The sequence below is a fragment of the Bacteroides sp. ET71 genome, assembly GCF_023336905.1.
Classification (GTDB): domain Bacteria; phylum Bacteroidota; class Bacteroidia; order Bacteroidales; family Bacteroidaceae; genus Bacteroides.
On sequence record NZ_JAMBLS010000015.1, the window covers coordinates 1 to 57,671 of the forward strand.

At 53.0% G+C, this 57,671-nt stretch carries 48 protein-coding genes and 1 tRNA gene (1 of these 49 running past the window's edge); 28 read left to right on the forward strand and 21 right to left on the reverse strand.

The features are described from left to right. The coding region (locus M3090_RS09200) for a DNA polymerase III subunit gamma/tau (protein ID WP_249055478.1) at nt 1-1,099 on the reverse strand (1,099 nt) is incomplete at its 3' end. Nucleotides 1,100-1,208: 109 nt separating this feature from the next. Here M3090_RS09200 and M3090_RS09205 point away from each other — a divergent pair. The 7 genes from M3090_RS09205 to M3090_RS09235 all read left to right on the forward strand — a co-directional run bounded on the left by M3090_RS09205 (nt 1,209) and on the right by M3090_RS09235 (nt 7,953). Continuing rightward, nucleotides 1,209-1,517, forward strand: a complete 309-nt coding sequence (locus M3090_RS09205) for an FtsB family cell division protein (protein WP_249055479.1) — start codon at nt 1,209-1,211, stop codon at nt 1,515-1,517. Then, nucleotides 1,514-1,867, forward strand: coding sequence for a hypothetical protein (locus M3090_RS09210; RefSeq protein ID WP_249055481.1), 354 nt, complete (start codon nt 1,514-1,516; stop codon nt 1,865-1,867). Before M3090_RS09205 ends, M3090_RS09210 begins: the two co-directional genes overlap by 4 nt. Nucleotides 1,868-1,999: 132 nt before the next feature. Beyond that, a complete protein-coding gene (locus M3090_RS09215) occupies nt 2,000-3,121 on the forward strand; it encodes a glycoside hydrolase family 26 protein (protein ID WP_249055483.1) in 1,122 nt (373 codons plus the stop codon). 156 nt (nt 3,122-3,277) lie between these two features. Continuing rightward, a complete protein-coding gene (locus M3090_RS09220; RefSeq protein WP_249055485.1) occupies nt 3,278-4,453 on the forward strand; it encodes a glycoside hydrolase family 130 protein in 1,176 nt (391 codons plus the stop codon). Nucleotides 4,454-4,557: 104 nt separating this feature from the next. Next, nucleotides 4,558-5,940, forward strand: a complete 1,383-nt coding sequence (locus M3090_RS09225) for an MFS transporter (RefSeq protein WP_249055487.1) — start codon at nt 4,558-4,560, stop codon at nt 5,938-5,940. A 1-nt stretch (nt 5,941) separates the two neighbouring features. After that, nucleotides 5,942-7,132, forward strand: coding sequence for an AGE family epimerase/isomerase (locus tag M3090_RS09230; RefSeq protein ID WP_249055489.1), 1,191 nt, complete (start codon nt 5,942-5,944; stop codon nt 7,130-7,132). Between the two features lie 23 nt (nt 7,133-7,155). Continuing rightward, nucleotides 7,156-7,953, forward strand: a complete 798-nt coding sequence (locus M3090_RS09235) for an SGNH/GDSL hydrolase family protein (RefSeq protein ID WP_249055491.1) — start codon at nt 7,156-7,158, stop codon at nt 7,951-7,953. Between the two features lie 209 nt (nt 7,954-8,162). Here M3090_RS09235 and M3090_RS09240 read toward each other — a convergent pair whose 3' ends face one another. Further along, a complete protein-coding gene (locus tag M3090_RS09240; protein ID WP_249055492.1) occupies nt 8,163-10,022 on the reverse strand; it encodes an SLC13 family permease in 1,860 nt (619 codons plus the stop codon). A gap of 341 nt (nt 10,023-10,363) precedes the next feature. Here M3090_RS09240 and M3090_RS09245 point away from each other — a divergent pair, with 341 nt between their 5' ends. The 5 genes from M3090_RS09245 (at nt 10,364) to M3090_RS09265 (ending at nt 13,964) form a co-directional block, all read left to right on the forward strand. Then, nucleotides 10,364-11,869: a serine hydrolase domain-containing protein gene (locus M3090_RS09245; protein ID WP_249055494.1), complete on the forward strand. Its 1,506-nt coding sequence runs from the start codon at nt 10,364-10,366 to the stop codon at nt 11,867-11,869. A gap of 2 nt (nt 11,870-11,871) precedes the next feature. After that, complete coding sequence (locus M3090_RS09250; protein ID WP_249055594.1) at nt 11,872-12,504, forward strand: hypothetical protein; 633 nt, start codon at nt 11,872-11,874, stop codon at nt 12,502-12,504. A gap of 13 nt (nt 12,505-12,517) precedes the next feature. Continuing rightward, nucleotides 12,518-13,090: a cob(I)yrinic acid a,c-diamide adenosyltransferase gene (locus M3090_RS09255; protein WP_249055496.1), complete on the forward strand. Its 573-nt coding sequence runs from the start codon at nt 12,518-12,520 to the stop codon at nt 13,088-13,090. A 71-nt stretch (nt 13,091-13,161) separates the two neighbouring features. After that, the gene (locus M3090_RS09260) at nt 13,162-13,383 is read left to right on the forward strand and encodes a DUF2795 domain-containing protein (RefSeq protein ID WP_022385660.1); all 222 of its coding nucleotides are present in this window, start codon (nt 13,162-13,164) and stop codon (nt 13,381-13,383) included. 89 nt (nt 13,384-13,472) lie between these two features. Beyond that, nucleotides 13,473-13,964 (forward strand): GNAT family N-acetyltransferase, encoded by a 492-nt coding sequence (locus M3090_RS09265; protein ID WP_249055499.1) that lies wholly within the window; start codon nt 13,473-13,475, stop codon nt 13,962-13,964. On the opposite strand, the gene M3090_RS09270 is transcribed toward M3090_RS09265, so the two are convergent. The 3 genes from M3090_RS09270 to M3090_RS09280 all read right to left on the reverse strand — a co-directional run bounded on the left by M3090_RS09270 (nt 13,915) and on the right by M3090_RS09280 (nt 17,737). Further along, complete coding sequence (locus M3090_RS09270; RefSeq protein WP_410553221.1) at nt 13,915-16,416, reverse strand: DEAD/DEAH box helicase; 2,502 nt, start codon at nt 16,414-16,416, stop codon at nt 13,915-13,917. The two genes, M3090_RS09265 and M3090_RS09270, sit on opposite strands and share 50 nt — an antisense overlap. Nucleotides 16,417-16,527: 111 nt before the next feature. Continuing rightward, nucleotides 16,528-16,600 (reverse strand) — tRNA-Phe (locus tag M3090_RS09275). A gap of 135 nt (nt 16,601-16,735) precedes the next feature. Further along, complete coding sequence (locus M3090_RS09280; protein WP_249055504.1) at nt 16,736-17,737, reverse strand: malate dehydrogenase; 1,002 nt, start codon at nt 17,735-17,737, stop codon at nt 16,736-16,738. A 330-nt stretch (nt 17,738-18,067) separates the two neighbouring features. Between M3090_RS09280 and M3090_RS09285 the strand changes: the two genes are divergently transcribed. After that, entirely contained in the window at nt 18,068-18,898 is an 831-nt protein-coding gene (locus tag M3090_RS09285) for a S1 RNA-binding domain-containing protein (RefSeq protein ID WP_249055507.1), read from the forward strand. Between the two features lie 192 nt (nt 18,899-19,090). Here the strand turns inward: M3090_RS09285 and M3090_RS09290 are convergent, their stop codons facing one another. The 5 genes from M3090_RS09290 to M3090_RS09310 form a co-directional block, all read right to left on the reverse strand. Further along, a complete protein-coding gene (locus M3090_RS09290; protein ID WP_249055509.1) occupies nt 19,091-20,446 on the reverse strand; it encodes a TolC family protein in 1,356 nt (451 codons plus the stop codon). A gap of 18 nt (nt 20,447-20,464) precedes the next feature. Beyond that, nucleotides 20,465-21,568 carry an efflux RND transporter periplasmic adaptor subunit gene (locus M3090_RS09295; protein ID WP_249055512.1) on the reverse strand — a complete coding sequence of 368 codons (1,104 nt, stop codon included), beginning with the start codon at nt 21,566-21,568 and terminating at the stop codon, nt 20,465-20,467. A 316-nt stretch (nt 21,569-21,884) separates the two neighbouring features. Beyond that, nucleotides 21,885-23,126 carry an ABC transporter permease gene (locus M3090_RS09300; RefSeq protein ID WP_249055515.1) on the reverse strand — a complete coding sequence of 414 codons (1,242 nt, stop codon included), beginning with the start codon at nt 23,124-23,126 and terminating at the stop codon, nt 21,885-21,887. 131 nt (nt 23,127-23,257) lie between these two features. Beyond that, nucleotides 23,258-24,517: an ABC transporter permease gene (locus M3090_RS09305; protein WP_249055519.1), complete on the reverse strand. Its 1,260-nt coding sequence runs from the start codon at nt 24,515-24,517 to the stop codon at nt 23,258-23,260. After that, the gene (locus M3090_RS09310; protein ID WP_249055523.1) at nt 24,514-25,230 is read right to left on the reverse strand and encodes an ABC transporter ATP-binding protein; all 717 of its coding nucleotides are present in this window, start codon (nt 25,228-25,230) and stop codon (nt 24,514-24,516) included. Before M3090_RS09310 ends, M3090_RS09305 begins: the two co-directional genes overlap by 4 nt. Before the next feature lie 171 nt (nt 25,231-25,401). Here M3090_RS09310 and M3090_RS09315 point away from each other — a divergent pair, with 171 nt between their 5' ends. Continuing rightward, nucleotides 25,402-26,382 carry an ROK family protein gene (locus M3090_RS09315; protein ID WP_249055527.1) on the forward strand — a complete coding sequence of 327 codons (981 nt, stop codon included), beginning with the start codon at nt 25,402-25,404 and terminating at the stop codon, nt 26,380-26,382. Nucleotides 26,383-26,922: 540 nt separating this feature from the next. On the opposite strand, the gene M3090_RS09320 is transcribed toward M3090_RS09315, so the two are convergent. From M3090_RS09320 to M3090_RS09340, 5 genes are read right to left on the reverse strand one after another with little or no spacing between them, the layout of a single operon-like run. Beyond that, nucleotides 26,923-28,284 (reverse strand): glycosyl hydrolase, encoded by a 1,362-nt coding sequence (locus M3090_RS09320; RefSeq protein ID WP_249055531.1) that lies wholly within the window; start codon nt 28,282-28,284, stop codon nt 26,923-26,925. 30 nt (nt 28,285-28,314) lie between these two features. Further along, on the reverse strand, nt 28,315-30,369 hold the full coding sequence (locus M3090_RS09325; protein WP_249055533.1) for an IPT/TIG domain-containing protein: 2,055 nt from the start codon (nt 30,367-30,369) through the stop codon (nt 28,315-28,317). A gap of 18 nt (nt 30,370-30,387) precedes the next feature. Continuing rightward, nucleotides 30,388-31,743 carry a glycan-binding surface protein gene (locus M3090_RS09330; RefSeq protein WP_249055534.1) on the reverse strand — a complete coding sequence of 452 codons (1,356 nt, stop codon included), beginning with the start codon at nt 31,741-31,743 and terminating at the stop codon, nt 30,388-30,390. 20 nt (nt 31,744-31,763) lie between these two features. Next, the gene (locus M3090_RS09335) at nt 31,764-33,500 is read right to left on the reverse strand and encodes a RagB/SusD family nutrient uptake outer membrane protein (RefSeq protein WP_249055537.1); all 1,737 of its coding nucleotides are present in this window, start codon (nt 33,498-33,500) and stop codon (nt 31,764-31,766) included. Nucleotides 33,501-33,518: 18 nt separating this feature from the next. Further along, on the reverse strand, nt 33,519-36,788 hold the full coding sequence (locus M3090_RS09340; RefSeq protein WP_249055538.1) for a SusC/RagA family TonB-linked outer membrane protein: 3,270 nt from the start codon (nt 36,786-36,788) through the stop codon (nt 33,519-33,521). 700 nt (nt 36,789-37,488) lie between these two features. Here M3090_RS09340 and M3090_RS09345 point away from each other — a divergent pair. Then, on the forward strand, nt 37,489-37,989 hold the full coding sequence (locus M3090_RS09345; RefSeq protein WP_249055540.1) for a hypothetical protein: 501 nt from the start codon (nt 37,489-37,491) through the stop codon (nt 37,987-37,989). A gap of 137 nt (nt 37,990-38,126) precedes the next feature. Here the strand turns inward: M3090_RS09345 and M3090_RS09350 are convergent, their stop codons facing one another. From M3090_RS09350 to M3090_RS09360, 3 genes are read right to left on the reverse strand one after another with little or no spacing between them, the layout of a single operon-like run. Further along, nucleotides 38,127-38,759, reverse strand: a complete 633-nt coding sequence (locus M3090_RS09350) for a flavodoxin family protein (RefSeq protein ID WP_021928855.1) — start codon at nt 38,757-38,759, stop codon at nt 38,127-38,129. A gap of 4 nt (nt 38,760-38,763) precedes the next feature. Beyond that, entirely contained in the window at nt 38,764-39,303 is a 540-nt protein-coding gene (locus tag M3090_RS09355) for a flavodoxin family protein (protein ID WP_087207705.1), read from the reverse strand. 12 nt (nt 39,304-39,315) lie between these two features. Beyond that, the gene (locus tag M3090_RS09360) at nt 39,316-39,699 is read right to left on the reverse strand and encodes a nuclear transport factor 2 family protein (RefSeq protein WP_021928857.1); all 384 of its coding nucleotides are present in this window, start codon (nt 39,697-39,699) and stop codon (nt 39,316-39,318) included. Between the two features lie 171 nt (nt 39,700-39,870). Here M3090_RS09360 and M3090_RS09365 point away from each other — a divergent pair, with 171 nt between their 5' ends. Beyond that, nucleotides 39,871-40,221 carry a winged helix-turn-helix transcriptional regulator gene (locus M3090_RS09365; RefSeq protein ID WP_021928858.1) on the forward strand — a complete coding sequence of 117 codons (351 nt, stop codon included), beginning with the start codon at nt 39,871-39,873 and terminating at the stop codon, nt 40,219-40,221. A gap of 284 nt (nt 40,222-40,505) precedes the next feature. Beyond that, on the forward strand, nt 40,506-40,778 hold the full coding sequence (locus M3090_RS09370; protein WP_249055542.1) for a DUF4907 domain-containing protein: 273 nt from the start codon (nt 40,506-40,508) through the stop codon (nt 40,776-40,778). Nucleotides 40,779-40,833: 55 nt separating this feature from the next. Here M3090_RS09370 and rplS read toward each other — a convergent pair whose 3' ends face one another. Together rplS and M3090_RS09380 are read right to left on the reverse strand one after the other, a co-directional pair. Beyond that, nucleotides 40,834-41,187, reverse strand: a complete 354-nt coding sequence (gene rplS, locus M3090_RS09375) for a 50S ribosomal protein L19 (protein WP_249055544.1) — start codon at nt 41,185-41,187, stop codon at nt 40,834-40,836. A gap of 144 nt (nt 41,188-41,331) precedes the next feature. Further along, on the reverse strand, nt 41,332-41,739 hold the full coding sequence (locus tag M3090_RS09380; protein WP_249055546.1) for a hypothetical protein: 408 nt from the start codon (nt 41,737-41,739) through the stop codon (nt 41,332-41,334). Between the two features lie 944 nt (nt 41,740-42,683). Between M3090_RS09380 and M3090_RS09385 the strand changes: the two genes are divergently transcribed. Genes M3090_RS09385 through M3090_RS09400 form a run of 4 tightly spaced genes read left to right on the forward strand, consistent with a single transcriptional unit; the run spans nt 42,684 to nt 50,177 of the window. Further along, entirely contained in the window at nt 42,684-43,472 is a 789-nt protein-coding gene (locus M3090_RS09385) for a 5'-nucleotidase C-terminal domain-containing protein (RefSeq protein ID WP_249055547.1), read from the forward strand. 37 nt (nt 43,473-43,509) lie between these two features. Further along, entirely contained in the window at nt 43,510-44,361 is an 852-nt protein-coding gene (locus M3090_RS09390; RefSeq protein ID WP_410553222.1) for a bifunctional metallophosphatase/5'-nucleotidase, read from the forward strand. A 57-nt stretch (nt 44,362-44,418) separates the two neighbouring features. Continuing rightward, nucleotides 44,419-47,130: a serine hydrolase gene (locus M3090_RS09395; protein ID WP_249055550.1), complete on the forward strand. Its 2,712-nt coding sequence runs from the start codon at nt 44,419-44,421 to the stop codon at nt 47,128-47,130. Continuing rightward, nucleotides 47,127-50,177 carry a glycoside hydrolase family 3 N-terminal domain-containing protein gene (locus M3090_RS09400; protein ID WP_410553216.1) on the forward strand — a complete coding sequence of 1,017 codons (3,051 nt, stop codon included), beginning with the start codon at nt 47,127-47,129 and terminating at the stop codon, nt 50,175-50,177. The genes M3090_RS09395 and M3090_RS09400 overlap by 4 nt, the downstream gene beginning before the upstream one ends. Here M3090_RS09400 and M3090_RS09405 read toward each other — a convergent pair. After that, on the reverse strand, nt 50,165-50,302 hold the full coding sequence (locus M3090_RS09405) for a hypothetical protein (RefSeq protein ID WP_249055551.1): 138 nt from the start codon (nt 50,300-50,302) through the stop codon (nt 50,165-50,167). The genes M3090_RS09400 and M3090_RS09405 overlap by 13 nt on opposite strands. A gap of 499 nt (nt 50,303-50,801) precedes the next feature. Between M3090_RS09405 and M3090_RS09410 the strand changes: the two genes are divergently transcribed. The 7 genes from M3090_RS09410 to M3090_RS09440 all read left to right on the forward strand — a co-directional run. Beyond that, nucleotides 50,802-51,806: a DUF3575 domain-containing protein gene (locus M3090_RS09410; RefSeq protein ID WP_249055553.1), complete on the forward strand. Its 1,005-nt coding sequence runs from the start codon at nt 50,802-50,804 to the stop codon at nt 51,804-51,806. Next, a complete protein-coding gene (locus tag M3090_RS09415; protein ID WP_410553217.1) occupies nt 51,803-52,936 on the forward strand; it encodes a DUF5119 domain-containing protein in 1,134 nt (377 codons plus the stop codon). Before M3090_RS09410 ends, M3090_RS09415 begins: the two co-directional genes overlap by 4 nt. Before the next feature lie 50 nt (nt 52,937-52,986). Then, nucleotides 52,987-54,018, forward strand: coding sequence for a fimbrillin family protein (locus M3090_RS09420; RefSeq protein WP_249055555.1), 1,032 nt, complete (start codon nt 52,987-52,989; stop codon nt 54,016-54,018). A 179-nt stretch (nt 54,019-54,197) separates the two neighbouring features. Continuing rightward, the gene (locus tag M3090_RS09425; protein WP_249055557.1) at nt 54,198-54,416 is read left to right on the forward strand and encodes a hypothetical protein; all 219 of its coding nucleotides are present in this window, start codon (nt 54,198-54,200) and stop codon (nt 54,414-54,416) included. Nucleotides 54,417-54,710: 294 nt separating this feature from the next. Then, nucleotides 54,711-55,532, forward strand: coding sequence for a DUF4469 domain-containing protein (locus M3090_RS09430; protein ID WP_249055559.1), 822 nt, complete (start codon nt 54,711-54,713; stop codon nt 55,530-55,532). 268 nt (nt 55,533-55,800) lie between these two features. Further along, the gene (locus tag M3090_RS09435) at nt 55,801-56,745 is read left to right on the forward strand and encodes a fimbrillin family protein (protein WP_249055561.1); all 945 of its coding nucleotides are present in this window, start codon (nt 55,801-55,803) and stop codon (nt 56,743-56,745) included. Between the two features lie 57 nt (nt 56,746-56,802). Continuing rightward, a protein-coding gene (locus M3090_RS09440) for a hypothetical protein (protein WP_249055562.1) crosses the window boundary here: on the forward strand, nt 56,803-57,671 show its 5' portion. 139 nt of this gene lie beyond the right edge of the window; 869 of the gene's 1,008 nt are visible here — the first part of the coding sequence; its start codon is at nt 56,803-56,805; its stop codon lies beyond the right edge, outside the window.

Genomic DNA, 57,671 nt, shown 5'->3' on the forward strand with positions numbered 1-57,671 from the left:
TATTCCCGGCGGTGAGTTGTGCCAGTTGTATCAGCGTCAGTTCCACCAGCAGGCGCTTGTTGCGGCTGAGGCGGTAGCTCAAATCGCAGTCGTTGCACAGCTTAATGGCTTGATACAAGAAAGGCAGGGGGCATTGCCGGGCTTGCTCGCCGTAGCGTTGCCGGATGCTGGCTCCTACTTCAAGCAGGGGCAGGGTGGCGGCATCTGTGCTGACCAGCAGGTCGCGGAAATGGGCTGCCAATCCGGTGATGAAATGGTTGCCGTCGAAGCCCTTGTTCAGTATCTCGTTGAACAACAGCAAGGCATCGCTCACTTTGTTGTTCAGCAAGACGTCTGTCAGGCGGAAATAGTACTCGTAGTCCAGCACGTTGAGGTTTTCTATCACTTGCTGATAGGTGATGTGTCCTCCTGTGAAGCTGGCTGCCTGGTCGAAGATGGATAGTGCGTCACGCATTCCGCCGTCGGCTTTCAAGGCAATGACGTTTAGTGCTTCCGGTTCGGCGGTGATGCCTTCTTTGGAGGCCACATAGGCCAGGTGGGCCACGATGTCTTCTACGCCGATGCGTTGGAAATCGTATATCTGGCAGCGCGAGAGGATGGTGGGCAATATTTTGTGCTTCTCCGTCGTGGCCAGGATGAAGATGGCATGTTGGGGCGGTTCTTCCAATGTCTTCAGGAAAGCATTGAATGCTGAGGCCGAGAGCATGTGTACCTCGTCAATGATGTAGACTTTGTATTTGCCTATTTGTGGCGGGATGCGTACCTGTTCTACCAACTGGCGGATGTCGTCCACCGAGTTGTTGGATGCGGCATCCAGTTCGTGTATGTTGTACGAACGGTGTTCGTTGAAGGCCGTGCAGGATTCACATTCGTTGCATGCTTCTCCGTCGGAAGTCAGATGCAGGCAATTGATGGTTTTGGCAAAAATCCTGGCGCAAGTGGTCTTGCCTACTCCGCGCGGTCCGCAGAACAAATAGGCATGGGCCAGTTTGCCGGTGATGATGGCATTTTTCAGCGTGGTGGTCAAGGCTCGTTGCCCCACTACTGATTCGAAGGTGGCAGGACGGTATTTGCGGGCTGATACAATATAGTTTTCCATATATGAGGGGTTCAAGTGACGTTCGTAGTGTGCAAATGTAGGCAAAAAAAAGCAATATCTCGGTTATTCGTCTTATCTTTGTGGGCGTTAATAATGCTTTTGTGTCGATATGGATAAACTAGCTTCCCTTTGGGCTTTTGTTGGTAGGCATAAGTATGTCATAACCCTTGCGGCCTTTTTCCTGTATGTGGCCTTTCTGGATCAGAATAGTTTGATACGTCGTTGGGGGTATTCGTTGGAAGAGAGCCGCCTGCGCGATGAGATAGAAAAATATCGGCTTGAGTATGAGGAAAATACCGAGCGGTTGAACGAATTGATGGTGGATTCGGGTGCCATCGAGCGTATTGCCAGAGAGAAATATTTTATGAAAAAACCGAATGAAGATATATTCGTATTTGAAGAAGATATAACTGAATGAAAACTTTGATTCCTGCCTTTTTTGTTGTCGGGGCCGTGATGTCGTTGGGCAGTGCGGTGGCTTATATCACCCACTGGCCGTTGGCTCCTTATTTCTTTATGGTCGGCTCTTTGTTGGTGGCCGTGGCGCAGATATTTGCTCCTTCTGAGGTCGATTCCGTCAATGTGCGCCGTTTGCGCCGTCAACAGGCTTTGGGTGCCTTGATGTTGGTGCTGACAGGGCCGCTGATGATTTTTTTGCATGGCAACGAATGGATAGTCTCGTTGACCATTGCTGCTGTTATCGAATTGTTCACATCTATCCGCCTTCCGCAAGAGGAAGAAAAGGAAAAACAGGCCCGGAAAGGCTAATAGCTCTTTTTTTGTCAGGAAAATATAGGAATGAGATAAAATAGTATCATGTTTTTGCCATTCAATCTCTTATCTTTGTAGCTGTGAATTGATACTATTTTTATGTACATCTATCTAATGAAAAGCATAGGTATGGAAAAACATCTGACCCGGGCTGCCGTACTTCTGACGACAGGCCTGTTGGTAGCTTGTAATCCGGGCAAAAAAGACCAGAAGAACGCAGCAGAAGAAACGTGGACACGCACAGAGGAAACGGAAAAATTGTTGACTAATTTGAAAGGTACATCGGCTCAAGGTGTCATGTTCGGACATCATGATGACACGGTGTATGGCATTGGCTGGGAAGGCGAAGAAGGACGCTCGGACGTGAAGAGCGTGTGTGGTGATTATCCGGCAGTCATCAGTTTCGATTTGGGAGAGGTTGAATTAGGCGGGCCACGTAATTTGGACAAAGTGGCTTTTGATACGTTGCGGAAAGAAATTGTGAAACAATATCAGCGAGGAGGCATGGTTTCGCTCAGTTGGCATGCGCGTAATCCGAAAACCGGGGGCGATGCATGGGATGTGAGTGATACGACGGTGGTGAAGTCTATCCTGCCGGGAGGAGAGAATCATGATAAGTTTGCCGGATGGTTGGGAACGGTGGCTGATTTTATGAATTCGTTGAAAACTCCTGAAGGCGTGAAGGTTCCTGTGCTTTTCCGTCCGTGGCATGAACATACCGGCAGTTGGTTCTGGTGGGGCGAGAAGCTTTGCTCTCCCGATGAGTATAAAACTTTGTGGCGCATGACGGTGGACAGCCTGCGTGTGCATGGGGTGGATAATGCGCTTTATGCGTACTCCACAGGTGGTGAACCGCAGGATACTACGCAATATTTGGTCCGTTATCCGGGGGATGACTTGATTGATGTAATAGGTTTTGATACCTACCAGTTTGACAAGCAAGCTTTCGTAGAAACGATGAACCGCATGTTGGGCATCATCACAACGTTGGGGCAGACGCACGATAAGGTGCCTGCGCTGACGGAAGTGGGTTACGAAGGTGTTCCTGATGCCAAATGGTGGACGGGCACTTTGTGGCCGGTTCTGGAGAAATATCCTACATTGTCTTATGTGTTGGTGTGGCGTAATGCACGTGAAAGGGTAACTCACTATTATGCTCCTTATCCGGGGCAAGTTTCTGCCGATGATTTCGTGAAATTCTATGAACTTCCGGAGACGTTGTTTGCATCGGAAGTGCAACTTTATAAGTAAACATTATTTAAATAAAGTCTTTGAAATAAGAACCTGCCGTTTAAAATTCATTTTCCCTGTCATCCCGAGCGTTGTTCTCCTCCGACAAACGGGGGTAGGTAAGCGGGAACGATTTTAAACGACAGACTCTAAGAAAATAATAAAATGTAGATTAATATGGAAAAGTCATTTAATGAAAAAGTAAAGGAACTCTTCCGGCAACATGAAGAATTGGTTTCGCGGAAGAATATTCCGGTAGAAGGGGGAAATGGTATCTTTACCCGTTATCAGTATCCTATCTTGACTGCGGCTCATGCTCCAATTTTCTGGCGTTATGACTTGGATGAAAAGACCAATCCTTATCTGATGGAACGTATCGGTGTGAATGCTACTTTGAATTCGGGTGCTATCAAATGGAATGGCAAGTATTTGTTGGTGGTGCGCGTTGAGGGTGCAGACCGTAAGTCGTTCTTTGCTGTGGCTGAAAGTCCTAATGGTGTGGACAATTTCCGTTTCTGGGATTATCCCATCACAATGCCGGATGATGTGGTGCCTGCTACCAATATCTATGACATGCGCCTTACTGCTCATGAAGATGGTTGGATTTATGGCATTTTCTGTGCTGAGCGTCATGATGACAGTGCTCCGGCTGGCGATTTGTCTGCTGCTACGGCTACGGCTGGCATTGCCCGCACCAAAGATTTGAAAAACTGGGAACGCCTGCCTGACCTGAAGAGCAAGAGCCAGCAGCGGAATGTGGTGTTGCATCCTGAGTTTGTCAATGGGAAATATGCTCTTTACACTCGTCCGCAAGACGGATTTATTGATGCCGGCAGCGGTGGAGGTATCGGCTGGGCATTGGTAGATGACATCACGCATGCTGAAGTGAAAGAAGAAAAAATCATAGACCAGCGTTATTATCATACAATCAAGGAGGTGAAGAATGGCGAAGGACCGCATCCTATCAAAACTCCGAAGGGTTGGTTGCATTTGGCTCATGGTGTACGTGGTTGTGCTGCCGGTTTGCGTTATGTGCTCTATCTGTATATGACTTCATTGGAAGATCCTTCGAAACTGATAGCTTCTCCTGCGGGGGCTTTTATGGTGCCTGAAGGTGATGAACGTGTGGGCGATGTAAGCAATGTGCTCTTTTCTAACGGTTGGATTGCCGATGAAGACGGGACTGTGTTCATCTATTATGCGTCCAGTGATACGAGGATGCATGTTGCCACATCTACGGTAGATAAGCTGGTGGATTATTGTTTGAATACGCCTGCCGATGGTTTTACTACAACGGCTTCGGTGGAAAAATTGAAGAAACTGATTGATAAAAATTTTAAAGTGGGATTTTAAGTTTTGACTGTAACAGACGCGAGGGCAGGCTACATGATGAGCAATCGGTGGCCTGCTGCTCGCTGACTGATTTCTAAGTAATCATTAACTCTAAATCAAGTATCATGGCGACATTGAAAGAAAAAATAGGCTATGGGTTTGGCGACATGTCTTCGTCGATGTTTTGGAAAATCTTCTCTTATTACTTGCCTTTCTTTTATTCTAATATTTTTGGTTTGACATTGGCAGATGCGGGTTTGTTGATGTTGATAACTCGTATCTGGGATGCGGTTTCAGACCCGATGATGGGTGTGATAGCCGACCGAACGAAAACCCGTTGGGGACGTTATCGTCCTTATTTGCTATGGATATCTGCTCCGTTTGCGATTGCGGGGATTTTGCTTTTCACTACTCCTGATTGGAGCTATACAGGGAAACTAATCTGGGCTTATGCCACTTATATATTGATGATGACTGTCTATACGGGTATCAACGTGCCCTATGGGGCTATGTTGGGGGTGATGACGGATGATTCGAATACCAAGACAGTCTTTTCTTCCTACCGCATGTTCTTTGCCTATGGAGGTAGCTTCATTGCTTTGGGGGCTTGGGAGCCTTTGTGCAATGTGTTCCGTTCGATGGGTTATAGTCTGGCCGGTAGTTGGCAATACTCTATGATAATTATTGCATGTATCTGTTTCTGCGGTTTCTTGCTTTGTTTCAGCATGACCCGTGAGCATGTAAAGAATGTTTCGGGCGAATCGCTGGGCAAAGATGTGAAGTCGCTGGTGACTAATTCACCGTGGTGGATATTGAATGGTGTGGCTTTGCTGTCTAATTTCTTCAACACTGTACGTGGCGCTACGGCGGCCTATTATTTCAAGGATTATGTCAGTGGTGATGCTTTCTTGGACTTCGGGGCGTTTACCATTGTGCTCTATGCTGGTCTTTTCTTAATGATTGGTGAGGTCTGCAATATGTTGGGGGTAGCGTTGGCTGTTCCTTTCTCGACTCGTCTGGGCAAGAAGTCTACCTATTATTTGGCATTGGTTTGTCTTGTGGTTTTCAGTGTGCTGTTCTTCTTCGTGCCCAATACGGTTGCCGGCTGGTGGCTGATGATGCTGTTCCAGGTGCTGATATCCATTTGTACGGGCATCATATCTCCGTTGATATGGAGCATGTATGCCGATGTGGCCGACTATGCCGAGCATAAGGACGGTACGGCATCTACGGGACTGATATTTTCTTCCGGTTCTATGGCACAGAAGTTCGGGGGCGCTTTTGCCGGTTGGGCAGTAATGGCATTGTTGGCTGCCTTCGGCTATAATACGGCGGAAGGCGCTGTACAGACTCCCGAGGCTATCAATGGTTTGAAGTATCTGATGAGCTTTATTCCGGCCGGTATAGCTGTTCTTTCTGTTTTGGTAATATTCATTTATCCGCTTAACCGCTCGCGGATGGCTACTATCAATGCTGAATTGAAGGAGCGGAGAAAGGAGCAAAAATAATATGAAAGACATTGCTGTGATGAGGAAGGAGGTGCAGGACGAGTTGGTCAATGACATCCTGCCTTTCTGGATGAATAAAATGGTTGATTCTGAGAATGGTGGTTTCTATGGCCGCATCACCGGGCGGGAGAAACTGATGCCCGAGGCTGAAAAAGGGGCTATCCTTAATGCTCGTATCTTGTGGACTTTCTCGGCTGCTTATCGTTTGCTGAAGAAGCCTGAGTATCTGGAGACGGCCACGCGGGCCAAGCGGTACATCATTGACCATTTCTATGACAAGGAATATGGCGGGGTGTATTGGTCGGTCGACTACAAAGGTGAACCGCTGGACACGAAGAAGCAAATCTATGCTTTGGGCTTTGCCGTCTATGGCTTGAGTGAGTATAACCGGGCTACGGGCGATGAGGAGGCGTTGGATTATGCCATCCGGCTGTTCGAGAGCATCGAAAAGTATAGCTTTGATGCGAAAAAGAACGGGTATTGCGAGGCGTTGACGCGGGAGTGGGGCGAGATTGCCGACATGCGTCTGAGCGACAAGGACGAGAACGAGCGCAAGACGATGAATACTCATCTGCACATTCTGGAGCCTTATACCAACCTGTATCGCGTATGGAAAGACAAGCGGCTGGAGAAGCAGTTGCGTAACCTCATTAAGTTGTTTACGACCAAGATTCTCAACATCAGGACGGGGCACTTGGAGTTGTTTTTCGATGACGATTGGGTGAGCAAATACCGTATCATCTCTTACGGGCACGACATTGAGGCTTCGTGGCTGATACACGAAGCGGCTCTTGTGCTGGGCGATCCGGAGGTGCTGAACAAAGTGGAACCTTTGGTGGAATACATAGCTGCAGCGGCTGACGAGGGTTTGGCACCCGACGGGGCCATGATTTACGAGACTTTTGTGGATAAGGGAAAGACGGATACGGAGCGTCATTGGTGGGTACAGGCCGAGAACGTGGTGGGGCACGTCAATTTGTACCAGTATTTTGATGACGAAGTGGCTTTGCAGAAGGCTTTCCGCTGCTGGAACTTTATCAAGGGGCACTTGATTGACCGGGTGAATGGTGAGTGGCATTGGAGCGTGTTCCCTGATGGTTCGGTGAATGTGAACGAAGACAAAGCCGGCTTCTGGAAGTGTCCTTACCACAACGGGCGCATGTGCATGGAGATTATAGAACGTTTTGAATAATAAGTAGTAAAGTAGTAAAAAAGATGAAGAATTTCTTCGTTTCATTGTTAATTTTGCTGGCGGGCTGGGGAACAGCTTCGCAGGCACAGGCGGTTTTCCCTGATTTTAGCAAGCTGAATTTCGGGTGCGACGGCAACAGTATTACGGCCGGCGAGCAGTGGTCGAAGACGGTGGTCGACCTGCTGGGTTTTGCCACGCATCACAACGTGGCGGTAGGGTCGGCCACGTGGGCCTGCCATCCCGATACGCAAGACTATGGCAGTCAGGGGTTTGCCGGCATCTCCGGAGGGTGGCAGCCTACGGAGGATAAGGCTGAATTGCAGATGCGCCACAACAACGTGGCCAAGGTGCACATACAGAAGTTTATTGCCGAGGTGGAGAATGGTACGTATCCCGTGCCCGATGTTTTTGTCTTCTCGATGGGGACCAATGACCGGAACCTGGGCAGTGCCGCCGAGGCCTTGAAGGGCAAGACACTGGACGAGGTGGACGTGACGACTATGGCCGGCGGCGCGCGTTGGGCCATACAGACGATTCTGGAGAAGTATCCCAAGTGTCGCGTCTTTGTCTGCACGCCCATACAGACGGGCAGCGTGGAGCACAACGAACAGAATATGAAGAAGATTGCTATCTTGCGCGAGCTGTGCCAGGCTTTGTCCGTGCAATTGATTGACTGCTATGGCGAAAGCGGTATCTGCGAGAAGTTCGAAGAACCTTCTTCGCGCGGCCGCTACCTGCGCGATGGCCTGCATCCCGATGTCGAGGGGCAGGTGCTGATGGGACGTTATATTGCTAAGGAGATTCGTAACAACTTCTTCTGAAGTTCTTCTTGATTTGATCTGAGGGGGAGAGGGGCAGCCAGGCCCTCTCCCCTTTTTCTTTAGCGAGCAACTTGCTCTCTTACGTTCGAGCGGTCTGCTCTCTTACGTTCGAGCGGTTTGCTCGCTTTCTATGCGGCAGTCTGCCTCCTTAGTATGCGGCAGTCTGCCTCCTTACTATTTGGCAACCCGCCAAGTCTTCGCTTGGCGTCTCAGAAGGGGAAGAGCAGCGGCAGGGCGAATACCATCACCACGCCCATGATGATTTGCAGGGGCAGGCCGACCTTGATATAGTCCATAAACGTGTATTGTCCGGCGGGCATCACCAGCGCGTTGGGCGGCGTGGAGAAGGGAGAGGCGAAGCACATGCTGGCGGCTACGGTCACGGCAAACAGGAAGGGCACGGGGCTGACGCCGATTTGCAGCGCGCTTTGCAGGGCGATGGGGGCCATCAGCACGGCGGTCACCGTGTTGCTGATGAACATCGTCAGCAGTGAAGTCGTGAAATAGATGCCTGCCATCAGGGCCAGGGGGCCGTAGGAGCCGAGGCCGCTGACCAGTGTGTCCGAGATGTATTCCGAAGCGCCGGTTTTTTCCAAGGCGATGGACATGGGCAACATGCCGGCGAAGAGCATGATGGTCTCCCAGTTGATGGTCTTGTAGGCGGCTTCGACGTTGCGGAAGCAGCCGGTCAGTACCATCAGCATGGCGGCTATCATGACGGCGGTGACGGGTGCCACGGGGATGAAGTCGAACACCATCATGGCCACCATCAGCAGCATGATGAGCGCGGCTACGGGGGCTTTGTAGTCCAAGGTCACTTTGGCTGCCTCTTCCAGCGGTTGCCCCAGCACTACCCAGTCGGAGCTTTCGTTGCTCAGGCGGGCGATGTCTTGCCAGGTGCCTTGCACCAGCAGTACGTCGCCGCTGTGCATGCGTTCGCGTCCCAGGTCTTGCAGCAGGTATTCTTTCTTGCGTCGTATGCCCAGCACGTTGACGTTGAATTTGTCGCGGAATCCGGCTTCTTTCACTCGTTGGTTTACGATGTCCGACGAGGGAGTCAGCAGGATTTCGGCGATGCCGATGTCGTAAAAGTCCAGCCGGTTGTCCGTGTGGCTGGCCATCTCCGTCTCGTGTCCGTCCATCAGTTCCAGCGCATAGTCTTTCACGAAGCGCTCCACGTCGGCGGCATGTCCGTTGATGTAGAGCACGTCGCCTGCTGCCACGACTGTGTCGGCCGAAGCCAGCCGTTGTGTCACGGTCTTCAGAAAGCGGTGCTGCGAGGCTTCGCCGCGTCTCACTTCCAGGATGTTCAGCCCGTAGCGGCGCCGCACGTCCAGGGCCAGGATGGTCTGTCCCACGATGCCTGAAGTGGTGGCGGCGCGCAGGCGGAAGAGGTTGTTGCTGAGACCGTATTCTTTGACCAGCTCGTTCAGCGATTTGCCCGTGGCGGCCTGTTCGCTGCGGTCTTGTTTCTTCGACAGGAACCAGCGTGTCAGCGGCAGCAGCACGACGATGCCCGTCAGCACACACAGCAGTCCGACGGGCAGGAAGGAGAAGAAGGCCAGCGGTTCGTAGCCGGCGTTGGTCAGCACTTCGTCTATGATAAGGTTGGGGGGCGTGCCAATCAGCGTCATCATGCCGCCCATGCTGCTGGCAAAGGCCAGGGGCATCAGCAGGCGTGCGGGTTGTGTGCCGGCGTTGAGGGCCAGGCTGACCACGATGGGCAGCATCAGGGCTACCGTGCCCGTGTTGCTGACAAAGGCGCCGATGGCCGACGTGGCAATCATCACCAGCAGGAAGAGTTTCAGTTCGCTCTTGCCGGCCAGCTTCAGCAGGCGCGAGCTGATCATCTTGGCCAAGCCGGTCTGGAAGATGGCTCCTCCGACTACGAACAGGCCGACCATCATCACCACGACGGAGTTGGAGAAGCCGGACAACGCCTCTTCGGGCGTGAGGATGTGAAACACGAGCAGGGCGATGAGCGCGCACAGCGCGACGATGTCCGAGCGTACTTTGCCCGAGACGAAGAATGCCGCCGAAAGGGCCAGGATGACGAGTGTGGTCAGCATAACGGGTGAGGGTGTTTTAGAACAATTTGGGGCAAAGGTACGAAGATTTTCCCGAACGCGCGGGCTTTGGCCCGGACTTCCCGTCGGGGGCAGCCTCTTGTCCGGCAAAAAAATCTTCCTCGGCTTGCCTTTCTTCCGAAATCCTGCTATTTTTGCGTGCATGAACCGCCCGGCGGGCGGAAGCCTCTTGCGCCAGCCTCCGGAGGGCGGCGAAAAGCCCGTTTGCTTCTTCCGGACACGGGGCGCGGCTCTTCCGAAGCGTTTGGTCGGCCGTGCCGGGGGACGCGTTTCGTCGGGTGCCGGGGCGGTGGATTGGCTGATGCGATAAAAGATATAACTGTATGAGACATAGATTCTTCCTACTTCTGATGGCGGCGTGGCTTCTCCTCCCGTCGCTCTTGCGGGCCCAGGTGGGCGAGTTGCCACGCGCCGTGCCCGAGACCCAGGGCGTCCCCTCGCGGGCCTTGGCCGAACTGTTTGACTCGCTGATGGCTTTGCCCCGCACGGACATCCACAGCGTGCTGGTGATGCGCCACGGGAGAGTGGTGGGCGAGATGTATCCTGCCCCCTTCGCCCCGGAGTACAAGCACACGATGTATTCCTGCTCGAAGACGTTTGTCGCTGCGGCCGTCGGCCTGGCCATCGACGACAACCGCCTGCGCCTGACCGATCGCGTGGGCGCGTTCTTCCCCGAACTCTTGCCGGACACGGTGTCGGCGGAATTGGCGGAGATAACCGTACGCGATTTGCTGACCATGACTTCCGGTATCACGCCCGACTGGAACCTGCGCAGTCGGACGCCCGACTGGATAAAAGCCTACCTGGCCAAGCCCGCCGCCGGAGCCGGCACGAAGTTCCAGTACGACTCCATGTCTACCTACCTGCTCTCGGCCATCGTGCAGCGGGCGACGGGAATGACCCTGCTGGACTACCTGCGCGCGAAGCTGTTCGCCCCCCTGCACGTCACGGAGGTCGATTGGGAACTCAGCCCCGAAGGCTGCAACACGGGCGGCTGGGGCCTGCACATCCAGACGGAATCGCTGGCCAAGTTCGGCCAACTCTTGCTGGACGAAGGCCGCTGGCAGGGACGGCAGGTGCTGCCCGCCGACTGGGTGAAGGCGATGATGACCGAGCAACAACCCGGCACGGGCTACGGCTTCCAAATGTGGCGGTGCGAATACCCGGGCGCCTGGCGGGCCGACGGGGCGTTGGGACAATACATACTCGTCGTGCCGGACCGGGACATGGTGGTCGTCATCACCGAGTGTACGCTGATTGACGGCGCCCGCCAGCGTCGGCTGGTGTGGGACAAGCTGCTGCCCGCCCTCTCCGACGAGCCGCTGCCCGCCTCCGGCCGCGACTATGAACGCCTGCGGCGAAAGCTGGCCGCCTGCACCCTGCCGCTGCCGGAAGGGAAGCGTTCGTCGCCCATGGCTAAGCAACTCGACGGGAAGAGCATCCGCTTGGAGCCTAACAAATATGGCTGGGAAACCCTCGGCTTGCGGTTTGCCGCCAACCGTCCGGACCTGCTTCTGGAGGTGACGAAGAACGACGGACAACGCTTCACGCTGGGCTTCGGCTGCCGCCAATGGCGCACGACGGAGACGGACGCCTGTCCCCCTTACTCCATCTCGCCCGTCGGCGCATTCAGCGGCATCAGCCGTCCTTTCCATGCTTCGGGTAGTTATGCCTGGGCGGGGCGCGACGTCCTCCGGCTGCAGGTGCACTACGTGGATTGGGTCAGCGCGCAAACCCTGGAGCTGCGTTTCGACGGCGACGAAGTGACGCTGACCGCGAGCGAGAACTTTTCTTCCGGTTCACAAACCCTTAAAGGCGTTTTGGAATGAGCATCAGCCGAACCCTATACGTCCTCGTGCGGCCCTACACTTGGGTCAGCCGTTTCCGCCACCGCAGGGGCTATGGCGTCCATTCCCCCTTCGCCTTCAACTTCATCACGAGAGTCATCTTCGAGCGCGCGGCCTACTATAAATATGCCGAACTGCGCGCGCTCGAGAAGCGGCAGAAGCAAGAGAAAGGCGCGGCGTGGCTGTACGAACCCTTGCGCGTGAAGCGTCTGCTGTTTCGGTTGGTCAATTTCTCCCAACCCGGCACGGTGGTCGACGCCGGGCGGTTGGCCGCCTCTTCCCTCTACCTGAAGGCGGGCTGCGAACGCGCCGTTTACTTGGGTGCGGCGGACCTCTCTGAACTCTTTCTCGAAGCCGGAGAGCCGGTCGACTTCCTCTACCTGCACGACTACCGGCGTCCCGACTTCGTGGAGCAAGTGTTCCAAGTCTGCGTTCCGCGCGCCACCGCCCGTTCCCTGTTTGTCGTCGAAGGCATCTGCTATTCCCGGCCGATGAAGAAGCTGTGGAGGCAGATGCAGGCCGATGCGCGCGTGGGCATCACGTTCGACCTGTACGACCTCGGCATCCTCTTCTTCGACAAATCGAAAGCCAAGCAAGATTATATCGTAAACTTTTAACCATAGTAATCCCATGACCCCTGTCAAGAAAAGCCCCCTTTACACAAAGACCGGCGACGCCGGGACAACCTCGCTCGTCGGAGGCGCGCGCGTGCCCAAGACGCATATCCGCCTGGAAGCCTACGGCACGGTGGACGAACTGAACGCCTGTTTGGGCCTGCTGGCCACCTACCTCGCTGACGACCGCGACCAACGCTTTGTCCTCCGCGTGCAGAACGACCTGTTCGCCGTCGGCTCGCACCTGGCCACCGACTCCTCGCAGGCATCCTCCCATCACCCTGTCTCCCTCTCAGACAGCCAAGTGGAGACCCTGGAGCACGAGATTGACCGCCTGGATGCCTCCTTGCCCCCGCTTCGGGCTTTCGTGTTGCCCGGGGGCAGTCGGGGCGCGGCCGTATGCCATCTGTGCCGCACCGTGTGCCGCCGGGCCGAACGCCGCATTCTGGCCTTGGCCCGGGAGGCGGAAATAGCTCCCTCCCTCCTGGCCTATATGAACCGTTTGTCCGATTATCTATTCGTTCTTTCCCGCAAAATGAACTGTGACGAGAAAAAAAGTGAAATATTCTGGCGGAATGATTGCAGGTGACATAAAAAGTGATACTTTTGCCGAATAAAAGAAAGGAAACATATCAAGTACCACTTTAATACTTACAGATTATGTATTGGACATTGGAATTGGCCTCCAAATTGGAAGACGCTCCTTGGCCGGCAACTAAGGATGAACTTATCGACTATGCCATGCGCTCAGGTGCTCCGCTTGAAGTGATAGAGAATCTCCAAGAGATGGAAGATGAGGGAGAGATTTACGAAAGTATTGAAGACATTTGGCCCGACTACCCCAGCAAGGAAGACTTCTTTTTCAACGAGGACGAATACTGACGCAGAACTTTGGCTCCTCTGCGCGGCAGGGGAGGAAACGATAAAAATGGACGGCTGTCGGAGGCCGTCCATTTTTCATGCTTACCGATATGATACAAATCAGGAAATCCACTTTGGAAGACTTGCCTGTGCTGATGGACCTTTATGAGCATGGGCGGCGCATCATGCGCGACAGCGGTAATCTGAGGCAATGGACGGGAGGATACCCGTCTGCGGAGTTGGTGACGGACGACATTCGCAAGGGGAATAGCTACTTGTGCGTGGAGGAAGGGGGACGTGCCGTGGGCACTTTTGTGTTCATCCCCGGGGCAGACCCTACGTATGCCCGTATTTACGGGGGGCAGTGGATAGACGACGTGCGGCCTTATGCCACGATTCACCGGCTGGCCGGCCGCGAGGACGCGCGGGGCGTGTCGGCCGCTTGCATAGACTGGTGCTACGCGCGGGTGCCCAATCTTCGTGCTGACACGCACCGCGACAATCGTATCCTGCAACACATCCTCCGGAAGCACGGGTTCCGCTATTGCGGCATCATTTATTTGATGAACGGGGACGAGCGTCTGGCGTATCAGAAGTTGTAGGGCGGACGGGCGCCTGCCGGGCGCCGTATTTGCCCTTCAATTCGTCTACGCTCATGCCTGTGAAGTAGTCTTCCACAAAGTCCCAACGCTGCGTGTCGTCTAAGCGGTCTGTTCCAAAAAACAAGGTGAACAGTTCTATCTGTTCCATGAAGATTTGCTCGTTGGTGTCCAGGATGCGGTTGCGGTAGTTGTCTGTAGTGGCCAGTTGCAGGAGGGTTTCTGGGTCGTTGAGGCGGACAAGTACGCAGGGTGTTCCGCCGCCTTCTACACTGAACGAAAGGCAGCCTAGCATGGACAGCAGGTTGAGCAGTGTGTTCAGGTCGGAGAAGGGGGTGCAGTAGAACGTCAGGCGTTCACCTTTGGTGCCTGTGATGCGCTGCGAGCATAGTTTCTGGTAACGGCTGAGCAGGAGGTCGAAGCCGCGTGTGACGGTGAATAGCAAGTCTGTGCTTTCTTTCTTTTTCGCGCTGCTGATGTAGCTGACGCTGCGTCCTTCCTCGGTGCGGCTTTCCAGTAGTGAGCCGATGAAACGCTTGGCCGAGCGTACGTCCATCTGGTGTTCGGCAAAGATGTTGCGCAATTCTTCTTCTTCAAACTTGCCTTTGTTTTTGATAAGTGCCATCTTCATCATGTTGGTCAGGCTTTTGAATAGGGCGTCCAGCTTTTGGCGAATCTCGGTGGCATTTTCTTTCAGTAGGACTTCGTGTTTGCCTACGGCCACTGCCCGCGAGCCTTCGCGCAGGGTGCCGTTGTTCAGTTTTTGTTTGAACTCTTTGTAGCCCAGTTCGGGGAATCCTTCTTCCCACAGTTTTTCCAGGCGTGCTTTGTAGACGCCTTCTTCGCCTGCTACGGGGGTGAGCCATTGGGCGTACTGGCGGGCAAAGTCCGGTCCGGTTTTGTCTTGGATGTATCCTTCGGTCAGCAGGTTGCGGGGACTGATTTCCAGCAGGCGGCTGCCGTAGCGTCGTGCGATGTCGTCTTCCAGCCACAGCAAGGCGGTTTTCGTGAATTGTCCCAGTTCGGTTTCGTATTCCAGTTTGTTTTTCGTGCGTGGCAGTTTCACCACAAACTCGAAGTCGGAGAGCGAAACGAGCATTTCCGGTTTTTCTCCTTTCATCTGATAGACTTCGACCAGTTTTTGCAGGATGAGTGCCAACTGTTCTTGCGCGATGTTCCCCATTTGGTGCAGCCGCTTCATGTAGTAGAAGTCTCGTTCGTGGAAGTCGGTGGCGGCTATGCCCTGTACGTTGGTGTCGCGTGCGGCGCGGCCTACTTCCTGGATGTAGTCGACAAACGTGCTGGAGGGGGCTACGTGGTAGACGCGGTCGATGTCGCTGATGTCTACGCCCATGCCGAAGGCTTTGGTGGCCACGATGAGGCGTTTCTCTCCGTTCTTGAAGTCTTGCACGATTTCTGCCTTTTGTTCGCGTTCTTTCTTGCCGTAGTACGAGGCTACCAGGTGCCAGTTCTGCGCCCGTACCCACGACTTGATGCGCATGTCTATGCCTCCGGCGAAGGGGTAGTAGAGCAGTGTCTTGTGTTTCTCCAGATATTCTTCGATGCGTGCCGATATGACTCGTTGTTTGGCTTTGTCGTACGTTTCGCCCTCGTCGATGGTCATTTGCCGGATGTCGAAGCCTATGTTGTGGCGTCTTACGGTGCCGATGTAGAGCACGCACGGTGCCATTTGCAGCGAGCGGATGGTTTCGAACACCATGTCGTTGTCGCCTTGCGGGTTCCAGACCGCTGTGGCTGTCAGGGCAAACAGCGGGAAGGCGTAGCCCAGTGTTTCTTTCAGCCCCGTCAGGTACCGGCCGAGGAACCAGTAGTCTACGCGGAACTCCTTGCCCCATGTCGTCACCGTGTGGGCCTCGTCTACTACGACCAGGCCGATGCGGCGGTCGCCCGTGAAGTGGCGGATGTCGTACGACAGAAGTAGTTCCGGCGAGAGGTAGAACAGGTCTATTTCGCCTTCACGCACCTGGCGGTAGACTTCGGCCTTCTGTTCCGGCGAGAGGTCGGATGAAGCGTATCCCACGCGCGTGTAACCTATCTCTTGCAAGCTTTCTACCTGGTCTACGATGAGGGCTTTCAGTGGCGATACGACCAGGGTGAGTGTGCCGTGTTCGCGGCCCAGCCAGATGGCGGGCAGTTGGAACAGCAATGATTTGCCCGAGCCGGTCGGGGCGGTCAGCAAGATGTTGTCCACCTCCGGGGTGCCTTTCAGTCCTTTTTCTGCTTCGCGCAGCACGTGTTCTATCAGTTGTCCTTGCGAGATGCTGATTTTGTCTTTCCCCCGGAAGAGGTCGTCGTAGATTTCCAGGTCGCGGAAGTCTGTGTATCCGTAGGTTTCTTTCAGCAGTGCCTTGACCGACTCGCGGCAGGTTTCCGGCAGGTTGCGTTGTTTGAGTTGTGGCAGCGGGCGTGCTGTGTTGTCGTGTGGTTCTGTCATCATCGTTGTAAATGAGGTTGAGGTGAATGCATGGGCGATGCGGCTTTCTTTGGGGCCGGTGTTAAAAAGAAAAAGAGGATCACGTATTCCGTTATCCTCTTTTGTCTTTCGTGGTGTCACCAGGAATCGAACCGGGGACACAAGGATTTTCAGTCCTTTGCTCTACCAACTGAGCTATGACACCATCGTTCTCGTTTGCGGGTGCAAAGATAAGACGCTTTTTTGAATCCTGCAAGCTTTTGACGAAAAAAACACAAAAAAATGCCGCTTTCGTGCGAAAACGGCATTTCTGTGTGATGTCTGTCGACGCGGCAGAGGCTTAGTCGATGTTCGGGTTGATGCTGTGCCAATCCTTGATGGGAGGCAGCACGCCCATTTCGATGACTTCGTCGCGCAGCGTGCAGAGGTGAGCGTAGCTCTTCTTCAGGTCTTCCATTTCTTCGGGAGTGCCGATAACCTCTTCGTAAGCGCAACCGTTCTTCGTGATGGTCACTTCCATGGCCATCATGATGTGGTCGAAGCCTTGGAACGAGCAGTAGCGGCCGGCAGGCCAGTTGAAGGGTTTGCCACCCATGGCTGCTGCAATCATTTCAACAGAAACGTAAGCCGGGCTCTGGAAAGAAGAGCGGCCGCGCAGGGCGATGATGTTGGAACCGCCTTTAATGACTTTCTGCTGGATTTCTGCCCACTGTTCCTTGGTCAGTTCGGGTGTGCCGATGATGTCGGTCAGCGGTTTGCCGTCTACCTTGGCTGTGGAAGCGAACACGGCCATTTGTTCGCCGTGACCGCCGTACGTGCGGCAGTTTTCTACCTTGTCCGGAGCGATGTGGAAGTGTTTAGCCAGCTCGCTGCGCAGGCGGGTCGAGTCGAGAGCGGCCAGTGTGGTAACCTGGGAGGGCTTCAAACCGGAGTACAACAGCGTAATCAGGCCTGTGATGTCGGCCGGGTTGAAGATGACAACCACGTGTTTGACGTCCGGGCAGTAAGCCTTCAGGTTCTTACCCAGTTCCTCAGCGATGGCTGCGTTGCCTTTCAGCAGGTCTTCACGGGTCATGCCGGCCTTGCGGGCTGCGCCGCCGGAAGAGATGACATACTTCGCACCGGTCAGGGCTTCTTCGATGTTAGAAGTGAAAGTGAGGTTCACGCCTTCGAAACCGCAGTGGAACATTTCTTCTGCCACGCCTTCCAGACCCGGAGCATAGGGGTCGTACAGGCAGATGTTCGGAGTCAGGCGCATCATGATGGCAGTCTGTGCCATGTTGGAGCCGATCATGCCGGCTGCGCCCACGATTGTCAGTTTTTCGTTTGTAAGAAATTCCATAACTATAAAAGTTTTAAAGTGGATAATGATTTCCTTTGTTCGTTACGATGCTGCAAAGATAAGTTTTTCTGGCGAAAAATGTTGCGGTCGAAGGGTTATATTTTATTGCAGAAAGTTATCTAACATGTACGATTTGACGTATCTTTGTCCCCCGGGTGGCAGACATTTGTCCGTTCCGCACACCGGCCGTGGCTCTTGTCCGCAACGGGCACGGCTTTGCCGGGGAAGAAGCAGCCTCCTCTTTCGGACGGGACAATCCGTTGTCCCACAGAGGGATGCAAACACCTCCCTGCCGGCAGACTTTCGACCGACACTAAAATGAACTGAGATATGGAATTAGGAAAAATGAATACGATGCGCGTGGTAAAGCAAGTAGACTTCGGAGTCTACCTGGATGGGGGAGACGAGGGCGAGATTTTGCTTCCCGCACGCTACGTGCCCGAAGGATGCCGGCCGGGAGACGAGCTGCGCGTCTTCATCTACCTGGACAACGAAGAGCGCCTGGTGGCCACTACCGAGACACCTTTGGCACAGGTGGGCGACTTTGCCTGCCTCGAGGTGGCCTGGACCAACCAATACGGGGCTTTCCTGAAGTGGGGCCCGATGAAAGACCTCTTCGTGCCCTTCCGCGAGCAGAAGGTGCGCATGGAGGTGGGGCGACGCTACGTGGTGCATGTGCACGTGGACGAGGAAAGCTTCCGCATCATGGCCTCGGCCAAGGTGGAGCACTTCTTGGACAAGGGGATGCCGGACTATGAGGCCGGGCAGGAAGTGGACCTGCTGGTGTGGCAAAAGACAGACCTGGGATACAAGGCGATAGTGGACAACCGCTACGCCGGACTGCTGTACGAGCAAGAAGTCTTCAGGCCCCTCCGCCCGGGCGAACACGTACGGGGCTTCATACGCCAGGTGCGCCCCGACGGGAAGATAGACCTGACCTTGCGCCGCGACGGGCAGGAGGGTGTGCACGACTTTGCCGGGACGCTGCTGCGCCGCCTGAAGGACAACGGCGGCTCGCTGCCCCTGCACGACAAAAGCCCGGCCGACGAGGTCTATGCCCTGCTGGGCGTCAGCAAGAAAGTGTTCAAGAAAGCGGTGGGCGAGTTGTACAAGAAGCGGCTCGTGGTGTTGGAACCCGACCGCATCCGTCTGGCAGACTGACGCCGTTGCGGCGGGGCGTGAAACAGCGGGTGTGTGTGCCGTAGTGAGATATTGGCACGCAGATGACACTGATTAAACAGATTTTCGCAGATATAGTACATAATCTTCTGTGGTCATCTGTTGTATCTGTGTCATCTGCGTGCCATTTTATATCTTGGCGCACCCTCCCGCCCGTATCTCGCTGCGGCAGGTCTATTCGATGGGTACGCCGCGGTAGAAGTCCAGTATCTTCACGCGGAACAGGTATTCGTACTTCGCCTGCAGCTCGTCGCTTTGCGCCTTCAGCAAGTTCTGCTTGGCTTCGTTGTACTCCACGGCATTGGCCGTGCCGCCTTCATACTTCTGGCGGGTCAGGCGGAACGAGGCGTCGCTGGCTTGCATGGCGGCGTGGCTGCTGTGGTATTTGCTGACGGCGGCTGCGGCGTTGTACCACGCCTGCTGGATTTCCTTGTACAGCGTCTTCTTGGCTTCGTCCAGTTGCAGGGCATAGTTGTCACGCTGCAGGCGGGCGGTGCGCACGCGGTTGCGTGTAGACAGGCGGTTGAACAGGGGGACGCTCAGGCTGAAGCCCACGTACTTGCTGAAGTTGTCCTTCATCTGTTGGTTGAACGTGCGGTTGATGGTCGAGTAATAGTTCGTGCCGATGCTGCCGTTCACGCTGAGTTGCGGGTAGTAGGCGCTCTGCGCGATGCGTATGCTGTGCAGGCTGCCTTGCAGGCGGTATTTTGCCGCTTGGATGGAGGGCTTTTCGGCCAGGGCTATCTGGTAGATTTCGTCGGGGGCGGGCAGGGGGGCAGTCTCGTTGAGTACCTGCGGCGCTTCCACCTGGAAGCCTTCGGGCGAGTCCAGTTCGATGAGCTGGCACAGGTCGAGCACGGCCAGGCGGTAGTCGTTGTCGGTCTGCGTGACGGTCATTTCGTCTTGCGCCACACGGGCATATGCCTCGGCCACTTCCGCTTCCGATGCTTTGCCCACGCGGGCCAGTCGGCTGATGCGTTCGTGCTGCTGCCGGCTCAGGGCGGCTTGGCTCAGGGCCACTTCGTGCAGTTCGTAGTTGAAGAGTACTTGCAGGTAGAGCGAGGCGATGTTGATGGCGATGTCTTCCTTGGCCTTGTCCAAGTCGGCCATGGCTGCCTGGAGGTTGAGCTTGGCCAGAGCGTATTGGTTGGGTATCTGGAGGCCGGTGAAGAGGGGCATGCCGGCGCTGAGGCCGAAGCTGGTGCCGTGTGTCTTGGTGTTGACGTACATGGTGTTGTATTCGCCTGTCTCTTCGTCAGCCACGGCTGTTTGCGACCGTCCCCAGCTCCAGTTCTGTCCGGCGCTGCCGTTCAGGTTGGGCAGGCGTGCCCATTTGGCAGTGTTCACCTCGAGTTTGCTTTGTTCGGCCGTGTTGGCTGTCTGCTGGATGTTGATGTTGTGTTCGATGGCGTAGTCGATGCAACGGCGCAGCGACCATCGTTCCTGGCCTGTGGCCGTGCTGGCGGTGCAGAGTGCGAGCAGGGCGGCGGCGCATGTTTTATATAGGTAAGAAGTATTCATGGGTTTCATTCGTATGAGGGGGTGTTGTTAGGGTTCTTTCACGCCGTTGCGCACGCGGTCTTGGGCGGTCAGTCCGTCCAGGATGGCGATGTGTATGCCGTCGCTCATGCCGACGCGGACGGGGCGGCGTTCGAACTGCTGGGCGGGTACGCTGTCGGTCAGGACGTAGACGAAGGTGGAGTCGCCGCTGAACTCGACGGCGCCCTCGGGGATGGCCAGTGTGCCTGTGGCGTGGTCGAGGACGATTTCGGCGTTGGCCGAGTAGCCGGAGCGGATGGTGACGGTGTCGGGCACGGTCAGTGCGGCTTTGATTTCAAACTGGTTGGCCCCGTTCTGTTCGGTGGCTTTGGGGGCGATGTATTCCAGCAGGGCGTCGAACGTGAGGTCTTGCAGGGCGCCGATGGTGATTTTGACGGGCATGCCTTCGTGTACGCGGCCCACTTCGGTCTCGTCGATGTTGCCCCGGAAGATGAGGTCGCTCATGTCGGCCACGGAGGCGATGGTGGTGCCTTCGTTCATGGTGTTGGCCATGATGACGGAGTTACCCACCTTGACGGGCACGTCGAGGATGAGTCCGTCGATGGTGCTGCGGATGAGGGTGCTGGAGATGTCGGCGCTGCTTTGCGTGATGCCGTCGCGCACGATGTCGCGGTTGTCCTTGGCGGCCTGCAGCTCTTCGCGTGCCTGCTGGACGGTGACGCGGCCTTTTTCATACTCTTCGTTGCTGATGAGGCCCATCTGGTGCAGTTCTTCCAGACGGGCGAAGTCGGTCTCGGCCTGTGCCCCGTTGATTTCGGCCAGGCGCACGCGGCTTTCGGCCGAGGCCAGGGTGCCCAGTTCGGGGATGACTTTGACGCGGGCGATGATTTCGTTCTTTTTCACCTGTTGGCCGGCTTCTTTGTACAGCTCGTCGATGATGCCCGATATCTGGGGCTTGATGAGGACTTCGTCGCGCGGTTCGACCTTGCCGGTGGCGACGGTGGTCTTTTCCAGGTCGGCTACCTGGGGTGTGACGACGTTGTAGACGGTGACTTCGGGGCGTGACTTCTGCCAGAGGAAGACGAACGTCCACACGAAGATGGCGGCCACGAGGACCAGCAATCCGATTTTCAAGTACTTCTTTGTTTTCATACGTTCTTTTATATGTTTGTTGTTAAATAATTGTCTTTGTCATTCGTTCTTGAAGCTGTCGTAAAATTCATTTTCTCTGTCATCCTGGGCGCAGTCGAGGTATCCTCACGCTGCGCAGTCGAGGTGTTAGGGAGATGTTTCGACTCCGCTTCGCTCTGCTCAGCCTGACAGGGAGAGCGATTTTTAGACATCTCTTAATAGCGACCCCTATTTGCTGTTGACTCTAGGCATTGACTCATACCCCTATGTATTGCCGTACACATACTCCTATGAAAGCATTGTCATATGACCCTGTGAAAACACAGTTCCGGGACTGTCATTCGTCGCGTATCGCTTCGATGGGTTTCACGGCCATGGCGCGGTAGGCGGGGGCCAGTCCGGCCAATACGCCGAGGGCTATGACCAGCAGGCAGGCTCCCACGGCCAGTCCGAACCCCACCTGGTAGTGCGTCTCCACCACGCCGGGCGGATTGGCCGCCGTCTCCACCACGTTGAGCACGAACACGGCAAACGAGATGCCCGCCATGCCGGCCACGGTGGTCAGTACGATGCTTTCGCTCAATATCTGTTGCAGGATGTCGCGTGGCCGTGCGCCGATGGCCCGGCGGATGCCAATCTCCGTGGTACGCTCCTTGACCGTCACCATCATGATGTTGCTCACGCCGATGGCCCCCGCCAGCAGCGTGCCCAGGCCGACCATCCACGTCAGGAAGCGCACGCCCGTCATCAGGTTGTCCATCATGCTGAACATGGCCTCCATGTTCAGCGTCAGCACCGCCTGCTTGTCCGTGGGGCTGATGTAGTGCGCCTCCTTGATGCGGCGTTCCACCTCGGGCTGCATGTCTTTCACCCGCACGCCCGGCTTCATGGTGAAGCAGACCAGTTGCACTCGGTTGCCCAAGTTGTACACTTGCTGCATGGTGGTGTAGGGCAGGGTGACGGCTTCCGACGATTCCCCCTGTATGCTGACGTTGCCCTCATTGGCACACATGCCGATGACGCGGTAGTACACCCCGTCCACCTGTATGTACCGCCCGCACGGGTCGCCCCCCTCCTTGAACAAGGCCTCGTAGACACGCTTGCCGATGACGCACACCTTGCGCCTCTCGCTGATGTCCACGTCGTTGATGTATCGCCCGTAGGCCATCTCCTGGTGCTCCAGACGTTCGTAGTTGGGGAAGAGGCCGCGCACGCTGCACTCATATTTGTTGCCCTCGTAGGCCGCCGTCTTGCCCCATTGGGCAGTGGTCGGAGTGGCCATCTCCACCCCGTCGATGCCTGCCACCAGGTCCACGTCGCTCACCTCCAGTTGCCACCACCGGCCCTTGCGGAAGCCCTTGTATGCCTCGTTCGTCTTGTTGGCCACGACGAAGGCCGAGTTGGTGGCAAACCCCTCGAACTGATGTTGCAGGCTCTCCTGCACGCCCCGCCCGCCTCCGCTCAGGGCCATCAGCATGAATATGCCCCAGAACACCCCGAAGGCGGTCAGCAGGCTGCGCGTCTTGTTGCGTGTGATGGTGACGAGTATCTCTTCTAATGTATCTTTGTCTACTTTCATAATCTCTGTTGCTTGGTTTTTGAGTTTGTAAGTTTATGAGTTTTTGAGTTTGTAAGTTTTTAAAGCTATGGAAACCCGTATGAACTTCGCCCCTCTATAAACTAAAAAACTAAAAAACTCATAAACTTAAATCAATCTGCCCTCAGCGCCTCGATAGGTCGTATGCGCACCGCCTTGCGTGCCGGGAACAGCCCCGCCAGCGTACCTGCCACGATGAGCGTCACCGTGGCCTGGATGGCGATGCCGATGTCCACCGTCGGGTTACTGAACATCTTCGTCTCAAACATGCCCGCATCCATCGTCTGGCTGCCGAACGCCGCGTTCATCCATTCCGTGGCCCCGATGCCCGCCACCATGCCGATGTAGCCGAACGCCGTGGTGATGACCACACTCTCTACGATGATGAGCCACAAGATGCTCCTGGGCTTCGCACCCAAGGCCTTGCGGATGCCGAACTCGTGCGTCCGCTCCCTGACCGTGATAAGCATGATGTTGCTCACCCCCACGATGCCGCTCAGCAGTGTGAAGATGCCCACCACCCAGATGGCCGTGCGCAAGATGCCCATCGCTCCCATGGCTTGCATATAGCTGGTGAAGCGGTTCCATAGCCACAGGGCACCCTCGTCCGTAGGGTCGAAGCGGTGGTTGGCGCCGATGACCGTGCGGTAGTCCTGTTCGAAACGCTCGTTCTCTTCCACCGTCTCCAGCCCCTTGGTGGTGAAGATGATGCTGTTCAGGTAGTTCCCTTTGTTATAAATGGTCTGCAAGGTGCTGAACGGGATGATGACATTGCTTGGCTGGCTGTTGCCTTCGTCGCGGTAGACGCCCACCACTTGGTAGGCCACTCCGCCCGAGTTGACAAACTTCCCTATCGGGTCGGTGTGTGCCTTGCCGAACAGCACCTCGGCCGTCTTTTCGTGTATCACCATCACCTTGCGCCGTTCTCTGATATCTGTCTGGTTGATGAAACGTCCGTTGCATACCCGTATCGGTTCGACCTCCGTACAGTTGGGATACACTCCCTCGAGCGACAGGTTGACATACTCCGAGCCGTAGCTGATGTCCGTGGCCGCCTGGCTCAGCGTGGCGCCTGCCTCGTCCACCCGGTCGGTGAAGAACGATTCCGTATCTTCCAAGTCACGGTTGTCCATCTGTATGTATCGTCCTTCTTTCAGCCCGTCGTAAGGCTTGGTTGTCCATCCGCCGAAGACGCGGATACTGTTCAGCGCCCGTTGCGACGAGTTCTCCTCGAAGGCATGTATCAGTCCGTTGCCCGCGCCCAGCAGCACAATGAGCATGAAGATACCCCAGGCCACGGCAAAGCCCGTCAGAAAGGTGCGCAGCTTGTTGCGCTTGATGCTTCCGTAGATTTCTTGCCAGATGTCAATCATTTCATCAGTCCTCCCAGTCCGAATGGCGACGCGTCGTGCCGCAGGTTCTCCTCGATGCTGCCGATAATGCCGTCTTTAATGTGTATGATTTTGTCCGTCTGGTTGGCCACGCCGCTCTCGTGGGTGACGACGACGATGGTCATGCCCGTCGCATGCAGTTCCTTGAGGATTTGCATCACCTCGACCGATGTCTTGCTGTCCAAGGCCCCGGTGGGTTCGTCGGCCAGTATGATTTGCGGTTGCGTAATCAGTGCCCGGGCGATAGCCACGCGCTGCTTCTGTCCGCCGCTCATTTCGTTGGGCATGTGGTGCGCCCAATCTTTCAATCCCAGTTTGTCGAGGTATTCCAGAGCCAGTGCGTTCCGTTTCTTCCGTCCCACGCCTTGGTAGAAGAGGGGGAGCGCTACGTTTTCGACTGCATTTTTGAAAGAGATAAGGTTGAATGACTGGAAGATGAAGCCAATCATGCGGTTGCGGTACTCAGCAGCTTTGTTCTCGCTCAGGTTTTTGATGAGGGTGCCGTTCAGATAGTAGTCGCCTGTGTCATAATTGTCCAATATGCCCAGGATGTTAAGCAAGGTGGACTTGCCCGAGCCCGAGGCTCCCATGATAGAAACGAACTCTCCTCGTTCGATGTGCAGGTTGATGCCTTTCAGTACGTGCAGGGGTGCGCCGTTGTGATAGGTCTTATTGATGTCTTTTAAATGTATCACGGTGTCTGTTCTCTGTTTATGTTCTGTTTATTTTTGTTATTAGACGCTGCAATGTTACGAAAAGTTGCAATATCACTGAAATTTTTGTGCGAAAGATTTTGCTGTTTCGTTTTTCTTTGTGATTTTTGTAACCAATAATCAATATTAATCCTTTTAAAACAAACGCATATCATGAACTCTAACATGGAAAAGCCCTACGTAGTGGGCATAGACATTGGTGGCACAAACACCGTATTTGGAATAGTAGACGCACGTGGTACAATCATTGCAAGCGGTTCGATCAAGACCGGCGCATATCCTGAAATAGATGATTACGTGGATGCTGTATGTAAGAACCTGTTGCCGCTCATTGTCGCCAACGGCGGCTCGGATAAAGTCAAGGGCATCGGCATCGGCGCGCCCAACGGCAACTATTATAGCGGTACGATAGAATTTGCTCCTAACTTGCCGTGGAAGGGCATTATTTCGTTGGCAGCCATGTTTGAAGAGCGGCTGGGTATTCCGACGGCTCTGACCAACGATGCCAATGCGGCTGCCATCGGCGAAATGACCTACGGTGCTGCACGTGGTATGAAAGATTTCATCATGATTACTTTGGGCACAGGTGTCGGCAGCGGTATCGTCATCAACGGACAGATGGTGTATGGCCATGACGGATTTGCCGGCGAACTGGGGCACACCATCATCCGCCGCGAAAACGGCCGTCTCTGCGGATGTGGCCGTAAGGGCTGTCTGGAAACCTATTGCTCGGCTACGGGCGTGACGCGTACGGCCCGTGAGTTCCTGGCTGCACGCACCGAGCCCAGCTTGTTGCGCTCTATCCCTGCCGAAAGCATTACGTCGAAAGATGTGTATGACGCAGCCGTTAAGGGTGACAAACTGGCGAAGGACATCTTCGACTTCACGGGCGAAATCCTGGGCGAAGCCATTGCCGACTTCATCGCCTTCTCCAGCCCCGAAGCCATCATCCTGTTCGGCGGCCTGGCCAAGTCGGGCGACTACATCTTCAAGCCCATCCAGAAGGCCATCGATGAAAACATCCTGCCCATCTACAAGGGCAAGACGAAGCTGTTGATGTCCGAGCTGAAAGATTCTGACGCAGCCGTGCTGGGTGCCAGTGCTCTGGGTTGGGAGTTGAAAGACATCAAATAAGAATCATACACTTTTAAAGTTTTCATTTATATTTCTTCCCCTTGTGCCTGCGACGGGCGTGAGGGGAATTTTTTTGTGCCTTTATGTCCGGATGAGGAGGTGGCGGAAGAAGGCCGCTTCTTCTTCGGCGTAGCCTTGCTTCATCACCACTATCTCTCTCTTATCCCTCTCTTATCCCTCTCTTATCCCTCTCTTATCCCTCTCTTATCCCTCCGTTATCCCTCTCTTTTATGTCTTATTCTAAATAAGGGAATCATACACTTCATGCAGGTCTGAAATAGGCCGGTAAAAAGGGCAAAAAAAAGACCGGGACAGAAGTACACTTCCGTCCCGGTCTGGGGTTAATGAGATATTGGCACGCAGATAACGCAGATTAAACAGGTTTTACCTTCGCCCAAAACATCTTTTAAGTCTTATATGAATGTATGGTTGCAGATTAATTGTCCTGTGCACCCATGATATATAATCAGCGGTTATCTGTTGTATCTGCGTCATCTGTGTGCATTTTTATATTTTGACAGCTCTTTTTTCTTCATGCGCTTAGTTGAATGTAGGCAGTTCGTCCAGAGAGATGACGTACGACTGGTTCATGGCATCCTGCCACCACTCGGCGTCAGAATGGAAGGTAGTGGCGTCATCATTGTCATACCATGGCATGAACCACGACCAACGTGCGCCTGCGTTCCACTGCTCGGAGATGAGGCCTACGGTAGACCCTGTGCTGTCGCCGTAGCCGCACTCGCTCAGAGCCACCATCTTGTTGCCATAACTGTTGGCCAGTGTGCTGTATTGTGTTGCGCAGTCGTCGGCGGTATTGCCATACAAGTCGCGGCCGATGATGTCCACGTATTGGTCGCCCGGATACCAGTCATCGTCGCCGGTTTCAGATGTCCACACCCATATCAGGTTATGCAGTCCGGCCTCTTGGAAGCGGGTGAACATGTCTATCCACAAAGCCTTGAAGCTTTCCGCATCCTTGCCCCACCAGAACCAGCCGCCGGCAGCTTCGTGGAACGGACGCCACAGTACGGGGATGTTCTCGTCTTGCAACAGCGTCAGGTAACTGATGATTTCGGCCATATCGGCTTCGTACACATTGTTTTCCCACGTACCTTCGGTCAGGGCATTGGTAGCGTCGAAGGCGTTATTTTCGGCGTAGAAATCGTAAGTTACTTCTTCCGTAGCCGTACTCGGGTCGCTGGTCAGTACATTCCAGTGCCACATGGCCGCTACGATACCACCTTTGTCGCTCCATTCCTTCACCGGTGTAATGTCATTGTAGTCAATCCAGTCGGTGGGTGACGAGTTCAGGTGCATATAGTCGAAGCAGTTGATGGCCGGATATTCTCCCGTCCATTGGAAAACTTTATCGGCATTGTCTGTATTCCAGGCAACGTCTGCCATGGTAGCAGAGAGCGTAGCGGTCTCGAAGTTCTCCAACAGGTAGTTGTACAAGCTGACGGCTTCAGGAATAGCTGCTGCGTCTGCCAGCGATTCTGCCAGACTTACCGTATTGAACTGTACAGTTACTTCCGGAGCGGGCATATCGTTGGGGCCTGTCACTACCCCTTCTGGGATGGTCAGGGTGCATTGCGTATCGCGTGTAGGCACGTTGACATTGACGGTCAGTGTGTTGCTGCTGCCCAGCACATCGGCGCTCTCCAGCGTGCCGCCGGTAAACTGCAGTTGGTCAATGTTGCTGGTGGCAAAGAACACGTTCTTATCGTAAGTCACACTGATGGTGATGTCGCCGCGACCAACGCTTGTAGCACCGTTTTCCGGGGTGGTAGACACCAATACCGGCGAATCTACGTGTGGAATGGCGGGGTCTACTTCGTCGTAGCAAGCTGTTGCCAGGAGTGGCAAAGCCAGTGCTATCATCCATTTATTTAGTAGTTTCATATTCTCTATTGTTTAATGATTATATAATTGTTATCGTATCAGGACTTGTTTCAGAATAAATCCGTCGCCCGTGACTACCAGTCCGCCTTTGTTCTGCAAGTCTGAAATGTCTTGTGCGGTCGGGGTATATTCTACGCGCTGGTCTTCTACACTTGGTACCAGGTCTATCTGCGAAACGGACAGATTGGCCCAGCCGTCGCCTACGCGTGGACTGATAGCAGCCCACGTAGCAGTAGGATCAGTAAAGCCTACAACGAAGATAAGGGTTTGCCCTGCTTCGAAGGTCGACCAGTCATAGCCGCCCCAAGCCAAATCTTGGTTTCCTGCCCAGCCGGTACATTCCCATTCACCGCTCCAGATTTCTACCTCAGGTGCTTCAATGGTAACCGGTACGCTGGAGATGATTTCGTCACCTGCATAGTTGACCATGCGGAGGTAATAAGTATCCGGAGTCACTTCGGCGGGAACAGTCAGCGTTACTTCTGTAGCTGTGCGGGTGCCGTATTCTGTCACCTTCACATCACCGAAATAGAAGTTTTCTACCGTGTTGATGTTCAGCCCGGTGATGGTGATTTCTTCACCTGCTTTTACCGAACCCGGCTTAATGGCAGTGATCACAGGATTGGTGGCCGGAGTGATGTCCAAAGTCACGTCAGTTTCCACTTCTTCGCCGTTTTTCATCACCAGCTTGGGCGCACAAGTGATTGCCGTCAGAGGTACGGTGACTCTCAGTGTGTTCTCGTCTACGTAAACTCCTTCTTCTTCGCCGGTCGTTGTTTCGCTGGCGATGTCTACGGATGGTGCATCCTCTGCATCACCGAATACCACGCTTGCCACGAGGTCTAAGTCAGTACCCGTAATAGTCACCACTTCGCCTGCCGTCAATGCCGTCGGATTGAAAGCTGTAATGGCCGGTTTCACGGTTACAAAAGGTACAGTTACCGATTGTCCGCTGGCCATGTTCAGAGCCAGGTCGCCGGACTGTGCCAAGTCTGGTACAGTCACCGTTATTTGTGTGGCCGTTGCTTCCGTAACTGCTACGCTTTCTGTCATCTCGGGGAAGGTTACACTGACTACCAAATCCATGTCCTGGCCGGTAACAGTCAGTACATCGCCGTTCTTCACGGCTTCTGCGGCAATAGCCATCTCAGTCGGAACAACCACTTCAAAGTTGTCCATCACAGATACGGTCAGGCCGGAACGGAGTACGAGTTCAACAGCGCCCGAACCAGCTTCTGCCGGCAGTTCAAAGGAAATCAGCGTACCTTCCTCGTTCACAGTGAACGAGGCTTCGTCTTCTTCTGCCAGGTCGGCAGCAGGGAGGTCATACGGCTCTTCTGCCGTTGCATTGAAGCGGATGTAAGCTACCATGTTCAGGTAAGCACCCGTCAGTGTCACGGTCTCGCCTGCTTTAAATTCGGTTTCGGTTGCCAACGGTTGTACAGTGGGCGAGCCTATTGTCAGTTCTTCTTCCGTATAAATCCAGTTGGGGATTTCCTCTGCGCCGTCGCTTAAGATCAGTTGCCCGGTTTGTGCAGCTTCTGGAACCCGTACCTGTATCATGCGGCGGGGATCGGATACTTCAAGGAACTCTTCTTCCGGTACGACTACTTCTTCGGCAAAGATGACCTCGTGCATCAGGTTCAGGTAATCACCGGTGATAGTAATCACGTCGCCCGGCATGGCTTCTGCAGGTGAAAAGCCTTCTATGACGATGGGCTCTTCATACGTCAGTTCTGTCAGGGTGGTTATTTCCGTTCCATTGGCTGTGCGCAGAGTGACCAAACCCACTTCAGGACCGTCTACCGGTACTGTTACGCGGATTTCACTGGGCACACCGGACTGCACGACCGTGATGTCGGTAATGGGTGCTACACCGGGTATTTCTACTTCAGTCACTTGGTTGAGGTTCGAGCCATAGAAGCGCAACTCACCTCCACGTATCACCGGCGAAGGCCCGAAAGCACTCAGGCTGACCCCGCCCTTGTATTGGTTGGTGCTGTAATCGTCGTTGTCGCAGGCCGTGAAACCCAAAGTTGCCATGCAGGCCAGCAGCAAGACTTTGATGGTATGTAATGTCTTCATAATAATTTGCTTTTAGGATTATCTATTAGGAACAGCGCGGATGTTGTCGATTTTGAATATCGGATAACATTCCGTACCATTTACGCCACCGCCCACAACGAAGATGGTCAGGCTGGCAAAATCGTCCGGCGAATTGGGCACAGCCGTTGCAGAACCTCCCGTCCGGTTGTACGTGAAGTCAGTCAGCGGGATGGTTACCGTTACCCATTGGTCGCCTGTGTCGTAAGAACCGCTTGTGGTCCACGGACGATACAGGGCACGACCGAAGTCACCTTCACCGTTGGTACCTTCACCGTTGAACATGTAGGCGTTTGCACCGGCCACGTTGGTGTAACCGTCAATCGGATTGCCGGAGAGTGTTACCATATCAACACCTTCGAAACCAATCTGCATGGCACCTGCGCTCCACGGATTGCTGGAAGGAATGTACAGCTCAAACTTCAGTGCCATGTCTTCGTAATCCGTGAAGTCAACCACGTTGAACAAAGCGATGCCGTCGCCCGAAGTGATGTTTTGCGGGGTATCCCACGAACCGCACCAGTATTCGAAGGCAAAGTTGCTGTCGTCCCATCCGCCATCGGCAGACATCACAGCATTTCCGTCACCCAGTTGCACGAAGTTGCCTGTAATAGAGGTCTCGTCGCTGAGGATTTCTCGGTTGTGCCAGCCGTGATTGCCCAAGCCTGTCACTCCATCGAAGTCGAACAACATGCCGCGCGTGTCCAGGTAGTGGAAAGCCGAAGTAGTAGTACCGTAGATGGTAGTTACGTCAACGGTGCCTTCTTCTGTACATTCCGGCATGATGAAACTGATGGAGGTTTGCGAAATATCAGTAAACTCAGTGACTGTCACATCGCCGGGGAATACCACTTCCAGCGGTACATTGGGATCGTCCACGAAATAATTGCCCGTGATGCTCACTTCCGTGCCGGCAGGAGCATATTCGCACGACATGGCCGTCAGGGTAGGAGCCGGAACTGTCACGCTGAAGTCATATTCCACGGTCTGTCCGCTACGGGTCACCATATATATTTTGTTGGAGACTTCGGCGGGTATGGTTCGTGGAACATCTACCAATACCGTGTTGTCTGTCATGTAACTGTTGTTCAAGACGGCCTGTTGGTCATTGAAGTACAGTTCGTAGATGCTGCGCAGGTTTTCACCCACCAGGCAGATGGTAGTGCCGGTGGTGGCAGCCGTTATCAGGGAGTCGGCAGAAGCCGCATAAGGTGAACGGATATAGCGGACAGTAGGTACGCCGTCTGCCACTTCGTATTTATCGGGTTCGTCTTCGCAAGAAGTCATGCCGAAACCGGCAGAGAGTGCCATGCAGCAGAAAAAGCCGAACCGTATGAATTTATGGAGTAGTTTCATATTATTATCTGCATTTAAGATTAATAACTATATAAGCTGCGCACATCCTCGTGGATGGGGTCTTCCATCAAATGCGGGTTGAACACCACGTCTTCGGTAGGGAAGGGCAGGGTGAAGCTGGAAGTCGTCACGTTGGGGGCAGAAGTCGTGTCATCGTAGTACATCGCACTGGCATCTACCGTCCAACTGCCCGATTCGAAATAAGTCTGATACAAGTCGTTCAGGCCTACGAAACCGTTGCGCTTTTGGCTGGTCAACTCATTGATGCAGAACTGCGGGTTGTAGTAAGACACACGCACGTAGTCATACCAGCGGTCACCTTCCATGGCCAGCTCCAGACGGCGTTCTTTCCAGACGTCTTCCCAAGTGATGGTGGACGGGCGGTCGCTGTCTTGTAAAGACGGAATGGCGCGTCTCCGTACAGCAAAGTATGCGTCGATGGCCGATGCGTCAGAAGTCTGTCCGGCGGTTCCCATCATGGCCTCCGCATAAATCAGGTAAACGTCCGACAGGCGGAGAATGTGGGTGGCCAGACTGTTTTCCATGCGTGCGGCGGAGTGACCTGCACCGTTTACGTGGTCTTGTGCGTTTCCATATAAATGTTTTACCGTATTGGCACCCGTGGCACTTTGCAACGTACCTGTGGCGGCAGTATTGTAGGTGTCGTCATAGATGAAACGCAGGTAATTAAAGCCGCCGTGGTCTGTCCAGAAATAATCGTAAGTGGCTCCCGGCAGCATCATGGTGGCCAGGCAACGCGTATCAAGATTATTTATCCAGGCATCGGGAGTCTGTTCCAGCAGTCTCACGCCAAATGCTTCCTGAAGGTCTACGGACATGCCGTTCCAACCTCCCCAGCAATCACCGAATTCGTCAAAACCTTCGACGGCCAGGTCCGATTGCAATGTATTCTGCGAAGTCCACGTGTTGCCTTCTGCCGTCCAACGCCAGGCTATCAGGCTTTCATCGCTGACGTTATTGGCCAGGCGGAACACGTCGCTGTAATTGCTCAACAGTTGGCGGCCGGAGTTGTCAATCACGTCTTTGGCGTATGAGGCTGCACGACTCAGGTCATCGGCGTTTAATGAACCGCTCACGCCGGCTCGGGTCAGGTACACTTTGGCCAGCAAGGCTTCTGCACAATAGTAGTCTATGCGTCCGTCATTATTTTTTGTAACCGGCAAAAGTTCCAAAGCCTTTTCCAGTGTCATGATGATGTATTCATACACATCGGCTTTCAGCACTTTGTATTTGCTGTTGTACGTGCCGTTCACCAGTTCGTCGGTATTGTTGTGGATGATAGGTACATCGCCGAAACTGCGTACCAGGTAGAAGTAAGCCATGGCTTTCCAGGTCAGACATTCGCCCATGCACTGGTTCTTTACCGCCTGTGAGGCCGGGCTTCCCTGGATGTTGTCATACACCGTGTTGGCGTGTCCGATGACTGCCCACAATGAATAAGACATGTTCACCAGGTCTTCGTCCGTACCGTTCACGGAAAAGTTCAGGTAAGGGCTGCTGCCCCAATAATAGTTGCCCGAAAGCACCTCACCGGCTTTGATGAAGCCGCGTTGGAAGTCATACCAGGGTGAATTATACAGATAGTTCACGCCGGAGATACACTGGTCGTCCGTCAGGTAATAATTGTCCGTGTTGTAGCTGTCAACGGTCGGCCTGTCCAAGAAGTCCTCACAGGAGGAAATCCCGAAGCTTAAAGCCACTGCCAGCACACTATATTTCAGTTGATTGAATTTCATATTTTTCATATTTAAGAGTTAAAAAGTAACGTTCAAACCGAAGGAATAAACCGTAGGCGACGGATAACGGCCATTATCCAGACCCATTACATTGGCAGCAGATGTGCTGACACCGATTTCGGGGTCATAGCCGTCGTAACCGGTAATGGTCAACAGGTTTTGGATATTGGCATAGAGGCGCAAGTTTTCGATGTGCCACTTGTTTGTCCACTTCTTGGGGAAAGTATAGCCCAGCGTGATATTCTTCAGGCGGACATAGGTGCCGTTTTCAATATAACGGTCACTGACACGGTCGTTGTCATTCGGGTCATTGATAGTGGCGCGTGGGATGGAAGTGCCGGGGTTGGCCACACGCACGTTGGTGATATCGTCATACCAGTGCCATACCGTAGTCCCGTTGATTACTACGCCGTTTGAATAATCCTTGTTGGCGTTGATGGGCACTATCCGTGCACGGCCATTCACCGAGTTCAGTTGGTTGGTCCACGTCGAGTTCATGTGAGTCAATGACATGCTCATGTAGTTGAATACCTTGTTGCCTACCGAACCGTTGATGAACAGCGAGAGGTCGAAGTTCTTGTAACGGAACGTATTGGTCCAACCGAAGGTGAACTTAGGCATCGGAGAACCCAGGTTCGTGCGGTCGTTTTCATCGATAACACCGTCTCCGTTCAAGTCCTTGTATTTGATATCACCTACCCATACCGTATTGTTCTTGTTGAATACACCATTGCCCGGGTAGCTGTTGGCCGGTTTCGGAGAAGTCTGGATGTCTTCCAGGCTTTCATAAACACCGTCGGTCACGTAACCGTAGAAGTTATACAACGATTCACCGACGTTTGTCACCGTCACCACATCCGTCCACTGGCCATAACCTACAATCTGTGCGGCGCTTGTGCCCGACAAGGCTACCAGCTTGTTGCGGTTGACGGAAATCTGGAAATCAGAATCCCATTGGAACTCGCCAATCAGCGGATGCGTGTTCAATGTCAGTTCCACACCGGTGTTGCGGATGTGTCCGTAGTTGCCCCAAGGTGCAGCCAATGCGGAAGAGGCATTACCGCTTGTACCCATGTAGGAAGGCAATTGCAGTTGCATCAACATGTCTTTGGATTCTTTGCGATACCAATCCACTGTCAGGTTGACGCGGTCGTTGAAGAAGCCTAAATCCAAACCGATGTTGATTTGTTCCTGCGACTCCCATTTGATACCCGTATTGGCAATGTTGGCCGGACGATAGCTCATGCCCAGACCAGTCGGCATGATGGAGATGGCAGAACCCCAGCGGTAACCGCCGATGTTGGCATTACCGGTTTGTCCCCAGCCCACGCGCAACTTACCGTTGCTGATGATGTTGCGGAGAGGCTCGAAGAATTTCTCGTTGGAGAAACGCCAGGAAGCGGCGATGGCATGGAAGCCTGCCCAACGGTTTTCCGGGCCGAAGTTGGACGAACCGTCATAACGGTATGTGTACGTAGCCAGGTAGCGGTCATCGTAATTGTACGTAGCGCGGGCAAAGAAAGAGGCCATGGTCGAGCTGCCAAAACCGTAATTAATGGTAGGTGTACCATCACCCAAGGCTGGGTTGTGCACCACGTCGGAAGGCAAATCCGTATTGGCTACACTGGAGAAGTTATAGTCCGATTTCCACATTTCCTGACCTAGCATGACAGAATAACTGTGCTTTTTGAAACTGCCGTTGTAAGTGAGGTAGTTCTTCAATTGCCAGAACGTGGAGCTGTTTTTCTGGATGCTGCTCGAGTTACTGTCGCGGTTCCAGGTACCCAAGTCTACCATAGGCTCGTAGCGTTCAGCCTTGCTGGCGCTGATGTCGTAACCCAGTTCGGCGTGCCATACCAGGTTTTTGATAGGCGTGATTTCCGCGAAGATGTTACCGGTCAGCTTCTGGCGGTTCAGCAAAATGTCATCCATCAAAGCCAATGCCACCGGGTTCGGATTGGTATATCCTTCCTGTGATACGGACGAATAGCTGCCGTCCACATTGTATATAGGTATGCTGGGGATGGTGGTCAGTGAATAGTTAATCAAACCTTCGGAACTGTCCGCCAGTTTCAGGCTTTCGTCTGTGCTGGAGTAAGTGGCGCTCAGTCCCAGTTTCAACCATTTTTTCAGTTGGGTATCCAGGTTGGTGCGGACACTGAAGCGGCTGAATTCACTGCCGATGATGGTACCTTCCTGGTCCATGTATGAACCGGATACATAATACTGTATCTTGTCCGAGCCGCCTTGTGCGCTTACCTGATGTTGGTGTTGCATGGCAGTCTGGAAGATGGCATCCTGCCAGTTGGTACCTTTACCCAATACGCTGACATCGGATAAATAGGGGCTTTCGTCGGCTTCACCTACAGACACGAAGTCGTTGTAGAAGTTGGCATACTCGCGCAGATCCATGATGTCCAGTCGCTTGGTCTGCCGTTGAACAGCAAACATGCCGTCGTAGGTAAACTTGGCCTCGCCGCTCTTACCACGCTTGGTGGTGATGAGCACAACGCCGTTGGCACCCTGTGCACCGTAGATGGCTGTGGCCGAAGCGTCTTTCAGGATTTCCATGCTTACGATATCCGCCGGGTTGATGGTGGACAACGGAGAGATGGTTGATACGGAACCATTTCCCAAAGCATCGCCCAGACCGAAGTCGGCACCGCTTTGTCCGCCGCCTTGCACAATCACACCGTCAATGACGTACAACGGTTCTGCATTAGCGTTGATGGTGGCTTGACCACGAATACGGATGGACGATGAAGAACCCGGGGCACCGGAGGTTGTGACGGCCGTCACACCAGCCGCACGTCCTTGCAGCGATTGGTCCAGGTTCGTGATGATGGAGCCTTTCAGGTCATCTTCACCCATAGAGACTGAAGCACCGGAGAGGTCGCTCTTTTTCATGGTACCGTAACCTACGACCACGACTTCTTCCAGCATTTCGGAGTCTTCTTGCAGCATGACATCCAGCGTGGTCTGGTTAGTGATTTTTATTTCCCGGGGCGTATATCCGAGGAAAGAAATGACAATGGTAGCACCCGGTGCTACATTCAGTTCAAAGTTACCGTCAATGTCGGTAATGACTCCGTTGGTTGTACCTTTTTCCAACACATTGGCACCGATTATCGGTCCCATATTGTCAGAAACAGTACCTTTGATTTTCTTCGTCTGCTGTACTGCTTCTACTGCATAGGCTTGGGTTGCCCATAGCCTGGGAGGGGTTCCTAACATGCACGTGGCACATAACCCCGTCAGCAAAACTGTTTTTCTGATGGTTAAATTCATGTGGGTTGTTTTAGATTAATAATAGGAACATTCAGTAATTGCTTCATGAATTTTGTGGGGGAGCCTTTCTAAAATGCTCTTACCCGCCGGATAGTGTTTTTGGTTTTCAGGTTTGTTTTTCCATAAATCTCCTTCTTTTATTATATTTATTCTTTAGCTTAGCTCCTTTTTAAAATTCATCTTCCTGTCATCTCGAGCGCAGTCGAGGGATCTCACTACGCGCCTGAAAAGTATTAGGAAGATGTTTTGACTCCGCTTCGCTTGCTCAACATGACAGAGAGAGCGATTTTTAAATAGGCTCTTAATGTTGTCTCGTTAACAAAGTTGATAGTCTGTTCTTGTATAAGAGCTTGTCGTACATTTGTACGACAGACTCTAAATACTTTTATTTCGAGGACAAATTTAGGAGATAATGACATTGGATAATGATATTATTTTATCTTAATCTAATACAATTCTACCAAGGTGATAATTTTTTGAATATCAAATGTGTTGTACAGCATATTTTACAGTAGGAAACGCTTTTTTTGTTCGTTTTAAGACAGAGAATCTCAAGGAAAATGCGTTCTTGGAAGAAACGTGTAGATGTACAGGCAACATTGGATAAAGAGAAGAATCTGTTAAAAGAATCTTAATGTTTTAGTCTTTGCGGCAGCCTTTTTCAAGTTGCGTCGTCATTTTGATATATAATAAACGTGTTATGGAATTGACTTGCGCTTTGTTGCATCCGGATGCAAGGATGGTAGAAAAACTACAGGAATGGATGAAAGATATGCCTTTTTTACGTTTGTGCGGTTGTTATACGGATACGCTGGAAGCCTTGAGGGCCTATTGTGTGTCAAGGGTCGATGTGTATGTTGTCGGGATTGTCCCTGTATCGGCCGGAGAGGTAGGTGGCATGGACTTTTGCCGTATGCTGTCGCCGCACACTCGGGTGATATTCATAGCCGACAGAGAAGGTTATGCGGCTGAATGTTTCAGGTTGGATGCGTTGGATTATCTGGTGGAGAAAGACTTGCGTTTCGCTACTTTTTTCCAGGCAGTCAACAAGGCCATGCGTTGGTTTGCCTGTCAGAAGCCAGGCGACGCCATCAATGGGCAACTGATTGGCGAATGGTTCAAGGAACAGTTTGGCAGGCTGTTCTCATCCATTAAAAGGACTGTTAAGCCGCTTAGGAGAGACAAGGGCATGAGATTATAAACGATGCCAACGGGAGGGTAGCAAGTTTGTGTTTGGGGCAGACCAAAACCGCTTGCTATCCTCCCATTGGTTAAATTCAAAATCGGACAGGAAACATCCTCTACTCAAAAATCTATAAGTTTTCTTGTTAAGTTTGGTTATTCATATTTGTCTTGGATGAAGTGCGTCCGCATTCTCGGTTCATATTCCGGCTTGCGAACGCCGTTCTTCCGTCCGCTTTCAATGCACTTTAGCAACCACGCCATATTTTGCCCCAAGATGCGCATGGTCTGCAAGCCTTCCTTGTCCTTGCGCACATCGTCGGGTGTGAAGCCGTGTACCGAGTTCCAGTATTGCGATGCTACGATAGGCATATTCGCAATAGTGAAATATTGATTCAATTGCTCGAAGGTGGCGGAGGCTCCACCACGGCGGCACGATACTACTGATGCGCCGAGCTTGCCCGCCATGCGGTTCTCCGTGGCGAAGAACAGGCGGTTCAGGAACGAAACGAGTTGCCCCGTTGGTGCACTGTAATAAACCGGAGAACCGATGACGATGGCATCAAATTCATCCAGCCGTTTCTGTATCTCTTGCACGAGGTCGTCGCGGAAACAATGTCCTGTATTCATGCAGGCTCCACAGGCGATGCAGCCCGCTATGGGCTTCTTGCCTAAATACAGCAATTCCGTCTCAATGCCGTTTGCCTGCAAGGTGGTTTCCACTTCGTGCAGGGCGGTATAGGTGCAGCCCGTTTGATTCGGGCTGCCATTAATCAACAATACCTTCATACGTTCAGAATTTATGCGCCAGTTCAGCCGCTTGCTTGCAGCCGTCCGTCTTGTTGATGTCACCTTCGTTCAATACTCCAGTAATAAGCACTTCGCCAGCCATCTCCCATTTCAGCAGAGCGGCAGAACGTTCCAGCGGCATACGGATGCCGTCCATTACCGTCACGTCGTTTTCTTCGCAGCAGGCTATCAGTCCGCATTTCTTTCCGGCGATATCCTTTCCGCCCACCACGAATGAAAACAGGCGGTCAATCACACCCTTTATCTGTGCCGGGATGGAATACCAGTAGGTTGGCATGGTGAATACAACAGCATCGGCTTCCATAATGGCAGGTGCGATAAGGTTGAAATCGTCGTCGAACGAACAAGCCTTGCCCGTCTTGAAGCAGGTCTGGCAGGCACGGCAACCGCCTATCTTCATCAGTGCGGCATCAAATCGTCGCACCGTGTGGCCGAGTGTCTCCGCTTCCCTGATAAATGCGTCCGTCATGGCAAAGCTGTTGCCATGCTTGCGTGGACTTCCCGTAATAACTGTTATCTTCATGACGCTTCCTCCTTACTTTTGAATGGTATTCGAATTCTGATTGTACGCCTTCGCCACGCACCGCCACTCGCCGTCCATCTTCATCAGCAGCAGGTAGTCGGTGAAGTCGATACGGCCTCCCCATTTCTCTTCCAGCACGCGCACCACGGCGAGGGTCTCTTCTACGTCCACCACGTCGATGCGTGCCTTGAAGTCATCGCCTGCGCCTACGGTGTCCACATTGTGGTAGAACTGCTCGATGCTGCCGTGCTCCAGCTTCCCGTCCAAGTAGCCGAATAAGACGGCTTCGTCAATAAACAATTCGCGGGCATACTTGCTGTTGCCTTCTGCCACACTTTTCACAAACTTCATGGCAGCTTCTTCCACTGCCTTGTACTCTTCGATATTTGCTCTCATGATGCTAATGTTTAATTGATTATCTTGTTTTGATGCTGCAAAGGTAGGTGATTCCTCCAGTTTGCACAAGTACCGAAAAATTATTCATATACTGAAAAATTATTCGGTATATACCCGTTACGATATATTATCCTTACCTTTGTAGGCGTAACATTCAATAAAGATAAAACCATGTACGAAAGAAAGATACCCGTAGATTTGGACTGTCCCTTGCGGCTGACCATGAGCCTGATTGATTCCAAGTGGAAGTCATGCATCTTGGACGAACTGCGCCACCGTGCCCTGCGTCCCAGTGAATTGCACAAGATATTTCCCGAAGCCACGCCTCGTGTGCTCGACTTGCAACTGAAGGAACTGGTAGAGGACGGGCTCGTATCGAAGACCATCTACCCTGAACTGCCTCCTCGTTCGGAGTATGCTATCACTCCGTTGGGGATGACGCTTATTCCCATCATCGATGCTATGATTGCATGGGGAGAGAAGAATACAGAATTATTTGAAAAGAAATATGGGAAACGGTAATAGAATTTGGTTGCTTTTCACTATCTTTGCGCTAAGACAAGAGTTGTTTGACAGAAATTTACCGCATATTGCAGAATTTGTGACTGTTTCCAAGTCATTACCTCGTTTTTTGAGAAATGCTTATAAGTAGCTTATTTTTAATATATTCCTATTTCAATATCGTTTTTTTCGACAAACTCTTGGCAGTGTGGCTACAAAAAAGAAATTCCAATTGGGTTTTAATAAGATTGGCTTTAGTTCTGGTACTTAGATGGCTAATTTGGGTAGGGATAAGCTTGTCGTTGATGACAGGCTTATCCTGTTCTTGTGCCGGCTCAGACGGATTGGACTGCCGTGTCTTGCAGGTGCCGGGAGGTTATGGTTATGTGGTCCGGCAGAATGGTGATACACTCATTTGTCAGCCTTATATACCGGCCGTAGGACACCGCCAGCCTTTCCGGACAGAAGCAGAAGCCTTGGAAACCGGGCGTCTGGTGTGCCGCAAGCTACGTCATGGCTTGCCTCCTGCACTGACTTGCGAAGAAGTGGAAGCTTGCCTGAAACGGGCCGGGAAATGACAAAAAAGGATGCTCTTTTGTGGAGCATCCTTTTTTTATAAAACTTACTTTCAGATTATCCGTTGGCTCTTTTTTCTTTAATTCTGGCCTTCTTGCCGGTGAGTGCGCGCAGGTAGTACAGCTTGGCGCGGCGTACTTTACCAATCTTGTTCACTTCGATGCTGTCGATGGCCGGAGATTCGATGGGGAAGATACGTTCTACACCCACAGTGCCCGACATTTTGCGTACGGTGAAGCGTCTCTTTTCACCATGACCGGAAATCTTGATAACAACGCCGCGATAGTTCTGTACGCGTTCCTTGTTACCTTCCACGATACGATATGCCACGGTTACCGTGTCACCAGCCTTGAAGTTGGGGTGCTGTTTGCCCGTAGCAAATGCTTCTTCTGCAATTTTAATTAAGTCCATTGTCTTTTTGTTGGTTAAATTGTTATCGTTACTACGCAACATACCAGGCTTTCTCTGTTGTTCCTGACAGCGATTGCGCGAAAGCGGTTGCAAAGGAACGAAATATTCCGCAGATACACAAATTATTCGCCCACAATTTCGTCCTCACTTTTTTCCCCGCTTCTCGGGCCTGAAAAAAAATTTGGCCAAAAATGAGAACAGGAGGACGGGCAACAGCGAGGCCAAACACCAGTAAAGAAGGGCGTCGGCGAATAAACTCTGCCTAACGTCATAAGGATTGGGGAATAAAATATGAACCGCCGCCTCTATGACGCCATAGGCAAAAGTGGCAAACAAAAAGGTATAGCCGGCCCGTTTCCAACCGCTGTAGCCTTTATAAACCAACCATGCGATGCCACCGCCCGTCAAGCAGCTTATCACGTAAGCCACCACGGTCGCTGGAATCTGTTTCAGGCTGATGCCGAAGTTCAAGGCATAGAGCCAGGCAGACAGAAATCCGCACAGCAACATCATGCCTTCCCATATTCCGAACCTTTTGTCTTTTATGCTCATGGTATGTGTAAATGAAGAGCCTGTTTAGAGCCTGTTTAATAATCGCTCTCTCTGTCATGTTGAGCAAGCGAAGCGTAGTCGAAACATCTCCCTAATACTTTTCAGGCGCGTAGTGAGGTCCCTCGACTGCGCTCGGGATGACAGGAAAATGAATTTTTAACAGGCTCTTAAATTCTCATTTGCTCTGACATTCTGAACGAAGTGAAGAATCTCCCTATGTGATAAAAATATGCAGGAGATGTTTCGACTCCGCTTCGCACCCCCTCTTGCCTCCTCCGTTTGTCGGGAAAGAACAATGCTCAACATGACAGGGAGAACGATATTTAAACAGCCTCGAAATTCTGCTACAAAAATAGATTTTTTTTCGTTTGCGGGTTCCTTTTTTCTGCAAAAAGAAAAATGTCCGCATTTTTTATGAAATATCCCGCAGCAAATTTCCGTCGTTTCCGGCGTTTTTCCCTCCGGCAGACAAAGGCCATTCCGAGTCGTACCAAATTCGTTCCAAAGTCGTACCAGGTTCGTTCCATTTTCGAGCTCTTAGACTCGAACAAAATTCGAATCAGAAACGATTTTGGATGAACTTTGTAACGACTTGCCTGTAAACTTCATTTGATTTTCCTCTTTTTTATGACTACCTTTGTCCGGCATTTAGAACGTTTGATTTTTCATTGTCGCTGTCATCCTGGACGAAGTGAAGGGTCTCACTATGTGCCGAGAGTATTCGGGAGATGTTTCGACTCCGTTCAATATGGCAGAAAAGGAGATTATTAAACAGACTCTTAGATCCTGTTTAAAAATCACTCTCTCTGTCATGTTGAGCAAGCGAAGCGTAGTCGAAACATCTCCCTAATACTTTTCAGGCGCATAGTGAGATCCCTCGACTGTGCTCGGGATGACAGAAAAAGAGATATTTAAACAGACTCTTAAAAAAATATGTAAACAAGATGAAGAAATACGTTAGATTTGTATCTCTGCTGCCGGGCATGGCTTTGGCGGTGTGTCTGTTGCTGGCCGCTTGCCGTCCGGCATACGAGGTGACGAAAGTGGAAGGCCGCCTGGTGGCGATGGATTCCACGTGGGATGCCCGGCCCGATTCTGCGGCAGTGGCTTTGTTGCTTCCCTATGTGAACCGGGTGGACAGTGCGATGCGGCATGTACTGGGACAGGCTGCCGTATCTATGGAAGCCGGCAGGCCGGAAAGCCTGTTGTCTAACTTGATTGCCGATGTGCTGCGCGAGGCGGCTGTCAAAATCTTGGGCCGGCCGGCAGACATGGGGCTGGTGAACATGGGCGGTTTGCGCAGTTCGCTGACACGCGGAGACGTCACCCTGGAGAATGTTTACGAAATATTGCCTTTTGAAAACACGTTGTGCGTGATGACGCTGAAAGGACGGGTGTTGAGGCAACTGTTCGAGAACATCGCCGTGCGCCGGGGCGAAGGCGTGAGTGGCGTGAAGCTGGTGGTGTCGAAAGACGGACGCCTGTTGGAAGCATCGGTGGACGGGCAACCGGTGGATGACGAGCGGACTTACACCGTGGCCACGTTGGATTATCTGGCCGAGGGGAATGACGGCATGTATGCTCTGCGGCAGGCCGAGAGCAGTGTCTGCCCTCCCAATGCCACGCTGCGCTCGTTGTTCATCGATTACGTGGAGCGGCAGGCGAAGCAGGGGAAGGCCGTAACGGCCCGGATGGAAGGCCGAATCGTCCTGACAGGCGGTACGTCGAAATGAGTGAGTAAAAACGCAGATGACCAATCAAGAAAAACGGATGAAACAGATAGGATTCATTTTGATAGGGGTGGCAATGCTTGCACAGCCATTGTTTGCCCAGCAGACTAAAGAGTTGGATATATTGCATACGAGCGATACCCACAGCCGCATAGAGCCCATCGACCCGCAGGCGGCTGATAAACTGGCGGGACTGGGAGGCGTGTTGCGCCGTGTTGCTTTTGTCAAACAGTTCAGGCAGGAACACCCGGACATGTTGCTTTTCGATGGAGGTGACTTCTCGCAGGGCACCCCTTACTATAACTTGTTCCGGGGTGAACTGGAGGTGCAGATGATGAACCTGATGCGCTATGATGCCGTGACGATAGGCAATCATGAGTTCGACTTCGGACTGGAAAACATGGCGCGTCTCTACCGGATGGCTCGTTTTCCGGTGGTGTGTGCCAACTACGACGTGAAGGGCACCGTGCTCGAAGGATTGGTAAAGCCTTACGTCGTGTTGGAGCGTGGAGGGTTGCGCATCGGTGTCTTCGGGCTCTCTCCCCAGTTGGAAGGGTTGGTGCAGGCATCGCGTTGCGAGGGAGTCGTCTATCAAGACCCTGTGGCCACGGCGCAGGCGGTGGTCGATACGTTGCGCGGAGTCGAGCGGTGTGACGTTGTGATTTGCCTTTCACATTTGGGCTTGTTGGGGATAGATTCAGAAGTGCCGGGCGATGAAGTTTTGGCTGCCCGCACTCGTGGCATCGACTTGATATTGGGCGGGCATACGCATACTTTTCTGGAACAGCCAGCCTGGCTGCCCGATGCCGACGGGAAGCATGTCCCGCTGATGCACACCGGAAAGAACGGGGCTTATGTGGGGCAGTTGAAAATGCGGTTGGAAAAAGAATAAGGCCGATGACGGAAAATAGGATGTAAGATATAACGAGAAGGAAGAAAAACGATGTTTATGAAGAGAATCGTATGCTTGTTTGTGCTGGCCGGTTGGGCTGCTTTGTGGGCTGCTCCTCTGCAATTGAGGGCGCAAGAGGGATGGGTGATTGCGCCGAAACCGGCCGATGAGAAGATGAATCACTGGGTGGATTCGGTCATGGACGGGCTGAGCCTCCAGGAACAGATGGGGCAGTTGCTGATGGTCACTTTCCCTACCCGAGCAGATAAGGCTGCCCGCAAGCATCTGCGTACATTGGTGAAAAAATACAAGATTGGCGGCCTTGTCTTTGCCGAAGGCTCGGCAGAAGAACAGGCCATGTTGACCAACCTGGCACAGAAGGATGCGCGGGTGCCTCTGTTGATGGCTGTGGATGGCGGGAGTGCTTTGGATACCGGGCGGAAAGGACAGCCCCGTTTCCCGGATTGCAATGCTTTGGAGTGCATCACAGACGACCGCCTGCTGGAAGAGTATGGAACGGAGATAGGCCGCGAACTCCGTCTGCTGGGCGTACATGCCCAACTGGCTTCGGTGCCTGCTTCGCTGGAGGCTTATGTCCGGGGACTGGCTGGCGAGGGTGTGTTGTCTGTGCCTTCGGACTTGCGCCTGTTGGCCGACAGTCTGGTGCCTTCTGCCGTTCTCCATTCGGGAGCGGCCGATTATCTGGAAGCCGGCAGTGACATGGTGTGCCTGGAGCTGGACGCCCAAGAGGCAATCGCCTCTCTGCATGCTGCCCTCAAGTCCGGCAGGCTGACGAAGGAAGGCATTGGAGAGCGTTGCCGCAAGGTATTGGCCTGTAAGTATCGTGCCGGATTGTATCAACGCCCGGCCAAATTGCAGGTGAGTGGCATGAGTTTCCGTATCGGCACGGACGAGGCCCGGCGTCTGGCAGCGCTGTTGCGTGAGAAGGCGGTTACGGTATTGAACAATTATTTTGGTGTCTTGCCCTTGTCGCCTGCTCCTGACGGCCGGGGGATAGCCTTGCTGAGCCTGGGAGCCCAGGGCAGCGATTCGGTTTTTGTGGAAGCAATGCAGGAACATGCTGGCGGCATCCGTTGTTTCCGTTTGCCGTGGGGAGCGGATGAAAGCGAAAAAGAAGCCATTCGCCGGCAGTTGCAGGAGTTTGGACGTGTGGTGGTCAGCGTGGCGGGAGTCAATTATGTGGGCGAAGCCGACGTGGATTTCTTGAGAGAACTGAACCTGCCGGCACCGCTGGTTTATGTTTGCTTTACGTCCGGCCGTTTGCTGCCGCTTCTGTTGCCGGCTCTGTCCCACGCCAATGCTGTCGTGCTGGCCCATTCGGCCGAACCTGATTTGCAGCAACGTGTGGCCAAAGTGCTTTTTGCTCAGGCTGAGGCCTGCGGGCGTTTATCGGTTGCAGTGGGCAGGAAGTTTCCCAAGGGTACGGGGTGCGACATTAAGGTGGGCATGGAGCCGGTAGCCGTGTTGCCAGACGATTATGGCATGAAGTCTTACGTATTGCAAGGCATAGACGATATTGCCCGCAAGGGATTGGAGGCGGGGGCTTATCCCGGTTGCCGGATTTTGGTGCTGAAAGATGGGCATCCGGTGTATGACAGGGGCTTTGGCTGCCATTCGTACACGGACACGACTGCCGTGCGTCCGACCGACCTTTTTGACCTGGCGTCTTTGACCAAGGTGACGGCCACGTTGCTGGCAGTGATGAAACTGTATGACGAAGGCCGGTTGAAGCTGGAAGACCGTGTTTCGAACTATGTGCCTTTGCTGCGTGGCACGGACAAGCGGCGTATTACCATCCGCGATTTGTTGCTGCATGAATCCGGACTGCCCCCTTATATCCGTTTTTATTTGTCTGCCATTGATCCCCGCTCTGTGCATGGGCCATATGCGCAGAGCTGGTCGGATGAATGGCACCAGACGCGTGTGAGCGAGCATAGCTATTACAGTTCCGATTTCAAGTTCCGCAAGGGCCTGATGGCCAACAAACCGTCGGGCAGACATACGTTGCACGTGGCCGAAGGCATGTGGCTGGACAAAAACTTCAAGCAGACCATGTTGCGTGAGATAGCCCGGTGCAAGTTGGGCGAGCGGCATTATGTGTACAGCGATTTGGGCTTTATCCTGTTGCAGCAGGTGGTGGAAGAAATCACTCAATTGCCTCTTGACCTCTATGTGGCTAAGGAGTTTTATGCACCGATGGGCTTGCAGCGCACGTTGTTCTGCCCGCTGGAGAAGTTCCCGAAGTCAGACATCATGCCTACGGCCTTTAATGATTTCCTGCGTCGGCAGGATTTGTGCGGATACGTGCACGATGAGGCGGCTGCCTTGTTGGGGGGCGTGGCCGGCCATGCGGGCTTGTTCTCAACGGCTGGCGAGGTCGCAGCCCTTTGCCAGATGTTGTTGGACGGTGGCGTGTGGAAGGGCAAACGGTTCCTCAGCGAAGAGACTTGCCGTTTGTTTACTACGGAGAAGTCGTTGCTCAGCCGCCGGGGACTGGGTTTTGACAAGCCGGATGTTTCTATCGTGAAGCGCAGTCCTTGTGCACCTTCTGCACCGGAGGCGGTGTATGGGCATACGGGATTTACGGGGACGTGTGCCTGGGTCGACCCGGGAAGCCGTACGGTGTATGTGTTTCTCAGCAACCGTGTTTGCCCGGATGTATGGAATACCAAGCTGAGTGACATGGACATTCGCACGGATATTCAGGAATTGATTTTCAAAAGTTTGGTGAAGGAGGAGAATTTATGATGCGGAAAAAAGGGAAAGCCCGTTGGGGCAAATGGTGTCTGCTGGCCTTGTGTGCTCTGCCGGCGGTGCTCGGAGCACAGTGCAGGTTCTTGCCTATTGACTCTTTGCCGTTGCCTCATGAGGTGCCGGTGCTGGTGGAATCTTTGCAGGGCAATGAACCGTGCCGGCAGTGGGTAGACTCTGTGATGCGTCGCCTGAGTTTGAAAGAGCGTATCGGGCAGTTGTTCATTTATACCATAGCTCCGCAGACGGACAAGGCGAACCGCGACTTGCTGCGCAAGGTGGTGCGGGAGTATAAGGTGGGCGGATTGCTCTTTTCGGGCGGGCAGTTACAGAATCAGGCGATTCTGACCAACGAGGCCCAGCAAATGGCCACTGTCCCCTTGCTGATGACTTTTGACGGGGAATGGGGACTGGGCATGCGTCTGAAGGAGATTCCTTCGTTTCCGCGCAACATGGTGCTGGGCTGTATCCGCAACGATAGTCTGTTGTATGAATACGGGCGTGAGGTGGCTCGGCAATGCCGCGAGATAGGGGTGCAGGTCAATTTCGCTCCGGTGGCCGATGTGAATGTCAATCCGGAAAATCCGGTCATCAATACGCGCTCTTTCGGAGAGAATCCGGTGGAAGTGGGGCGTAAGGTGGTGGCCTATTCCCGTGGGCTGGAGAGTGGCGGCGTTTTGTCTGTCAGCAAGCATTTCCCGGGGCATGGTGACACCAATGTCGATTCACACAAGGCATTGCCTGTTTTGTCCTTTACGCGCGAACGCCTGGACAGCGTGGAACTGTATCCTTTCCGCCGTGCGATTCATGCCGGATTGGGGGGCATCATGGTGGGGCATCTGGAGGTGCCTGTGTTGGAAGATGAGGCCGGACTGCCGGCATCGCTTTCGGAGAAGGTTGTGAGCGGGCTGCTGCAAGACGAATTGGGATTCAAAGGCTTGGTCTTTACTGACGCGCTGGCTATGCGGGGTGTTGCCAATCACGAGCACTTGTGTCTGCAAGCCCTGAAGGCCGGGAACGATTTGTTGCTGGCGCCGCGCAGCATAGCGGGCGAGCTGGAGGCTGTATGGAAGGCGGTGCGCAGCGGCGAACTGCCGGAGGCCGAGATTGACCGTAAGTGCCGTAAAGTGCTGACCTATAAATATGCTTTGGGGCTGACACGTCGTCCTCACATACGTCTGTCGGGCTTGGATGTGCGCCTGAATGTGCCTCATGCACGCGATTTGATGCATCGACTGAAGGAAGCTTCGCTGGTTGTGGCAGGCGATGCCCGGGGACTGTTGCCTTTAGGGGGAGCAGAGGCCCGTGTGGCTGTCTTGCAGGTGGGTGAGGCTGAAACGCTGGCTCCTTTCATGGACGAGTTGTCGAAAGCGGTGCGTCCGGCGGTTTTTCGTCTGGCGAAAGGCATGTCTGAGGAAGCCATGCGGAGTTTGCAGAAGAAACTGGCTGCTTATCCATGTCTGGTGGTTTGTCTGGCCGAGCGGAAGATGGAAGCTTACCGCCCGTTCTTTACCCGCTTTTTGCCGCAGGATGTCCGCTCTGTCTATGTAAACTTTGTGTCGGCATTGCAGGTGCCGCGCGATTTCGGACCGAAGCCAGACGTATTGTTGCAGGCGCACCAGTCTGACGGGGAAATGCAACGGCTGGCGGCGGATGTGCTGACGGGGCGTGCCGGAGCTGACGGGCGTTTGTCTGTGGCAGTGGGCAATTGGTTTGCTGCGGGCGAGGGCGTGGATTGTCAGCCTTCGGAGGTACCGCCCCGCTCGCTGAAGGAGCTGGGGGTGGATGCCGCAGGGCTGGAGAAGATAGACCGGATTGCCTGTGAGGGCATCCGTGAGGGGGCTTATCCGGGCTGTCAGGTCGTGGTCTGGAAAGACGGGCAGGAGATTTACAACAAAGCGTTCGGCACGCACCGGGGAGGCCGGGGGATGAGGGCTGACACGATGCAGGTCCGGCCGGACGATGTGTATGACATCGCTTCATTGACAAAGACCAGTGCGACGCTTTTGGCGGTGATGAAGCTGTATGACCGGGGACGTATCAGCTTGACCGACCGGGTGTCGGATTATCTGCCTTATTTGCGGGGGACGGACAAACAGAACATCACGGTGCGTCAGCTTTTGTTGCATGAATCGGGCCTGCCGTCTACCATCTTGTTTTACCGAGCAGCTATCGACGAAGATAGTTGCAGGGGTGGTTTGTTTCGCGGGAGGCGCGACTCGTTGCATACGGCACGTATCGGCGCCCGGACATGGGCCGATGCTTCTTTCCGTTTCCACCAGGGGCTGGCTTCGGCGGTGCGCACCGATTCGTGCACGTGGCGGTTGGCTGATAGCCTGTGGCTGAATCCCCGTTTTAAGCAGGTGTGCTTGCAGCAGATTGTGGAAGCGCCTTTGTTGAGCCGCCGTTACCGGTATAGTTGCGTGGGTTTCATTCTTCTGCAGCAGTTGGTCGAGGCACGGGCCGGGATGCCGATGGATGCGTTTCTGGCGCAAGAATTTTATCGTCCTCTGGGCTTGACACATACGGGGTTCTGTCCTTCGACATGGGAGAAGCTTGTGCGCATAGTCCCGTCATCGGTAGATGGCTTCTTGCGGAAGGATACGTTGCAGGGCTTCGTGCATGATGAGTCGGCGGCATTCTTGGGGGGAGTGTCGGGCAATGCGGGCTTGTTCTCTAATGCCCACGAACAGGCTGTGCTGTATCAGATGCTGCTGAACGGTGGCGAATGGAACGGACACCGCTTCCTCAGTGCCGAGACTTGCCGGGTGTTTACTACGACTTTGTCCCGCACCAGCCGCCGGGGGCTTGGTTTCGACAAGCCTGACAAACGCAATCCCCGCCGCAGCCCTTGCTGTGAAGAGGCTCCGTCCTCGGTCTATGGGCATACGGGATTTACCGGCACTTGTGCCTGGGTGGACCCGGATAATCGCCTGGTCTATGTTTTCCTTTCCAATCGTATCTTCCCTCATGTGTGGAACAACAAGCTTTCGAAGCTCGACATCCGCACACGTATCCAGCAGGCCATTTATCAGGCTTTGTAATCGTCTTTTCTTCTTTGGGTAGTGCTTGCTTCCCGGTGTGTGGCAGGCGTTTTCTTCTTGTCCGCATGAAGCATGCTTTGTGTGCGGACGAGGCGTGACTTTTGTCCGGCGTTTCCGTTGGACATGTGTTTGTCTTTCGCTGAAAGATGTCCGATTGAGAAAAATTGTGGTGTTTTATTTGGTCGTTTAGAAAGTAACATGTAATTTTGCAAGGCGATTTAGAGAAAACCTAAATAACGTGAACAAGCAATAACGACTTGGCCTGTATAGAATCGTTCTTTCTATTATGTTGAGCAGAGCGAAGCGTAGTCGGAACATCTCCTGAACGTTTCTTATACGCATAGCGAGATTCCTCGACAATGCTCGAAATGACAGGGGAAATGAATTTTAAACAGACTTTTAGGCAAACAAAAACAAACAACAGACCCGTAAACTTCTCTGAGGTGCGGTGTCTGCCTATAATAAATGCTATTTATGATTCGGACATCCCGACTATTATTCACGCTGCTGATCTGCGTAATGTGCTGTCCCCTTTTGTGGGCTCAGGCTCCTTCCGTTCCTCCGGCTTCCGGAGAGACACCGCAAGATACAGCCATACTGTTCCGTTTCGTTCCAGGAAAACGGATGTTCTATTCCCCATTTCGTGGTAATGACAAGGCCATTGCCGAGGCGGCTTCTCTGTTGGACAAGCATCGGGAAGCCATTGAGGCCGGTCATGCCTATGTGTCTATCCGTGGTTTCTGCGGCTCCTTTGGCAGTAAAGCGGCTAACCTGGCAGCGGCCAAGAACCGCAGTAATCAGGTGAAATCGTGGTTTATCACGCACCACGGCATGAAAGAAGCGTATTACCGCACGTTCAATTCCACCCGTTCTTATCATGGCATCAAAGACGTAGTGGCCCTGTTGGGCATCGAATACGTCGAAGGCTACGAGCCGCCCCGCCCACAGCCTGTGGCAGAGGCGCCTGACACGCTTCTGGCTGAGCCTGCCGTGCCGGAGCCTGTTGCCGAGGTGGCCGATACGGTGCCGGTAACTCCTGTGTCCGAGCCCGAGCCAGTGGTGGTGGAAGAGCCAGCGGAAGAACCTGCTCCTGTGGTGCGCGAATACGTTTCCACACCTTGGTATCTGAAGTCGAACTTGCTGTATGATGCACTGCTGATGCCTTCGCTCGAGGTGGCCTACCGCTTCAACGAGCGTTGGTCGGTGGGCGTGGAGGGCAACATGGCCTGGTGGCATAACAACGGTGACCATAAGTATTACCAGTTGGCGACCATCGTTCCCGAAGCCCGTTATTGGTTCAAGCCGCAGGGCAACCGCCGCGGGCACTATGTCGGCCTTTTCGCCGGAGGCGGGTGGTATGACCTGGAGAACGGCGGGCGCGGTTATCAGGGAGAAGGAGTGATGGCCGGACTGAGCTACGGGTATATGTTTCCCGTGGGCAAGTATTTCGCTTTCGAGGCGGGCATCGGTGTGGGATTCATGCACACGTGGTATGAAGAATACCTGCCCATCGACGGGCATTACGTCTACCAGCAGAGCAGCCGCCTGAGCTATTTCGGACCGCTGAAGCTGAAATTTGCTTTCGTATGGAACATTGGCCGCTGGACGGAGAAAGGAGGGAAGCGATGAAACGGAATCTGAATGAAAAATCAAGAAGGGAGAATGGGGAATGGCGTGTGCGCCGGGAAGCTTTTCTGGCTTGTATGACGGGGTATGCCCGTAGGAGTGCTTCGCTCTTTGGGAGCGGAAAATTTTTCATTTTTCATTCATCATTCATCATTCTTTTGCTGCTTTCCGGTTGCCGCAAGGATTTGTGCTATACGCATGACGAGCACGGCTGGGCAGTCAAGGTGAATGTCGTGGCCGACTGGGAGCAGGAATGGGAGCGTATGCACGAGACGGATTGGGAACAGAACTGGATGGAAGATTTCAGTTGCTCGTATGACGAGCTGCGCCCCGACGTGGCCGACGGTATCCGCGTGTTGGTCTATCCCGACCAGGGCAACCGGTATAATGAATACAACCTGGAGGCGGAAGGCGGACGTCTGTCTATGGCCGAGGGAATGAACAGCCTGCTGTTTTATAACAATGATACGGAGTATATCGTGTTCAGCGACCTGGATGCTTCGGCTGCGGCTTCGGCCACGACGCGTACCCGTACACGGACTACCTTTACCAGCACGCCCGCCCATGCAGATGAGCGCACTATCAATGAGCCGGACATGCTGTATGGCACATACGTGGACGAGTATGAGGCGCAGAAGACGGTGGAGCCTGTGGATTTGCCGTTGACGATGCGCCCGTTGGTCTACACCTACCTGGTGCGCTATGAGTTCAGCCACGGGCTGGAATATGTGGCCCTGGCACGCGGGGCTTTGGCCGGCATGGCCGAGAGTGTCTACCTTCAGGACGGGCATACCGGCGAGGAGGCTGCCACGGTGCTTTATGACTGCACGCTGCAGAGCTATGGCGCCGAGGCGCAGGTGCAGACTTTCGGGGTGCCCAACTATCCCGGCGAGGGTTACGGCCGTGCCGCACAAGTCTATACGCTGAATCTGGAGGTGCGTCTGAACAACGGCAAGATACTGGACTATGAGTTCGACGTGACTGCCCAAGTGGAGAAACAGCCTCGCGGCGGTGTCATTCTGGTGGATGGCATCGAGGTGAGCGATGAGGACGGCCAGGAGGGAAGCGGCGGTTTCGATGTGGACGTGGATGGCTGGGGTGACTACGTGGACATCCCCCTACCGCTGGAATGATGCGAGATATGTTTAATTAATAATATGTTTTACTTTAATTTTATTTAGTTATGAAGAAAAGTTTATTTGTGCTTGGCGTGGCCGTAGCGGCTCTGGCAAGCTGTACGAATGAGGAAGTGACTGAAGTGGCACAGAATCGAGCTATTGGGTTCAATTCTTTTGTGAACAATAACACAAAGGCGGTGACTGAGGTTAGCTCTTTGGCAAACAGCGAGTTTTATGTGTTCGGTATGTATGATGCAGATCAAACTACGTGGGGAAAAACTGTTTTCAGTAACGAATTAGGTAGTACCGTGCATTATTGGGAACCCAGCAGCTATTATAGATTCGGTGCTTATGCTGATGGAGCAGCAGGTGATTTAGCAACTGCTACTGCAGTGTCGTTCGCTGCTGGAACTGGAACAAATGGTACATTGACATTTACCAGCTATACTCCTGATGATGCTAAAGATTTGGTAGCTGCCGTTGCTTCTGCAAGTACAGGTGCAGATGTAAGTAGTCAAGATGCTGTTTCTTTGAATTTTAAGCACATGTTGAGCCAGGTTGCCTTTGAATTTACTACGGATGCTGCTGACCATTATACATTGGTTATTTCTAATGTGAAGATAAATAATGCTGTTAGTAAGGCTACCGGCACGTATGATGGTAGTGTAAGTTGGCCAACACCTGAAGAAAGTAAGGGTTATACTTATGAAGATTTTGCAGTAGATAAGAATGTAGATATTGCTAATTCTGCTCAAAACTATACAGCTTCGCAGACTAAGTTGGTGATTCCGCAGGATGGTACAGATGCCTTGACTGTAACCTTTACGGCTACATTGAGCGATACGAACTATCCATCAAATCCGACTAAGACAAAGAATTTCACTGGATATCTGTCATTTAGTGGAACAGATAAGAATGATCCGGATATCTCATTAGCTGAAAATACTTGGACGCCTGGTTATCGTTATAAATACACAACCAAGATTACAGCAGATATGATTGACGATGAACTGAAAGACAAGAAAATAGAATTTACTACTTCTGTAGATTCTTGGAAGGATGCTACAGATACTACTATCACTCCTTCAGCTAACTGATTATTTTTTCTGTCATGTCGAGCGCAGTCGAGACATCTCACTAAACCATTGCATAATACATAGTGAGCCCCTCGATACCCCTCTTATCTCCCCCGTTATCGGGGGAGATAAGAGGGGTGGCAGTGAGAAAACAGCCGTGTAGAATGACGCTGTAAAATGTTATATTCATAAATGTAATTATGATTGGAGAAGAACAAGTTATAAAGGTTCTGCATTTTACTCCGGTGGAGGATTTGAATCTTTTTGAATACCCGGGATTGACGTATTTCCGCAATCAATACGGTGAAATCGTCGTGAAGGATGATACGGATTTTTTCGTGGTAGGTAAAGGGAGGGAATTAATTCCCGCAAAAAGCATTGAAGAGATGGAGGATATCCTCGACAGACTGAGGAAGTGAATTTCATTCTCATTACCGGTTGCCGGGGCTTGGCCGCCCCCGCAGCCACCAGGCGGACTGATGTCCGCACGAGGACTTTGACAGGATGGGAAATGGGAATTTAGTTGACGAGGGGACGAGTTAACAAGACCACAAGGACGGAACTTATCCCTTGTCAAACTTGTTAACTTGTCAACCATAACGAAGCCTTGTTGCCTTGTTAACTCGTCCCCTTGTCAACTATTAAATTATCATTCCCCTTCCTGTCATCGTTCGTTCACACAGTATTAACTTAACGAATAGGAGAACAAACGTATGGCACAACTGAAGTACGCCCTCGACCTCAACTTGAAGGCTTATCCCAACGAACTGACACCCGATGTGGACAATGACTATACCGTCAAGGTGCACACGCAGAGCACACCGCTGACGCAGGAGGACATCGCTGCCTCTGTGGCCGACCGCCTGGGCGAAGAGCCGGCCCGCGTGAAAAGCATCATAGAAATATTCATGGAAGAAGTGTCGCTGGCCGTGGCCAGTGGCTATTGCGTGTCGGCCGACGCCTTCTATGCCCGCCCCGTGGCATCGGGCGTGGTGACGGACGATGAGCTTTCGCAAGCCGTCGACCGCGAGCAGGTGAAGGTGTATGCCTCCTTCCGCCAAGGTCCTGCCGTGGAGGCAGCCTTGCAAAAGGCCAAGCTGCACTATTTCCTGCAACCCGCTGCCACAGGGCCTTACATTGCCGGCATGACCAGTGCCTTTACCGACGCCACGACGCGCGTCCCCCTGCCCATGGCCGGAGGCGAGATGGCGGTGCTGACGGGCAACGGGCTGAAGCTGGTGGGCGACGACCCGTCGGTGGGCATCACGCTGACTTCGGTGTCCGACCCCGATACGTCGTTCTTCATCCCGCCCGTGAAGGTGTCGCCCAACACGCCCAAGAAGCTCCAGTTCAGCCTGCCCGCCGGCGTGACCGAGGGAGAGTGGACGGTGCAGGTGACCACCTGTTTCGCCGGTGGAAGCTACCAGACCAAGGAACCTCGCAGCTTCACCTTGCCGCACCCCATCGTGGTGGGTGAAGTGACTGACTCGGGAGATGGCGACGATGACGACAGCGGGCAGGGCACCTTCGGATGAACCGGTATTTAAGCGACCGTTAAATACTCGTTTAATGGGTCGTTAAATACTCGTTTAATGGGTCGTTAAATACTCGTTTAATGGGTCGTTAAATACTCGTTTAATGGGTCGTTAAATACCCGTTTAATGGGTCGTTAAATACTCGTTTAATGGGTCGTTAAATACCCGTTTAATGGGTCGTTAAATACTCGTTTAACGATTCATTAAATGCAGGAAACAACTCGTAGCTCGTAACTAGTAATAAAAAACAAAGACATTGAAAACAACGATGACGAATAAGACAAGTTTCTTGGCAACCTCCCTGTCCGGCCTGCTGGCCTTGGTGTTGGGGGCCTGCACAAACGAGGTGACCGACGGCGGCAATACCCCTGCCGACGGCCCTGTCCCTATTTCTTTTCAGACGCCCGAGACGCGTGCGGCAAAAGACGGTTTCGGTGCCGACGATGCCTTCTCCGTGTGGGGCTGGTATGCCGACAATGCTGCGGGTACGAACCCCCGGCAGGTATTCAACGCTGAAGAGGTGACGAACGTCGGCGGTAACTCGTGGAGCTACGACGGGACGCAGTACTGGATTGCGGGGAAGACGTATGATTTTTATGCGGTGTATCCGACGGATGTCAATGCTCAGGTTTCCCAAGATGGGACGATAACGATTGACGACTTCGATGCCTCGCAGACGGGAGCGGATGCGCTGGATCTGATGACGGCGAGCGCTACGGATGTGGACGGCAGCAATCCGCCGTCGGCGGTGGGGCTGAGGTTCGGGCATCTGTTGAGCCGTCTGTCGTTTACGGTTACTTCCGAAGGAGATGCCGTCATAGTGACCTCAGCTGCTTTAGTAGGAGCGGGTTATAAAGGTTCGTACATAGGTGGCGTTTGGAACCTTCTGCAAACCTCTACAGAGCAATCGCCTTTTGTCAGTACAAACATTTCATTGACAACCGATGCGCTTTCGGCCACCTTTTTCGGAGGGGATTTGTTGTTGATGCCGGATGCTGACTTGACGGATGTGACATTGAAACTGAAATATCAGTATGCGAACGATACCGAAGAACGTGAAGCTATTCTTTCGTTGCATACATCTCAAACAGAAAAATGGGCGGCAGGTTGTCGTTACAATTATGCTGTCACTATTCCGCTGAACGGTGTTGATGTGAAGTTGACAGTGACAGTCAAAGACTGGGAACAGTCAGACCATTCGGTGCAATGGTAATCTTTATCAATGAAAATCATCAAAGGACAATAGAGTGAAACAGAAAAGAATCCGCTAATGAAAAGTTTATCTTATCGCATTTTGTTTTTCATGTCATTGTGTTGCATGATATTCGTAGCCTGCGAAAACAATGAGCTTGAAATCGTGCAGGCAGAGGAAGATACGACTTCGGTGACCTTGCGTATCGCTGCCGGTACAGGTGAACCTTCTGTCGGCACACGTTATGTCGATGCATCGCAATATGAAGGTATCCGCACATTACGTGTTATTGTCACCACGGGCAGTGGTGAGGACAGAGAGATTGTCTACAACGATATGCCTGCCATTACCGGTGGTAATAGTTTGGTGGAAACCATTACCATTCCTCATGTGCCCATCGGTGAAACCATGTTCTATGTCGTTGCAAACGAGGCAAGTTTAGGTAAAAGCTATACGGACGAACAGATAAGAGAGGATTTGGTTAGCAATGGCAAAGTCTTGTTTGTAGATGAACAGGCAAATCGTCACTTCCCCAAACTGGGTCCTGACATAGCACAGGATGGGTTGCCCATGACCGGTAGACAGGCTGTGAAGGTCAGCAAAGACATGCTACCTGTCAACATCGAAATGGAACGGGCTGTCGTAAAACTCAGTTTGACCGTAGAGAATGTTACTGCGAGCGATATAGAATTGACCAGCGTGAAATTCGGCCCTTTCAGTGGCGACCGCTTGTACTTGTTCCCGGAATATAACCTTGATGTGCCCGATAATGCTCAATATACTGAGTTTGGTTATGAAAACCAAAGTATTTCAATCGCTGCGGGCGGAAAAACCGATAAGCTTTCTGCCTATATTTATCCCACATATGCTTATATGAATCCTATGGGAGACAATCCTTATACCCTTGCTTTAAGTACCAATGTGAAAGAATATGAAGCTTTGGTATT

Bases quoted from the DNA above. Each gene is read 5' to 3' on its own strand.
- M3090_RS09420 (WP_249055555.1), top strand. From the start codon at position 52,987: ATGAAGAAAAGTTTATTTGTGCTTGGCGTGGCCGTAGCGGCTCTGGCA.
- M3090_RS09395 (WP_249055550.1), top strand. From the start codon at position 44,419: ATGAAGAGAATCGTATGCTTGTTTGTGCTGGCCGGTTGGGCTGCTTTG.
- M3090_RS09300 (WP_249055515.1), bottom strand. From the start codon at position 23,126: ATGAAAGTAGACAAAGATACATTAGAAGAGATACTCGTCACCATCACA.
- M3090_RS09290 (WP_249055509.1), bottom strand. From the start codon at position 20,446: ATGAAACCCATGAATACTTCTTACCTATATAAAACATGCGCCGCCGCC.
- M3090_RS09315 (WP_249055527.1), top strand. From the start codon at position 25,402: ATGAACTCTAACATGGAAAAGCCCTACGTAGTGGGCATAGACATTGGT.
- M3090_RS09340 (WP_249055538.1), bottom strand. From the start codon at position 36,788: ATGAATTTAACCATCAGAAAAACAGTTTTGCTGACGGGGTTATGTGCC.
- M3090_RS09210 (WP_249055481.1), top strand. From the start codon at position 1,514: ATGAAAACTTTGATTCCTGCCTTTTTTGTTGTCGGGGCCGTGATGTCG.
- M3090_RS09415 (WP_410553217.1), top strand. From the start codon at position 51,803: ATGAAACGGAATCTGAATGAAAAATCAAGAAGGGAGAATGGGGAATGG.
- M3090_RS09240 (WP_249055492.1), bottom strand. From the start codon at position 10,022: ATGCTGACCACACTCGTCATCCTGGCCCTTTCGGCGGCATTCTTCGTC.
- M3090_RS09205 (WP_249055479.1), top strand. From the start codon at position 1,209: ATGGATAAACTAGCTTCCCTTTGGGCTTTTGTTGGTAGGCATAAGTAT.
- M3090_RS09425 (WP_249055557.1), top strand. From the start codon at position 54,198: ATGATTGGAGAAGAACAAGTTATAAAGGTTCTGCATTTTACTCCGGTG.
- M3090_RS09335 (WP_249055537.1), bottom strand. From the start codon at position 33,500: ATGAAATTCAATCAACTGAAATATAGTGTGCTGGCAGTGGCTTTAAGC.
- M3090_RS09350 (WP_021928855.1), bottom strand. From the start codon at position 38,759: ATGAAGGTATTGTTGATTAATGGCAGCCCGAATCAAACGGGCTGCACC.
- M3090_RS09385 (WP_249055547.1), top strand. From the start codon at position 42,684: ATGAAGAAATACGTTAGATTTGTATCTCTGCTGCCGGGCATGGCTTTG.
- M3090_RS09260 (WP_022385660.1), top strand. From the start codon at position 13,162: ATGTATTGGACATTGGAATTGGCCTCCAAATTGGAAGACGCTCCTTGG.
- M3090_RS09235 (WP_249055491.1), top strand. From the start codon at position 7,156: ATGAAGAATTTCTTCGTTTCATTGTTAATTTTGCTGGCGGGCTGGGGA.
- M3090_RS09220 (WP_249055485.1), top strand. From the start codon at position 3,278: ATGGAAAAGTCATTTAATGAAAAAGTAAAGGAACTCTTCCGGCAACAT.
- M3090_RS09305 (WP_249055519.1), bottom strand. From the start codon at position 24,517: ATGATTGACATCTGGCAAGAAATCTACGGAAGCATCAAGCGCAACAAG.
- M3090_RS09330 (WP_249055534.1), bottom strand. From the start codon at position 31,743: ATGAAACTACTCCATAAATTCATACGGTTCGGCTTTTTCTGCTGCATG.
- M3090_RS09405 (WP_249055551.1), bottom strand. From the start codon at position 50,302: ATGTCCAACGGAAACGCCGGACAAAAGTCACGCCTCGTCCGCACACAA.
- M3090_RS09320 (WP_249055531.1), bottom strand. From the start codon at position 28,284: ATGAAACTACTAAATAAATGGATGATAGCACTGGCTTTGCCACTCCTG.
- M3090_RS09295 (WP_249055512.1), bottom strand. From the start codon at position 21,568: ATGAAAACAAAGAAGTACTTGAAAATCGGATTGCTGGTCCTCGTGGCC.
- M3090_RS09265 (WP_249055499.1), top strand. From the start codon at position 13,473: ATGATACAAATCAGGAAATCCACTTTGGAAGACTTGCCTGTGCTGATG.
- M3090_RS09215 (WP_249055483.1), top strand. From the start codon at position 2,000: ATGGAAAAACATCTGACCCGGGCTGCCGTACTTCTGACGACAGGCCTG.
- M3090_RS09365 (WP_021928858.1), top strand. From the start codon at position 39,871: ATGTACGAAAGAAAGATACCCGTAGATTTGGACTGTCCCTTGCGGCTG.
- M3090_RS09325 (WP_249055533.1), bottom strand. From the start codon at position 30,369: ATGAAGACATTACATACCATCAAAGTCTTGCTGCTGGCCTGCATGGCA.
- M3090_RS09370 (WP_249055542.1), top strand. From the start codon at position 40,506: ATGACAGGCTTATCCTGTTCTTGTGCCGGCTCAGACGGATTGGACTGC.
- rplS (WP_249055544.1), bottom strand. From the start codon at position 41,187: ATGGACTTAATTAAAATTGCAGAAGAAGCATTTGCTACGGGCAAACAG.
- M3090_RS09355 (WP_087207705.1), bottom strand. From the start codon at position 39,303: ATGAAGATAACAGTTATTACGGGAAGTCCACGCAAGCATGGCAACAGC.
- M3090_RS09410 (WP_249055553.1), top strand. From the start codon at position 50,802: ATGTTCTATTCCCCATTTCGTGGTAATGACAAGGCCATTGCCGAGGCG.
- M3090_RS09225 (WP_249055487.1), top strand. From the start codon at position 4,558: ATGGCGACATTGAAAGAAAAAATAGGCTATGGGTTTGGCGACATGTCT.
- M3090_RS09270 (WP_410553221.1), bottom strand. From the start codon at position 16,416: ATGACAGAACCACACGACAACACAGCACGCCCGCTGCCACAACTCAAA.
- M3090_RS09380 (WP_249055546.1), bottom strand. From the start codon at position 41,739: ATGAGCATAAAAGACAAAAGGTTCGGAATATGGGAAGGCATGATGTTG.
- M3090_RS09280 (WP_249055504.1), bottom strand. From the start codon at position 17,737: ATGGAATTTCTTACAAACGAAAAACTGACAATCGTGGGCGCAGCCGGC.
- M3090_RS09255 (WP_249055496.1), top strand. From the start codon at position 12,518: ATGACCCCTGTCAAGAAAAGCCCCCTTTACACAAAGACCGGCGACGCC.
- M3090_RS09245 (WP_249055494.1), top strand. From the start codon at position 10,364: ATGAGACATAGATTCTTCCTACTTCTGATGGCGGCGTGGCTTCTCCTC.
- M3090_RS09230 (WP_249055489.1), top strand. From the start codon at position 5,942: ATGAAAGACATTGCTGTGATGAGGAAGGAGGTGCAGGACGAGTTGGTC.
- M3090_RS09400 (WP_410553216.1), top strand. From the start codon at position 47,127: ATGATGCGGAAAAAAGGGAAAGCCCGTTGGGGCAAATGGTGTCTGCTG.
- M3090_RS09345 (WP_249055540.1), top strand. From the start codon at position 37,489: ATGGAATTGACTTGCGCTTTGTTGCATCCGGATGCAAGGATGGTAGAA.
- M3090_RS09435 (WP_249055561.1), top strand. From the start codon at position 55,801: ATGACGAATAAGACAAGTTTCTTGGCAACCTCCCTGTCCGGCCTGCTG.
- M3090_RS09390 (WP_410553222.1), top strand. From the start codon at position 43,510: ATGAAACAGATAGGATTCATTTTGATAGGGGTGGCAATGCTTGCACAG.
- M3090_RS09285 (WP_249055507.1), top strand. From the start codon at position 18,068: ATGGAATTAGGAAAAATGAATACGATGCGCGTGGTAAAGCAAGTAGAC.
- M3090_RS09360 (WP_021928857.1), bottom strand. From the start codon at position 39,699: ATGAGAGCAAATATCGAAGAGTACAAGGCAGTGGAAGAAGCTGCCATG.
- M3090_RS09430 (WP_249055559.1), top strand. From the start codon at position 54,711: ATGGCACAACTGAAGTACGCCCTCGACCTCAACTTGAAGGCTTATCCC.